General features: G+C 63.6%; 47 protein-coding genes (2 of these 47 only partly in view). 19 read left to right on the top strand and 28 right to left on the bottom strand.

All coding sequences use genetic code 11. From position 1 onward, the window contains the following. Window positions 1–206: the 5' portion of a PLP-dependent cysteine synthase family protein gene (locus tag P8L30_14025; GenBank protein MDG2241317.1), read on the bottom strand. 718 nt of this gene lie to the left of the window's left edge; only the first 206 of its 924 coding nucleotides appear in the window; its start codon is at window positions 204–206; its stop codon lies beyond the left edge, outside the window. A 252-nt stretch (window positions 207–458) separates the two neighbouring features. Between P8L30_14025 and P8L30_14020 the strand changes: the two genes are divergently transcribed. The 7 genes from P8L30_14020 to P8L30_13990 are packed head-to-tail and all read left to right on the top strand — an operon-like array spanning window position 459 to window position 5853. After that, window positions 459–731, top strand: a complete 273-nt coding sequence (locus tag P8L30_14020; GenBank protein MDG2241316.1) for a hypothetical protein — start codon at window positions 459–461, stop codon at window positions 729–731. Between the two features lie 27 nt (window positions 732–758). Then, window positions 759–1817: a hypothetical protein gene (locus tag P8L30_14015; protein MDG2241315.1), complete on the top strand. Its 1059-nt coding sequence runs from the start codon at window positions 759–761 to the stop codon at window positions 1815–1817. After that, window positions 1817–2062, top strand: coding sequence for a hypothetical protein (locus P8L30_14010; GenBank protein ID MDG2241314.1), 246 nt, complete (start codon window positions 1817–1819; stop codon window positions 2060–2062). The genes P8L30_14015 and P8L30_14010 overlap by 1 nt, the downstream gene beginning before the upstream one ends. 37 nt (window positions 2063–2099) lie before the next feature. Further along, on the top strand, window positions 2100–3299 hold the full coding sequence (locus tag P8L30_14005; GenBank protein MDG2241313.1) for an aminotransferase class I/II-fold pyridoxal phosphate-dependent enzyme: 1200 nt from the start codon (window positions 2100–2102) through the stop codon (window positions 3297–3299). After that, window positions 3299–4291 carry an NAD(P)-dependent oxidoreductase gene (locus tag P8L30_14000; GenBank protein MDG2241312.1) on the top strand — a complete coding sequence of 331 codons (993 nt, stop codon included), beginning with the start codon at window positions 3299–3301 and terminating at the stop codon, window positions 4289–4291. The genes P8L30_14005 and P8L30_14000 overlap by 1 nt, the downstream gene beginning before the upstream one ends. 54 nt (window positions 4292–4345) lie before the next feature. Further along, the gene (locus tag P8L30_13995) at window positions 4346–4615 is read left to right on the top strand and encodes an acyl carrier protein (protein ID MDG2241311.1); all 270 of its coding nucleotides are present in this window, start codon (window positions 4346–4348) and stop codon (window positions 4613–4615) included. Between the two features lie 8 nt (window positions 4616–4623). Then, complete coding sequence (locus tag P8L30_13990) at window positions 4624–5853, top strand: beta-ketoacyl-[acyl-carrier-protein] synthase family protein (protein ID MDG2241310.1); 1230 nt, start codon at window positions 4624–4626, stop codon at window positions 5851–5853. Between the two features lie 128 nt (window positions 5854–5981). Here P8L30_13990 and P8L30_13985 read toward each other — a convergent pair whose 3' ends face one another. From P8L30_13985 to P8L30_13945, 9 genes are all read right to left on the bottom strand, one after another. After that, the gene (locus tag P8L30_13985) at window positions 5982–7217 is read right to left on the bottom strand and encodes a beta-ketoacyl-[acyl-carrier-protein] synthase family protein (GenBank protein MDG2241309.1); all 1236 of its coding nucleotides are present in this window, start codon (window positions 7215–7217) and stop codon (window positions 5982–5984) included. A 3-nt stretch (window positions 7218–7220) separates the two neighbouring features. Continuing rightward, the gene (locus tag P8L30_13980) at window positions 7221–7460 is read right to left on the bottom strand and encodes a phosphopantetheine-binding protein (GenBank protein ID MDG2241308.1); all 240 of its coding nucleotides are present in this window, start codon (window positions 7458–7460) and stop codon (window positions 7221–7223) included. 352 nt (window positions 7461–7812) lie between these two features. Beyond that, a complete protein-coding gene (locus tag P8L30_13975; protein ID MDG2241307.1) occupies window positions 7813–10998 on the bottom strand; it encodes an efflux RND transporter permease subunit in 3186 nt (1061 codons plus the stop codon). Further along, complete coding sequence (locus tag P8L30_13970; protein MDG2241306.1) at window positions 10995–12146, bottom strand: efflux RND transporter periplasmic adaptor subunit; 1152 nt, start codon at window positions 12144–12146, stop codon at window positions 10995–10997. The genes P8L30_13975 and P8L30_13970 overlap by 4 nt, the downstream gene beginning before the upstream one ends. Then, window positions 12143–13546 (bottom strand): TolC family protein, encoded by a 1404-nt coding sequence (locus P8L30_13965; protein MDG2241305.1) that lies wholly within the window; start codon window positions 13544–13546, stop codon window positions 12143–12145. The genes P8L30_13970 and P8L30_13965 overlap by 4 nt, the downstream gene beginning before the upstream one ends. Window positions 13547–13797: 251 nt before the next feature. After that, window positions 13798–14598, bottom strand: a complete 801-nt coding sequence (locus P8L30_13960) for an NTP transferase domain-containing protein (GenBank protein MDG2241304.1) — start codon at window positions 14596–14598, stop codon at window positions 13798–13800. Then, entirely contained in the window at window positions 14595–15656 is a 1062-nt protein-coding gene (locus P8L30_13955) for a hypothetical protein (GenBank protein MDG2241303.1), read from the bottom strand. Before P8L30_13955 ends, P8L30_13960 begins: the two co-directional genes overlap by 4 nt. Before the next feature lie 270 nt (window positions 15657–15926). Continuing rightward, window positions 15927–17264: an amidohydrolase family protein gene (locus P8L30_13950; GenBank protein ID MDG2241302.1), complete on the bottom strand. Its 1338-nt coding sequence runs from the start codon at window positions 17262–17264 to the stop codon at window positions 15927–15929. A 2-nt stretch (window positions 17265–17266) separates the two neighbouring features. After that, window positions 17267–20260, bottom strand: coding sequence for an amidohydrolase family protein (locus tag P8L30_13945; protein MDG2241301.1), 2994 nt, complete (start codon window positions 20258–20260; stop codon window positions 17267–17269). A 593-nt stretch (window positions 20261–20853) separates the two neighbouring features. Between P8L30_13945 and P8L30_13940 the strand changes: the two genes are divergently transcribed. Next, a complete protein-coding gene (locus tag P8L30_13940) occupies window positions 20854–22464 on the top strand; it encodes a capsule assembly Wzi family protein (protein MDG2241300.1) in 1611 nt (536 codons plus the stop codon). A 292-nt stretch (window positions 22465–22756) separates the two neighbouring features. Here P8L30_13940 and P8L30_13935 read toward each other — a convergent pair whose 3' ends face one another. Beyond that, complete coding sequence (locus P8L30_13935; GenBank protein ID MDG2241299.1) at window positions 22757–24616, bottom strand: ABC transporter ATP-binding protein; 1860 nt, start codon at window positions 24614–24616, stop codon at window positions 22757–22759. 141 nt (window positions 24617–24757) lie between these two features. Then, window positions 24758–25699: a hypothetical protein gene (locus P8L30_13930; protein ID MDG2241298.1), complete on the bottom strand. Its 942-nt coding sequence runs from the start codon at window positions 25697–25699 to the stop codon at window positions 24758–24760. 383 nt (window positions 25700–26082) lie between these two features. Between P8L30_13930 and P8L30_13925 the strand changes: the two genes are divergently transcribed. Beyond that, window positions 26083–26469, top strand: coding sequence for a hypothetical protein (locus P8L30_13925; GenBank protein ID MDG2241297.1), 387 nt, complete (start codon window positions 26083–26085; stop codon window positions 26467–26469). Here the strand turns inward: P8L30_13925 and P8L30_13920 are convergent. Beyond that, window positions 26445–27263 carry a phosphatase PAP2 family protein gene (locus P8L30_13920; protein MDG2241296.1) on the bottom strand — a complete coding sequence of 273 codons (819 nt, stop codon included), beginning with the start codon at window positions 27261–27263 and terminating at the stop codon, window positions 26445–26447. The genes P8L30_13925 and P8L30_13920 overlap by 25 nt on opposite strands. Before the next feature lie 347 nt (window positions 27264–27610). On the opposite strand from P8L30_13920, the gene P8L30_13915 reads away from it, so the two are divergent. Beyond that, on the top strand, window positions 27611–29038 hold the full coding sequence (locus P8L30_13915) for a hypothetical protein (GenBank protein MDG2241295.1): 1428 nt from the start codon (window positions 27611–27613) through the stop codon (window positions 29036–29038). 92 nt (window positions 29039–29130) lie between these two features. On the opposite strand, the gene P8L30_13910 is transcribed toward P8L30_13915, so the two are convergent. From P8L30_13910 to P8L30_13880, 7 genes are all read right to left on the bottom strand, one after another. Continuing rightward, on the bottom strand, window positions 29131–29778 hold the full coding sequence (locus tag P8L30_13910; GenBank protein MDG2241294.1) for a thioredoxin domain-containing protein: 648 nt from the start codon (window positions 29776–29778) through the stop codon (window positions 29131–29133). Continuing rightward, a complete protein-coding gene (locus tag P8L30_13905; protein ID MDG2241293.1) occupies window positions 29775–30224 on the bottom strand; it encodes a disulfide bond formation protein B in 450 nt (149 codons plus the stop codon). The genes P8L30_13910 and P8L30_13905 overlap by 4 nt, the downstream gene beginning before the upstream one ends. 14 nt (window positions 30225–30238) lie before the next feature. Beyond that, the gene (locus P8L30_13900; GenBank protein ID MDG2241292.1) at window positions 30239–30391 is read right to left on the bottom strand and encodes a hypothetical protein; all 153 of its coding nucleotides are present in this window, start codon (window positions 30389–30391) and stop codon (window positions 30239–30241) included. After that, entirely contained in the window at window positions 30384–30785 is a 402-nt protein-coding gene (locus P8L30_13895; GenBank protein ID MDG2241291.1) for an outer membrane beta-barrel protein, read from the bottom strand. Before P8L30_13895 ends, P8L30_13900 begins: the two co-directional genes overlap by 8 nt. Window positions 30786–31001: 216 nt before the next feature. Continuing rightward, on the bottom strand, window positions 31002–31385 hold the full coding sequence (locus tag P8L30_13890) for an outer membrane beta-barrel protein (protein ID MDG2241290.1): 384 nt from the start codon (window positions 31383–31385) through the stop codon (window positions 31002–31004). Next, entirely contained in the window at window positions 31307–32212 is a 906-nt protein-coding gene (locus P8L30_13885) for a CsgG/HfaB family protein (protein MDG2241289.1), read from the bottom strand. The genes P8L30_13890 and P8L30_13885 overlap by 79 nt, the downstream gene beginning before the upstream one ends. 139 nt (window positions 32213–32351) lie before the next feature. Beyond that, window positions 32352–32996, bottom strand: a complete 645-nt coding sequence (locus P8L30_13880; protein MDG2241288.1) for a CIA30 family protein — start codon at window positions 32994–32996, stop codon at window positions 32352–32354. 252 nt (window positions 32997–33248) lie between these two features. On the opposite strand from P8L30_13880, the gene P8L30_13875 reads away from it, so the two are divergent. The 4 genes from P8L30_13875 to P8L30_13860 all read left to right on the top strand — a co-directional run bounded on the left by P8L30_13875 (window position 33249) and on the right by P8L30_13860 (window position 35586). Then, window positions 33249–33458: a hypothetical protein gene (locus P8L30_13875; GenBank protein ID MDG2241287.1), complete on the top strand. Its 210-nt coding sequence runs from the start codon at window positions 33249–33251 to the stop codon at window positions 33456–33458. 99 nt (window positions 33459–33557) lie between these two features. Then, complete coding sequence (locus tag P8L30_13870; protein MDG2241286.1) at window positions 33558–34301, top strand: SDR family oxidoreductase; 744 nt, start codon at window positions 33558–33560, stop codon at window positions 34299–34301. Beyond that, on the top strand, window positions 34298–34729 hold the full coding sequence (locus P8L30_13865) for a hypothetical protein (protein MDG2241285.1): 432 nt from the start codon (window positions 34298–34300) through the stop codon (window positions 34727–34729). The genes P8L30_13870 and P8L30_13865 overlap by 4 nt, the downstream gene beginning before the upstream one ends. Further along, a complete protein-coding gene (locus tag P8L30_13860) occupies window positions 34729–35586 on the top strand; it encodes a hypothetical protein (GenBank protein ID MDG2241284.1) in 858 nt (285 codons plus the stop codon). The genes P8L30_13865 and P8L30_13860 overlap by 1 nt, the downstream gene beginning before the upstream one ends. Here the strand turns inward: P8L30_13860 and P8L30_13855 are convergent. After that, window positions 35575–38808 (bottom strand): hypothetical protein, encoded by a 3234-nt coding sequence (locus P8L30_13855; GenBank protein MDG2241283.1) that lies wholly within the window; start codon window positions 38806–38808, stop codon window positions 35575–35577. The genes P8L30_13860 and P8L30_13855 overlap by 12 nt on opposite strands. Before the next feature lie 478 nt (window positions 38809–39286). On the opposite strand from P8L30_13855, the gene P8L30_13850 reads away from it, so the two are divergent. The 4 genes from P8L30_13850 to P8L30_13835 all read left to right on the top strand — a co-directional run bounded on the left by P8L30_13850 (window position 39287) and on the right by P8L30_13835 (window position 46557). Beyond that, window positions 39287–40816, top strand: a complete 1530-nt coding sequence (locus tag P8L30_13850) for an alpha/beta fold hydrolase (GenBank protein MDG2241282.1) — start codon at window positions 39287–39289, stop codon at window positions 40814–40816. Window positions 40817–40832: 16 nt separating this feature from the next. Further along, window positions 40833–43931: a hypothetical protein gene (locus tag P8L30_13845; protein MDG2241281.1), complete on the top strand. Its 3099-nt coding sequence runs from the start codon at window positions 40833–40835 to the stop codon at window positions 43929–43931. A gap of 239 nt (window positions 43932–44170) precedes the next feature. Next, window positions 44171–45994 (top strand): M66 family metalloprotease, encoded by a 1824-nt coding sequence (locus P8L30_13840; GenBank protein MDG2241280.1) that lies wholly within the window; start codon window positions 44171–44173, stop codon window positions 45992–45994. A 2-nt stretch (window positions 45995–45996) separates the two neighbouring features. Then, window positions 45997–46557: a hypothetical protein gene (locus P8L30_13835; GenBank protein ID MDG2241279.1), complete on the top strand. Its 561-nt coding sequence runs from the start codon at window positions 45997–45999 to the stop codon at window positions 46555–46557. Window positions 46558–46715: 158 nt separating this feature from the next. Here P8L30_13835 and P8L30_13830 read toward each other — a convergent pair whose 3' ends face one another. From P8L30_13830 to P8L30_13800, 7 genes are all read right to left on the bottom strand, one after another. Then, a complete protein-coding gene (locus P8L30_13830) occupies window positions 46716–48377 on the bottom strand; it encodes a cytochrome c3 family protein (GenBank protein MDG2241278.1) in 1662 nt (553 codons plus the stop codon). A gap of 306 nt (window positions 48378–48683) precedes the next feature. Further along, the gene (locus tag P8L30_13825) at window positions 48684–49508 is read right to left on the bottom strand and encodes a hypothetical protein (protein ID MDG2241277.1); all 825 of its coding nucleotides are present in this window, start codon (window positions 49506–49508) and stop codon (window positions 48684–48686) included. Then, complete coding sequence (locus P8L30_13820) at window positions 49493–51223, bottom strand: cyclic nucleotide-binding domain-containing protein (GenBank protein MDG2241276.1); 1731 nt, start codon at window positions 51221–51223, stop codon at window positions 49493–49495. The genes P8L30_13825 and P8L30_13820 overlap by 16 nt, the downstream gene beginning before the upstream one ends. Then, entirely contained in the window at window positions 51220–52278 is a 1059-nt protein-coding gene (locus P8L30_13815; GenBank protein ID MDG2241275.1) for a multiheme c-type cytochrome, read from the bottom strand. Before P8L30_13815 ends, P8L30_13820 begins: the two co-directional genes overlap by 4 nt. 36 nt (window positions 52279–52314) lie before the next feature. Further along, the gene (locus P8L30_13810; GenBank protein ID MDG2241274.1) at window positions 52315–53604 is read right to left on the bottom strand and encodes a 2Fe-2S iron-sulfur cluster-binding protein; all 1290 of its coding nucleotides are present in this window, start codon (window positions 53602–53604) and stop codon (window positions 52315–52317) included. An 18-nt stretch (window positions 53605–53622) separates the two neighbouring features. Then, the gene (locus P8L30_13805) at window positions 53623–55017 is read right to left on the bottom strand and encodes a hypothetical protein (GenBank protein MDG2241273.1); all 1395 of its coding nucleotides are present in this window, start codon (window positions 55015–55017) and stop codon (window positions 53623–53625) included. 5 nt (window positions 55018–55022) lie between these two features. After that, window positions 55023–56876 (bottom strand): multiheme c-type cytochrome, encoded by a 1854-nt coding sequence (locus tag P8L30_13800; GenBank protein ID MDG2241272.1) that lies wholly within the window; start codon window positions 56874–56876, stop codon window positions 55023–55025. 349 nt (window positions 56877–57225) lie between these two features. Between P8L30_13800 and P8L30_13795 the strand changes: the two genes are divergently transcribed. Further along, window positions 57226–57671 carry the beginning of a PDZ domain-containing protein gene (locus tag P8L30_13795; protein MDG2241271.1) on the top strand. 2818 nt of this gene lie beyond the right edge of the window, so the window shows 446 of its 3264 coding nt (coding positions 1–446); the start codon lies at window positions 57226–57228; the stop codon falls past the right edge of the window.

The following is a 57671-nucleotide window of genomic DNA, read 5'->3' as shown; positions in this document are numbered from 1 at the left end:
GCCTCGATGAGCGTGGCACCCGGCTCGATCTCGCCACGACCCTCCGCCTCCCGGATCATGTGGAAGACCGGGCGGTCCTTGATTGCGATCGGGTTCATGAACTCGCACTTGCCGAAGACACGCGCCCCGCCGCCTGGTCTCATGCGATCCAGCGCGAGGAGCGGCGTGTTGCCGATCAGGTCTGTGATGGATGAGGCGTAGTTCATGGTGTGCTGTGGTCGGATGGCGTGTGTCGCGGCTGAACCGGGGCACGGAGGCGCGGAAGAAAATCCGGTATTTGTGAGGCGGCGGCAAGGCTGCCAACGCCCCATCCAGACATGGGCCTCGTCTCCGAGGATGACGAAATTGGCTCGTCGCAAGGAAGCAGCCTGGAGTCGCATGAGGTGATGTAGAGATCCACAAGGGAGCCGGAACAGCTGTTGAGCTTGTGAATCCTTAATCATCTCACGGAGGTGCCCATGTGGAAAAAATTTCTTGGCGTGTATGTGGTCCTGGCCCTAGTTGCATTGGCCATGGCTCCGACTGACGCCGTGTCTCAGATGTGTGAGTCTACCGACGGGAGCCCACGAGAGTGCACGATCTCAGAGGAGCTCGACTTCTGTCTCTTTGCAGCTGTCGACGCGGCGGATCAGCGAGCGACCTCAGGAACAGATTCTCGTACTATGCGTTGGATTCAGTTCAGCGCGGACGTCGCTGCCTGCGGCTTCGCGTATGTCACTCCCCTTGTCTGACGGGGTCAGCGCTCAATGAAGTCGAAGATGTCTGAGCGCTGGGTGGGGGTGGCGGCCGGGATGGCCGCCATCGTCACCCTCGTCTGGAGCGGGATTGTCGTCGTGACGTCCAGGCCCTCGGCTCCGGGAAGTGGCGACGACACGCAAACCCAGACGGCTCCCGTAGGAAGTGCGGAGGGGCGCGTATATGAAACGATACTAGGAGCGACCGACGCGGATGCGTTCGGGGACGACTGGTACGTTCTCGACGCTCGCTCGAACCTTGTGCATCACCTCGCTGCCGACGGCACCCTCGTCGACAGCTTCGGTGGAGAGGGGCGGGGGCCCGGAGAGATGCAAGGTCCGGAAGCCATCGTGATTCATCACGATACCGTTGTGGTTGCCGAGTCGATGGGCGGAGTGGTTCACCTCTACGGCCTCGACGGGTCGTTCATCGCCGACCGGCGGATCGGTGCCGAAGACTGTGCGATCTCTCTAGTGATCGACCTGGTTACGACGCCAGCTGGCCTGGCTGTACTCCTCGGCTGCTTCGATCACCCCATGGCCCCGTCCGCGAAGGTTGTCTTGGAACGTGAGGGTAGCACATCTGTCCTCGCGGATCTGAGCGCACAGCACAGCGATCGAGGCGTCGACCCGTTTTTCTCGCCCGTCGTCGCCGCTCATCTCGACGGAGTTCTGGCAGGTGTGGCAGGCTCCGACTGTCTCGCCGTGTACGACTTTTTCGGAAGAGTCTCAGAGGAGATCTGCCACGAGTGGATCTCGAGAGTCGTCCCGTCGGAGGCCGACCAGCAAGCACTCGACGTGCTGAGTGAACAAGCCAGCGCGATCGGCTTCGATCTGGACGTATACGACCGCCTGCCTGGCTTCGATCGGGTCTTCGTCGACCCGGCCGGCCGGGTGGTGTACCGCGGAGTTGCCGGTGGGATTCCTGAACAGTTCCGCGCGGTAACTGAGCGTCCGCTCGGGCAGGAGGAGGCGCTGCCTATTCCGCTCGCCGAATACCTCTTTGTTCGCGGGGACCGAGTTCTCTTGGGGTGGGATGAACTGGACGGTACGCGCCTCTCCGTTCGTTCGTGGCGGCCGTAGTGGATCAGGACCGAGGGGTGGTCATTCAGAAGGGATCGCTCGCTCCGGCTCCCTTTCCCATGGGTTCCTGGCCTGAGCGGGAATGGGGCACGCGGGTCGAAGTGGTGCTAAGCGGGGGCGCCCATGTTGACCGGGCCCGGGCGATGGCGGCGCAATTGGCCGCCGAGGATGGCGTGGACGCTGCTGTCGCGGCCGTCGAGGGGATTGCCAGGGGCCGCTTGCCGGGCTCGGGGCGCTCCGGCTAGCCTTGGCACTGATCTGGCACCGAACTTTGGAGGCCGCGTGAGCAGGGACGTGTGGGACAAGATCCGCGACTTCCGCCTGGCCGACGAAGCGCGTGCACAGGGGCTCTATCCCTATTTCAGGCCATTCTCTGTGAACGAGGGCCCCGAGGCCGTCGTAAATGGCCGCCGCGTTATCATGTTCGGGTCAAACAATTATCTCGGACTGACCACCCACCCGAAGGTCCGAGAAGCCGCCACGGACGCGATCCGGCGCTTGGGAACGAGCATGACGGGTTCGCGCTTCGTGAACGGTTCCATGCAGCTCCATCACGAACTCGAGGAGCGGCTCGCCGAATTCCTCGGTCGTGAGGCCGTGCTGGTCTTCACTACGGGCTACCAGGTGAATCTGGCCGTGTGTTCAGCGCTACTTGGCCAAGGTGATGTTGCGCTTGTCGACCGGGGCGTACACGCCTCGATCTACGACGGGGCGCGCTTGGCCATGGCGAACGGTGCGCGCATGGTGCGCTTCGGCCACAACTCCGCCCAGTCGTTGGAGCGGCATCTCTCAAAGAGCGAGGACGAAGCCGGCGTACTGGCTCTCATTGACGGGGTCTTCAGTGCAGAGGGGGAGATCGCCAAGCTCGACGAGATGGTGCCGGTCCTGAAAGCGCAGGGGGCCCGGGTGATGATCGACGACGCTCACGGTCTTGGTGTGGTCGGTGCGGGCGGTAGGGGCTCGGCCCACCACTTTGGTCTGGAACAGGAGGTGGACCTTATCGGTGGCACCTTCAGTAAGTCCCTGGCCAGCGTGGGCGGTTACCTGGCCGGGGATCGAGACGTTCTGGATTTCATCCAACATCACGCTCCGTCCTTCATGTTCGCGGCCAGTGGCGCACCTTCGTGCGTGGCTGCTGCCATGGCGGCGCTTGAGGTCATGCAGGAGGAGGAGTGGAGGATCACCAAGCTCCGCGAGAACTACGAATACATGACCCGTGAACTGACGGCGCTGGGTTTCGATGTCGGACCGACGGACACAGCCATCGTGCCTATTTATATTCGCGACGATGCCCGGACCCTGGCCGTCTGGAGAGACCTCTTCGAGGTGCATGGTATCTACACCAACCCTTTCGTCTCGATCAGCGTCCGTCCCGGGCAACAGTTGATCCGAACGAGCTATATGGCGACCCACGAGCGTGCGCACCTTGACCGAGGCCTCGAGGCCCTGGCGGCGGTGGGTAAGAAGCACGGCATCGTCTGATGTCGGGTCCGGTCCTACTTACTGGGGGGTCAGGCTTTCTCGGGTCGCATATCGCGGACCGCCTTGCCGCGTCGGGGACCGAGATCAGGGCGTTGGTGCGCCCAACTAGCGACGTCCGACACCTGTCGAGCTTGCCCGGTGTGGAGCTCGTCCTGGGGGCGGTTGACGACGTGGAGTCCCTCGCCGCTGCGGTTCGGGGAGTGCGGGGGATCATCCACGCGGCGGGACTCATCAAGGCGAGACGTCCGGATGATTTCCGACGGGTCAACGCGCAGGGCACGGAGAATCTTCTAGAGGCAGTCCGAATCGCCCGCCCGAACCTGACCCGATTGGTATACATCTCCTCTCTGACGGCCGTGGGTCCCAGCGTAGACGGGCGCCCGCGGCCCATTGGAGCCTCCCCAGCGCCGGTCACGGCGTATGGGCGAAGCAAGCTGTCCGCAGAGGAGTCCGTGCGGGGTGCGTCGGGGGACATGCCGACGGCGGTGGTGCGCCCTGCCGTGGTGCACGGACCGCGGGACAGAGAGACGCTTGCGTTCTTCCAAGCTGTGAAGATGGGGGTCCTGCCACTCACGGGATCACCCCAGTCGGTGCTCAGCATGGTGTACTGCACGGACTGCGCTGATGCCTGCGTGAGGGCCTTGGATGCCGAGATTGAGAGCGGCCGGTCTTTTGACCTGGAGGACGGACGGTCCGAGACGCTCGAGACCATTGTGGGACACATTGAGACCGCGCTCGACAGGCGGGTCCGGATCCGGCTCCCCATTCCTGGCTCCGTCCTGAATCTCGCTGCTCTAGCCACGGAGGCCTTCGGCTTCGTAGCGCGAAAGCCGGTGATGCTTACCCGAGATAAGGTCCGGGAGCTACGAGCGCCGCACTGGGTTTGTGATGCGACCGCGGCCCGTTCTGCCCTGGGTTGGATGCCACAGGTGCTTTTCTCTGAGGGAGCTCGCCGATCCGCTTCCTGGTATCGAGAGGCCGGCTGGCTCTGAAGGAAAGGGTGACTTGGACCTCGATGGGGGCGATCTTTCCTGGGGAGGCGCCCCTTGGTCCCATTTTGTCATGGTCTTTCTGTTTTGAACACGTACGACTTCCTCCATCAACTCCTGGTCACTGAATTCGGTGCTAAGTCTAGTGATATCACCCCCGAATCTACGCTGGCTTCGATAGGCCTAGACTCACTCTCCGCAGTCGAGTTGATCCGCGAATTGGAGGAGGAGTACCACATCGTGATCTCTAGCGAGCAGGCGACTTTCGACACGCTGGCTGAAGCGGTGAACATCGTGGACTCCCTCATCCAGGCTCGGCAGGGCTGAGGTCCGCTATGGACCGGCGTAGGGTCTTCGTCTCGGGCCTGGGATTGATTTCGCCTCTGGGTAACGACGTTTCCGTCGCATTCGACCGCCTCTATGCGGGCGATGTCGCGGTGGGGAGAGTGACCTCTGATTCGGGTATGCCAGGGAGTGATGCGATCGTCGCGCCTGCTGTCTACCACGTGGACGGATCCGTACCCCGCGTGAAGGCGCGTCTTATGGCGCGGGCGACCCAGATGGCGGTTCTTTCTGCGGGTACGGCGCTGGAAGCTGCAGGACTCGGCTCGCGGGAAGAGTGGGCCAGAGAGGCGGGGGTCTATATCGGTTCCGGGCTTGGAGGATCCGAGGTTTTGGAGGAGCACTACCGGCGTTACTTCGCGTCCCGGCGCTCTCGGGCCGCCACGATCGCCATGATCATGGCCAACGGCCCGGCCTGTCATGTCTCGATGGAGTGCGGGATTACTGGCCCATCCCTGTCCTACTCGTTGGCGTGCGTCTCCTCCGCGGTGGCGCTGGGAGAGGGTTTTCGCGCCATCCGTGACGGATATCTGCATACCGTCGTAGCGGGGGGGGCCGAGGCGCAGCTCAACGAGGGGACGGTTGGTGCCTGGATGGGACTGGGTGCGCTAGCGTCGGAGCATGCTGACGGCCCCGAGGCCACCTGCCGCCCTTTCGACGCGGGGCGGACCGGCATGGTCCTGGGTGAAGGTGCCGCCGTGCTGATTCTGGAAAGCGAAGAGTCTCTCTCGGCACGTGGAGGGGATGCATTGGTGGAGATCGTGGGTTTCGGGATGTCCAGCGACGCCCACAACCTCACGGAGCCGCTGGAGGAGGGGCAGGTGATGGCCATGCGGCGCGCGCTGGCCGATGCCACGTTGGATGCTCGAGATATCGGATATGTCAACGCTCACGCTACCGGCACACCTGCTGGAGACCGTGTCGAGTGGAATGCGATAAAGACGACGTTCGGTGCGCATGCCGAGACTCTTCCGGTCAGTTCATCCAAGGGAGCGCACGGGCACCTCGTCGGCGCGACCGGCGCGATGGAGGCGGTTTGGACGGCCTTGGCGCTTCAGCGCGGACGGATTCCGCCGACTGCAAACCTCACGCATCCCGATCCCGACTGTCCGCTCGACTGCGTACCCCTCGTCGGTAGGGAAGTGGAAGGGCTACGTTTTGCGCTCTCCAATTCTTTCGCGTTCGGCGGAACGAATGCGGCGTTGGTGTTCTCCAGGGTATAGCGGCGACCACTGTAGGAAGGCCGCGGTATTGATGATTTCCCACGGGGCGGCCACGAAGCGGGGTACTCCCGACGAGCCGGATCGTTGGTGGACCTTCACTCCCATGCCCTCGGTGGAGCGCTGCGCGCTCACGCTCGCCGAACCACCAGGCTGACGTTCGACCCGCCAAAAGCAAAGGAATTCGAGAGTGCGTACTCGAGTCCCGGCACCGAACGACCCTCCAACGGCACGCAGTCCAGATCGCAGGCCGCATCTGGATTGGTCAGGTTCGCGGTAGGAGGGACCCGCCCACGGGCTAGCCCGATGAGTGTTAGCCCTAACTCTACCGCGCCCGCTGCGCCTACAAGGTGGCCATGCATGGACTTGGTGGCGCTGATTGGGATGCGATATGCGTGGCTCCCGAAGACCTTTTTGATTGCGTCGATCTCCACCTTGTCCCCGACCTGTGTACCTGTGGCATGCGCGTTGATGTGCCCGATGGCCTCCGGCGGGAGACCGGCATCCGACAGGGCGGCGCTGATGCACTGTGCCTGACCGTCCGGATGGGGTTGGGTCAGGTTGTGTGCATCGCTACTGGCACCATAGCCCACGATCTCCCCCAAAGAAGTCGCACCCCGAGCACGTGCATGTTCGCGCGTCTCCAAGATGAGAACCCCCGCGCCCTCCGCCAAGGCGAAGCCGGTCCTCGCCTCATCGAAAGGGCGGACGGAGGCTTGGGGCCCGTCGGGGTGCTCTTTCGCGAGGACCCCCAGTGCCTCCCAGGCTATGACAACCCCCCCGGCGAGCATAGCCTCTGCTCCGCCGGCCAGAGCACAGTCTAGGTACCCATCGCGCACCGCACGGAAGGCTTCACCCAACGCCGCGGCCGAAGAGGCGCACGCTGCGGAGTAGGTGTGGGACGGCCCACGGATCCCGAAGCCCATGGAAATGTGAGCAGTCGCTGCGCTGGGCATGATGCGTGGCACGATGGTGGGTTTGGCTCGGCGAACGTCCGAAGTGTGGTAGGCCAGGTATGCCTGCTCATTCGTCTCCGCCCCTCCGACCCCACATCCCATGTAGATGCCGGCATTGCCCAGGATCCGTTCCTCGTCTAAGAGGCCGGCCTGGGTCAGCGCCCGCCGGGCAGCTACTGTGGCCATCTGTGCCACCGGGTCCATCACCACTTTCTGGATGGGCATGACGTCTTCATGGGGGTGCCAGTCGGCTATGCCCAGCAGGACGTCGCCGGCCAGTTGTTCCCGGCCGGATCGGACTCGGCGTATGACCGATTCCCCGGCGAAGACACGCTCGAAGACAGTGTCGGCGTTGTCGCCGTGGGGGGTGACGAAACCCATGCCTGTGATGACGACGTCGCGCGGCGACACTCTTTACGGGTCCTTGGACTCAAGGTGCCGGTCCACAAGTGCCACCGCGTCACCGAAGGTCGAGAAGTCTACGTCTTCCTCCATCAGGACGATGTCGAAGAGGTCCTCAATGTCGAAGACCAACTCTGCCACTGAGAGAGAATCGAGACCCATATCTAACATGACGGCGTCGGGTGAGACTTGGTCCCTCTCCACTCCGTACTTCTCCACGAGGAGTTCGATGATTTGGGCTTCCGAGCGCACGGGTTCTCCCTGTGATAACGGGTTAGGTCTGGAGTCGTGAAGTTAACCAAATCCATGGTCTTGGAACCACATTGCCTCGAGCCAAACGGGGTAGCGGCCGAGCTGTCCACCGTCCCACAGCGCTTCCAGTGCCGTTCGGTAGTCCTCCGGCGTCCCAAAGCACTGGATCTGTTCTAATGACGACGTTCCGCACGTGTCCCCCTTTCTCCATGGGGTCATTTCATGTTGGTCGTCACATGGGTTGCTTGTCTGGTGCCGGCGGGGCGGGCCACACGGATTGACCCGGTCGAGGTGTTGAAGGAGGACTGAGGGCAGCTTCGATCTACCAGCGGTCGAACGGCCAGTCAGCCTGTCAGTCCGCCCCGGCTGCTACCTGACTGTGCTCCCTGACCACGGCGGGAGACGAGGCCCAAGCGCGCAGATCCTCCACGATAACGTAGAGGGCGGGCACGACTAGGAGCGCGATTACCGTCACGAACAAGGCCCCGAATCCGAGGCTAATCGCCATGGGAACCAGGAAGCGTGCAGCTGAGGACTGCTCGACGATCATGGGAGCCAAGCCGATGAACGTCGTGAGAGAAGTAAGTAGAATCGGCCGGACGCGCCGTGCGCTCCCCGCCATGACAGCCTCCACTAGACCCATCCCGTCGGCCCTGCATCGATTTACCGAGTCTACGAGTACGAGGGAGTCGTTCACCACGATCCCTGACAGGGCGATGATGCCGAAGGCGCTCACCATGCTGAGTTCGAAGCCCATGATGAGGTGACCCAGGATCGCCCCGACGACGCCGAACGGCACCGCTGACATCACGACCAGCGGCTGCATGTAGCTCCGGAACGGAATGGCGATCATTGAGAACATGATGAGCATGGCCACCAGGTACATCGGGCCCAGAGAACTCAGGCTCTCGTTGAGTTCCTGCTGTTGTCCTGAGAAACGGGTCTCCAGTCCCGGGAATTGCTCTCGAAGCTTGGGGAAGACACTGCGGGTAAGGGCTGTGATCGCGGGGCGCGAAGACGCGACACCCGGAGCCAGCTCAGCTGACACGGTCACAGTTCGGCGACCTTCCTCCCGAGATATCTCAGTAGGTGACCGCCCGCGCGCGACGTCGGCCACATAGGCGAGTGGCACGGTCCCTCCCTGAGGGAGTCCGACCAGAAGCTGTTCGATGTCGTTCTCCGAAGTGCGCTGCTCTTCCGGAAGGCGCACCATGACCCGGACCTCGTTGCGACCGCGCTGTTCGCGCAACGCTTCAGCCCCGAAGAACGCCGAGCGGATGGCACGAGCGACGTCCGAGCTGGTCAAACCCCAGGCCCGCGCTTCATCCCTCAGCCTGAAGTCGAGCTGTGGCTTCCCGTCCGTGTAGCTGTTGTCGACGTTCACCAGGGAGGGGAAGTCACGCAGACTGGTCGCGAGAAGCTGAGAAGCCGCCGCGAGTTTCTCGTTGTCGACGTGACTGAGTTCGACACCAACCGCGGACCCAGCGCTGGGTCCCTGCGTGGAGGTGCCGCTGATCTTTACGACCTCGACGCCGGGGAGGGGCGGCAGCGCGTCACGCCACCAGGACTCGAAGTCTACGGCGTCGAAATCGCGTTCGCCCGAAGGGACGAGTGCGACCTCCACCGAAACCAGATGACTCCCGCCACCCGCGGCGCTCTGACCACCAGATCCGGAACCGAGACGCGATATGACTCCGCGGACCACGTCCTCTCCTCCCGCCGCCTCCACCGCAGCCTGGAGGCCTCGCTCCAATTCGGCCTGAACCCGACGCGTATTCTCAATGTTCGTGCCATAGGGGAGGCGAGCGCTCGCACTGACCACGTCCCCCGGGATCGGCGGGAAGAAGTTGAAGGGTACGAAACCAGCGCCCACAGCTCCGATCGTCATCATGAGCAGCGCCGTGGCGATGGCGACGGTCACGTAGCGCGCTTCGACGGCCTGACGCAGCGTCGGCAAGTAGCGTCGTTCGGTGAAGTCGGCGAGCCAGCCACTGACTCGATTCTGTGCGCGGTCGATCGGCGCGAACCACTTGTCAAAGCGTCCTGGCTGCCCCTCACGGCCGTGTGCCAGGTGAGCCGGCAAGATGAAGAACGACTCGATAAGCGAGAAGAAGAGCACAGCGATTACAACCAGCGGAATCAGGCGGAAGATCTTTCCGGTGACGCCAGGGACGAAGAGCAACGGGGCGAAGGCCACCATTGTCGTCAGCACCGAGAACGTCACGGGCACCGCCATCTCCCGAGCCCCGAGGATGGCCGCCTGTACTCGGTCCATTCCCCGAGATCGATACGAGTAGATGTTCTCTCCCACGACGATCGCGTCGTCCACGACGAGCCCGAGCGTCACGATGAGCGCGAACAGCGTGATGACGTTGATGGAGAGATCGACCGGCAGCATTGCTAGGAATGCGCCGAAGAATGAGATCGGGATGCCGAGAGCGACCCATCCGGCCAGCCCGTGGTTGAGGAAGAGCCCAAGCAGGATCAGGACGAGCACCAGTCCGAGTGCGGCGTTCCGAATAAGGAGATCGATGCGGGCCCTGAGCACCTCAGAGTCGTCGTTCCAGGTCGAGACGTTGATCGGTTCCGGGAGTCTCAGCGCCAGCTCTTCAGCGTATGCCTTTACCGTCGTGGCGATCTCCGTCGGTGTCTGATTGCCCACGCGGGAGACCACGAGTTGTACGGCCGGCTGGCCATTGAAGAAGAGCGCTTGGTCGGTGTCACGAAATCCGTCCTTTACCGTGGCGAGGTCACCGACCCTGAGCTCTCCGCCATTGGCCTCGGCCCGGATGACGATGTTTTCAAAGCCTTCGGCCTGACGACGACGATCGACGACGCGGACCAGGACCTCGCCACCCGCGGTCTCGATTTCACCGCCGGGCAGATCGACCGAGGCCTGACGGATCTGTTGGGCGATTTCATCGAGCGTGAACCCGTAGGCTTCGAGCTCCTCTCGAGGCACCTCGATACTGAACTCCAGCGGGCGCGTGCCCGACAGGTCGATCTGGGTAATGCCGTTCAGGCCCAGTAGTTCGCCTCTAACCGTCTCGGCTAACGACTGCAGGGTGGCCAGGTCCTGATCACCGGAGAGGATCAGGGAGATTACGGGCTGCCGCCGGCCCGCTGCGGCGATCGTGGGCCGCTCAACGTCGCCGGGGAATGATGTGATCCGGTTCACCAGGTTGGTGACATCGGCTAGGACCCGGTCTTGGTCCGCCCCAAGCAGGAGCTCGATCGAGACGGATCCGGAGCCTTCCCGGGCCACCGAGGTGACCCGCTTCACCCCTTCTATGGCAGAAACCGCATCTTCTACGGCCAGGATGATTCCCTGCTCGACGTCAACAGGGCTGGCGCCGGGGTACGGTACCGAAACTGTGATCAGGTCCAGATCGAAGGCGGGGAACACTTCCTGCTTCAGACCCAAGGTGGCGAGCAGGCCACCCAACAGGATCATGAACATCAAGAGGTTGGCGGCGACCGGGTTCTTCGCCATCCATGCGATCGGGCCGCGCTCGGTCTGCAAATCCAGGTCCGTCATACGCCGCCCTCGATCACGAGCACCGGTGTTCCTTCGACCGGAGAGCTCAACGGACTGGTCACCAGAACCTCACCTGCGGAGAGGCCTTCGCGGACGAACAGAGCATCGTCGTCTCCCCAGACCGGCTCGAACACACGCTTCTCCAGCACGCCTTCCGGCGAGACCACCCACACGGTATTGCCGTCGTATACTGCGGCGCGGGGCACCCGCACGACGGAGTCGAGAACACGTCCTTCGATCACCCCCTCGACGCTTGATCCGGGCAGTAAGGGCAGGCCCCCGTTCGGGTTGAGCGGGTCATCGACGAGGACCACGAGCTCCGCCCTACGGGTTTGCGGGTTCAGTCGATCGACAAGGCCGACGACGGTCCCCTGGCGCTCGACGTGCTCACCCGTCCGGAGCCGCTGGCGGATGGTTACCGGGCTCCCTTCCTGCCCATTCTCAGGGAGGTCGATGAGCGCGAGGTCTTCGATCCGCACGGAGAGAGTGATTCTGAGTTGGTCGGTCCCTACGAGGCGCGCAATCGTGCTCTGCGGACCGACGACTTGGCCTACGTCGACGGACTCCTCGACCACAGACGCGTTGAAAGGCGCCCTAATCACCGTGCGCTCGAGCTCGAGTTCCGCGCGAGCCAGCCCACTTCTGCTTGACGCCAGGTTCATTTCGGCCGCCGCACGCTGGCTCTCGCGAAGCACGAGCGGAGAAGGTTCTCCCCCGTTGCCGAGGATCTTCCATTCCTCGCGAGCAGTTTCCTGGCGGGCCGCTTCGATCTCCAGCTCCAGCTCAGCGCTGCGCACCTGCCCCCGCTGCTGTTCGACTGCGAGCTCGTAGGCACGCGCTTCGATTCGGGTGAGTACGTCACCCGCCCTTACCACACCGCCCGGGACGAGCGAGGGCGACATCAACACGACGCGGCCGGAGACTTCCGGAATGATCGTGATCTCACGCGCGGGAGATGCGACTCCGCTCGCGACAACAGTCGATCGGACGGCGTCGCTCTCGACGATCGTGGTGGCGACGGCCGGGAGAGCCCGGGTCGGCACAACGGCTTCCGAATCGGGCGCCATCATCACGAGCCCGAAGGCCGCCAGGAAGGCCGAGAGGACAATGATTAGCGGTAGGGCCGCCTTATTGCGTTTCCAGTTCATGACGACTCCAGGAGGCGTCGGCGCAGACCCTGGGTCCAGGGGCCGCCGACTGCTTGTCGAAGTTGGATCCAGGATGCCAGCGCGATGCGTTGTGTCCGGATCACACCTAGCTCAGCCTGCTGCATCCCATTCATCGCGTTCAGGACATCGAGTACCGTGGCCAGTCCGGCGAGGTAGCGGCGCCGCGACTCCTCGAAGGCACGCTCGGAGGCGTCGAGCTGGTCGCGCAGAGCGGACAGCTGGCGCTGCTGGCCCTCTTGTTGAATTCGGGCCGATACGACCTCGCCCTGGGCGTCCAGACGACGCTGCTCGAGAGAGGATCGGGCCGCACGGGCGTTGGCCGAGGCTTCACGGACACGCCCCGAGCGATCCAGCCCGTCCCAGATAGGAAGTGACACGGTGAGTGAGGCCCCCCACGTCGATTGTGTGGTCGTCGCAAGGCTTCTGAAAAACTGTGAGCCCGTGTTGGCGGAGAGATCCACCGTAGGAAGCACGCTCCACTTCGCCGCCGAGACCCTTTCGTCGGCTGCTTCCGACCGGTTCACGGCGCCGCGGAAATCGGGGCGTCCGAGCGGGTCGAAGCTCGAAATCGAGGCGCTAGCCATGGGGACCGGCGGTAGTTCGGCTGAGAAGTCTACAGATGTGCGCGCCGGATCTCTGCCGAGTAGTGTTTCGAGCCGCGCCTGCGCCAACCGGAGTTCTACTTGAGCCGGCGGGAGGGTCGCGCCCAGTGTTGCGAGCTGCTGTCTCTGTTGTAGGACTTCCAGTGCCGTTGCTTCTCCGCGCTCGTATCGGAATTGGGAGACTTCCGTGAGTTGCTCCCCAACCTCTAACTGTCGGGCGATCACCTCGACCTGACCGGCCGCGGACAGGACGTCGAGGTAGGTCTGTGCCACCTGGCCTACGAGATCGAGTGCCACACCATCTTCATCGCCGCGGCTCGCGCTCGCCTCAAGTCGGCTGGCCTTAAGCGTTCGGTATTCCGAACCCCAAGAGCTGAGCCGATAGCGTGCGCGAGCGTTCGCGGAACCCGTGTAGTAGAGGGACGGCAGAGTCGGACTCCCGCCCTCTCCACGTGGAATACCGCCAAACTGGAAACCCAGACCATCGAGCGGCCCGGTGGTCGCCTGGCCGTCGAGCGACACGGAAGGCAGCAAGATTGCCCTCGCGCGGTCCGCGGCGGCATCGGCCTGAAGCATCCGGGCGACTGCTGCGTCGAGGTCTCCGTTTTCCGCCATGGCCGTTTGCAGCAGCTCGGTCAGCGTTTCATCGCGCAGTTCTTCCCACCAGGGGGTCGAGGGCAGAGACCCTAGTGTCTGTGCGCTTGCGTCCGCCGCTAAGACGGCTGCGGATAACGCGAAGACCGTCATGGCCGCGCGCTGTGAGTGTCGGAAGTGCATGCTGATCGCGGCTCGAATCGAATGTACAAGGGTTGTATAAAGATTATTAGACAAAGATTATACAAATAAGCTTTTGCAGGCAAGGGCCCCGGAGACGTTCGGAGTGGGGCTTTAACCCGCGACCTAACACCCGACCGCGGTGGGTCCGCTAGCCTAGTGACGTGAGAATAACCGGGATTTCTTCATCCACCAGGCGAGCGGATATGTGGATTGGCTCATCCCCGCCGCGCACCACGAGCCGGAGGCCCTCTTCATGCCAAGCCCTCACGCCGTGCCAGGATTTCTTCCGACAGCTCCACGTCCAAAAGCTTGTCCACGTCGATCACGGCTTCGGGTTGAGAAAGAACCACCGCGCGGGCGTGGACGCCCACGCGCCGACCCGCCGACCGAACGGCGTCGTGGGCGCTGATCGTGCGGGTGATCGCCCGCAGCAGGAGGCCCGGCCCGAAACCGGCCAACAGCCTCCATGCGCTCTTGCGACGGTCCTCGATATCCGACCACAACGCGAGCGCCGGCCCGACGTCCTGGCCACCAAGAAGGAACAGATTCGTTCCGGAATAGTGCCCGTCAGAGAACTTGTACCAGGTCCGCCGCGTTGTGGGGTAGACGGCTTCGATGGTGGCGCGTTCTCCCAGTCCGACGGCGAGGCCGCAGTCGCCGGCACCGCCGCGGAAGCTCTCGACCATTTCGGTTGTCAGGAGTGCATGGTCAGCCGTGGTCACCAGGACGGGCCACGGGGCCGTCGCCGTGCCACCGATCGCACTGACGCTGGTTCCGATTCTGGTCCCGCTCGCCACCATACGGACCCGCGCCCGATCGGCGAGATCGGCCGTGTCCCCGACGAGAAGCCGGTCCGGCTCTTGGCAGAGCACGACGACGCTTCCCACGCTCGGAGAACTCAATAACGTCTCAACGACCCGGGAGAGCATCGAACGTCCGCCGACTTCAACGAGCGCCTTGTATGGTTTTCCGAAATGCCTCGCGAGCGGGTCCCCAGTAGGGCGCTGACCCGCCAGTACGACTGCGGTTACCTGTGGCAGCGATCGATTCACTTGGGTCGCCCTCCGTGGGTGGCGTCACCCGTCTCCACGGGCCACTCCCGAGCGAGGAATCGCGCGATGGCCTCGGCGCCCCGCTCCCCAGCCGACTGCCCGGGAATCACCGAGAACGTCTCGCGCATCGCCTGCTCCTGCGCTTTCCGGAACGGATCGTCGCGCGTGGCTGCGCCGGGGAGCACATGGCCCAGACGCCGTGGATCGTCCAGCACCTCGCCGAGGCGCCAATGCCAATAATTCGGGTCGGCCCGCCAATCGGCGTCGTGGGCGTTCAGAAAGAACGCGGGCCGTGGCCGCCGCATGAATTCGTAGATCTGGCTGCTGACGTCGCCCAGGTAGACATCGGCCGCGCGCGTGTAGGTCATGTCGATGGAGCGCTCGCTGCCCAGGTCCACCAGCAAGTGAGGGATCGAGAGGAACCGTGTTGGGACCGGAGGCCGAAATCTCACGTGCCGATGCTCGAGCGAAGCGTGCACCCGTCTCCGGAAGAGCATCACGTGCGGTGCGAAGACGAGGTTGTACCGATCCTGGTTCGCGAAGTAATCGAGCACCTGTTCACCAAAGCGATACCAAGAGGACAGCAGTGGGTCAGCGTGCGGGTTGTAGAGGACGACGGGGCGGTCGTTCTCGAAGAGCTTCGGAGTTGGGGCTCCTGTCGATGCATCGAACTTCGGATACCCGATGACCGCGTGGTCGCCGGGTCTCACTAGTCCGTCCCGAACCATCCGATCGCGCACCTTTTCACCCGACAAGAGCGCGAGATCGACGTCTCGCACCTCCGGCCGAAAGCCGACTGATCGGTCCCCAGCGCCATGCGGGACATAGATGATCTTGAGATCGCGCACGCCGAAGCGGGTCTTGAGGAACGTGCTCGTGGTTTCTGGCACGACGAGGGCGTCGAAGCTGGACAGCAGACCCCGGTTGCGCCGAAGCACTGACAGCCGCCGAAGCGGCGCCACGCCACCGATCACGCGCTCGAGGACCCGACTCGACAGCCCGGCCGCGAGGTTCAAGAAGTCGGGCGCCGCCTGCTCCGGATCCAAGTGGGATCGCACGGCTCGGGCCTGTTCGGGGCTGGAGGTCAACACGCTGATCTCCAGGGTGGGAAGGCACCGTTGCAAGGGCGAGATCAGCGGGGCGGTGTGGGCGACCTGGTGGATATCGTCGTGGTTGTAGAGGAAGCCAAGACGTAGCGGGTGCGGGGAGATGGGGGCGGGCGTGGGCATGGCTGGAAAGTAGCCAAACAAGAAGCCCCACCCGGTTCGTGCGAGTGGGGCTTCCTTGTTGCGACCTGACAGACCTAAGGTGTGACCACTGCGCTTCCGCTAAGAAATGATCCGCATCCTCTGGCGCACCTTCTCCATGTACTTCGTGAAGAAGTGCTTCTGAATGTCGTTCATGTCGAGCTCACGCCCTTGGATATAGGCCTGCTCGATGTTGCTGGTCATATCAATGGGCGTGCCCGTCGTGATCAGCAGCGTGGCCTGCTTACCCGTTTCTAGCGATCCAATCCGATCGTCGAGTCCCATGAGCTCCGCCGCATAGATCGTCACCGCCTTCACTGCCTCCTCCTCCGGGAGCCCAAATGCCACCGCCACGCCAGCTTCGTACGGCAGGCGCTCCGTGTAGAGCGATCCCGAGCCACCGGAGATCGCGAACTTCACACCAGCATTGTAGAGAGCGGCGGCCCGGCCGTAGGCCACGTCGTAGCCCTCATGATCCCGGTTCGGGGCACTCATGGTCGACGTCAGAATGACCGGGATCTCTTCGGCCACCAGGCGAGCGGCTACGTGGATCGCATCATCCCCACCGCGAATCACGAGCCTGACGTCTTCTTCCTTCGCCCAGGTGATGGCGTCGTTGATCTGTGCGGCGCTGTTTGCCGACACGACGACCGGGATGTCACGGTTCAACGCCGGAGTCATCGCTATATAACGGGCGTCGGTACGGACCTCCTCGCCAGCGGCCACGGCATCACGATAGGCGCGCGCCTCCGCGAAGTAGTTCTTCAACTGCAGCACCCGCTCTTCGTATGTCGGGGGCGGGGTCCCGTCTGGATTCCCGAAGCCGCCGCGGCCACCGAATCCGCGTCCGCGCGGGTTCGGGTTCGGCCAGTTGATGTTGAGCGCCGCCGAGGATTCCATGGACATCTCTTCCCAGCTCCAGCCCTCGAGCGCCATCGCCGAAGACATTCCTGAGATGAGTCCGCCGCCCGGCGTGGTGAGTGTCGTGAGGACACCCGCTGAGCGCGAGGTGCCGATATGCCGGCTCTCCGCGTTCACGCCAACGTCCGCGTTGATGTTCGGGTTGAAGTCCCCGACTTCGTTCACGTCGTTCGACATATCCACTGCGCCCACCTCGGAAAGACCGACGCTGGAAAATGCGTCGATGAGTCCGGGGTAAATGTGCTTCCCGGTCGCGTCGACTACCCGCGTACCGGCTGGGATGTCGATGTCAGCGCCGACGGCGGTGATGATGCCGTTTTGGAAGATGATCGTGCCGTTCTCGATCACTCCGTTGGTGACCGTGTGGATCGTGGCTCCCTGCAGCGCAATGGACTCCGACTGCGGCGGGACCGTCATTCGGACCTGCGCCTCCGCGGCGACGGGCAGGGTCACCAGCGCGAACGCGGCGAATATTCCGAGAATCTTGTTCCTATTCATGATCAGTTCCCCCCACCGTTGGTACCGCGATTGCCGCCACCACCGGCGGCCAGAATTGCTTGGATCAACTGCTGACGTTCACTCTGGACCTGCACCCGAAGTGCCGCGTCCTCCTCCAAGGAGAAGTAGCGACGACCGTCGATCCAGGTCTGTTCCGCTTTCGTGAACTGCGAGAGTGGATTGCCACTCCAGACCACGAAGTCGGCGTCCTTGCCGGCCTCGAGTGATCCGGTCCGTTCATCGATCGCCAGGACCTTCGCAGCGTTGATGGTGACCGTCGTCATCGCTTGTTCTTCCGTCAGCCCGGTCCGCAGGAGCTTGCCCGCTTCCCAGTTCATGCGACTGGCGATCTGGCCGTTGTCCGAATGGAGCGACACGGTCACGCCGGCCTCCATCAGGATTCGCGCGTTGTACTTCGAAGCGTCGTACGCCTCCATCTTGAAGCCGCCCCAGTCGCTCCAGACCGCCGCTGCGACACCGGCTTCTGCCAGCTCGGGTGCGAGCTTATAAGCCTCAATAGCGTGCTGCAGCGTCTGAACGCGGAATCCGAATTCCTCGGCCAAACGAATCAGCGCGAGGTACCCGTCGGCACGGTACCCGTGCGACGAGATCAAAAGCTCCTGACCCAAGATGTCCAGAATCGCTTCCATCCTGAGGTCACGTCTGGGTGGCAGGCCTTCGCCGTTCGTCTCCCACGCCTGCCACTCACGCTCGTAATCGCGCGCGGCTAGGAAGTGGTCACGGATGATCTCCTGCGTGCCCATGCGCGTGTCGGGGTAACGACCCTCGAAGCAGCAACGCTTGGGGTTCTCACCGAGCGCGAACTTCACCGTCCGGGTCGCACCTTCCAGCTTGAGTTCCTCTGGAAGACCGCCCCATCGCATTTTCACGATGACGTTCTCGCCACCGATCGGGTTGGCCGAACCGTGCTTGATCATTGCCGTCGTAAGGCCACCGGCGAGCTGCCGGTACATCGAGATGTTGTTGTGCGTGATCACATCACCCATGTAGACCTCGGGCACGATCGTGGCACCTGTCTCGTTGACCGCGCTGACACCCGAGTGGATGTGTGGGTCGATCATTCCAGGTGTTACGTGCTTACCGGTTCCGTCGATCTGGACCGCGCCGCCAGGAGCGTTGAGATCCATCCCGACTTCTGCGATCAGTCCGTCGCGGATCAGGACATCTGCGTTCTCCATCTTACCCTGTGGACCCTGAGTCCAGACTGTCGCGTTCCGCACGATGACTGCGCTGGGTAGGTCCGGAAGCGAACTGACGCCGTACTCCATCATCGGACGAATGAACGGCAGGTCGATGTCTGGAACGTCTGATGCGACGGTGCCGACGTCCGCGCCATCGAAGGCGGCCGTTCGCTCACCCTGGAACGAGGGGTTGGCGCCGTTAGGAAGTGATGTCCACCCGTAGAAGTCTTCGCCACTCACCGAGCCCGCCAGTAGAGCGGTGCCCTCGTATCCAAGCTCCTCACCGTCGAAGGTTACTTCCAGCCTGCCCGTCTCAGAGACGACACTAGCGGAAGCGATTTGCACGCGGACGCCTTCGTCCACGTTGGCCCCGGGGGCCACATCGATGTAGCCGCTCAGGCGGTTCATCGTCCCTTCGAGCGTGAGTTGAGCTGAGAAGCCCCACTGATCTTCCGACTGGATGACCCAGGTGCCGCGCGGATCGATTTGTGCCGCACGGGTCACGCCGTAGACGGTCCCATGCACCCACACGTCTCGAACATCGACTTCCTGTGTGAAGAGGTCACCCTCCGCGACCACGAGGTTGGCGACGTTGCCTGCCGCGATCGTTCCGTGTGTGCCTTCGATGCCCAGATAACGGGCCGGCGTCGTCGTGATGGCCGCCAGAGCGTCGTCAGGGGAGAGTCCACGTGCTACTGCGGTCCTCAGGTTCGGCAGGAAGTCTCCCACCGAGGTCAGGCCGTCTGATGTGATCGCGAAGTCGATTCCGGCATCGGCGAGCTGCCCTGCGTTCGTCGGGGCCAAGTACCAGTGACGCAACTCGGCGAGCGACGCGTTCATCGCCGCCTCCGGATTGTCCACATCAGGGGCGTCCGGGAAGTCGAGCGGCACAAACAGAGGCTCCGTGTTCTCGCCTAGCACGTCGATGATCCGGTACTCCTGACCGTTCCCCCGGTACCAGGCGTCCAGTCCGAAGTCCTCAGCGAGGATTTGGCCCCGGAGGTATTCCTCCTCACTGCGTGTCTCGAAGATCACGGGCTGCTGACCCTGGACTGCGCTCTCGAGTGCTTCCAGCGCAGCGCTCGTCTCGGGCGGCAGGAAAGCGCGGCCACTGGCCTCGTAGGCTCCCCAAGCACGCATGTACCAATCGGCATCCATGAAGGTCTGCTTCATGAGCGCGATCGTGCCCATCGCCGAGTTCGGGTACCGGCCGCCGAGTTCAAAGGACCGCTGGAACCCGATCGACTGAGCGACGTCAGGTCGTAAAATGCGGTCGCGGACTCCGGTGTCGCCCAGGTTCACGACAGAGGCCGTGCCCCGGAAGATGCCTTGCTTCGGCACGACCAATGCCGTCCCGAAACCCTGGGAGCGCAAAGCCTGCCTGCGATCTTCGTCGTCCTGGAGGTTGGCGGTGGTGCTGAACCACGCGCGTACCTGAGGATTCCAGTGCGTGGGCCCGACGTCCCCGCCTTCCGGGACCTGATCCATGCCAAGATCGGCGTGGGAATCGATGAAGCCTGCGTAGACCGTGTGGCCTTCCAAGTCCCAGACACGCGCCCCCGCCGGAGCGGCGCCGCCGCGTTCGACGGACTGGATCATGCCATTCCGGATGACGATGGTCGCGTTGTCGATCGATTGGCCGGGTGAGGTCACCGCGCGCGCGCCTACCAGCACGTGGTACCCCGTTCCGTTGTCGCGTATGCCCTCGATGGGCGCGGTGCGGCTGGCCTGCTGTGCGCTCGCTCCAACTGCTAGGACGAGGCTCAAGCTCAGCGCCGAGAGTGTGGTTTTCACAAAGTCCCCCAAGGAGTGCTCAAACTGCGAAATAGACGTCTGTTCATGGTCCCAACGGCCTGTGGTGATTGGACCGGATAGACACGCTATCACCGTTCGGGCGGATAGGACATTGGATAGAGTGGCGGGCTCAGGCTGAGTGCCGAGTCATGCGTGCTTTTTAGGCCGTCGTCTGCGGTCAGGGACAGCGAAGGGTTGTCGCTTTGATCTACGGCTGTTGAGTTGATATAGGCGGCCTGCTGGGCATGTGCCCATAATCACCTCGCATTCCCAATTTGCTGGAGCGCCCTTGAGGATCTCACATCGTTACCGCTTCATCTTCTCTTATGACTTCTGAGCGCGCTCCGCACCACGTGTCTGTGCCTCCCATCGCCCTGTCACCGAATCCGGAAGCGATCCGAACTGCTCTGGTAGGACTGGAGCGGTGGTGGGGTGGACGGACCTCTCTCAGAGGTCGACATGACATTGGCAACGGACACCTAGCTGGCGACAGTCCACTATTACGAAACTGGAGGCGTAGCGGGTTGCCACGTCGAAAGCCGCCGCAAACCTGCCTCACTGCCCGACCCAGACGGCGACGCGGGCCCCCGGTCATGACCCGACTCAGTACCCTGATCACGTTCGCGGTATTCGTTGGCGTGCTTTGGCATGCCCCGGCTGCTTCTCAATCCTCGCCGTACGTTTCGACGATGGATGCGGCGTACGAGGACGTGGATGCGTTGATCGCCATGGGGCTATTGCCGGATGCTATCGTGGCTCAGCGGCCGTACTCCCGCGCCGTCTTTGCAAGCTTCGCTCGGGAGGCTGGGGCCAACATGGCTGGGGCGCCGGGGAGAGTGAATACGCCTCGGATCCGTGAGGCCCTCGCCCGACTGACGACACGATTTCTCGAATCAGGTACCCAGGAAACGTTCATCGCAGTCCGAGAGGCAGCGTTGGACGCCACGTTGGCTCGCAGCCCAGACCGTACCATACCCACGAACTATGCCGACTTTGGCCACCCGATCGTTGACCGCATCGACGCGGTGCTGAACCCGCTGCTCCAGCGGAACCAGGGGCGTGTCTTAGCTGACGGAGGTACCGGGGGCGCTGAGGCAGAAGCGGATCTGCGGCTTGGCTCATCTTTTTCAGGGCAGGTTCGGGCGCGAGTTTCGTCGGCCTGGTCGGAGGAGGAGGGGGCGTCCGCGAACCTGATGCTGCAGAGTGGATACCTACGAGCCCAGGCAGGGAACACCGTACTCGACGTGGGCCGCGAATACGCCTTTAGTGGACAAGGGCGTCTGGGGGGCAGCGTCTTTTCAGGCAATGCTCGAGCCCTGGATATGGTGCGTCTCTCGTCAGACGCTCCGTTCCACCTTCCGGGCCTTCTCCGCCGGGTTGGAGTGTTCGAGCTTTCGGCGACAGTTGGGGACATGGGTGCCGACCGCGATGTCCCGCATAGCAAGGTCATTGTCTTCGAAGGAAGTTGGCGACCATCTACGCACTTCGAAGTCGGAGGCGTGCTCCTCAACATTCAGGGGGGAGATGGGGCGCCGGAGGCCACGCTGAACGACCGACTGGCTGACATCTTCCTTTGGCTCATACCGAAGTACCGCCTTGAGATCTCAGACAAGATATTCGGGGTTAACACTCGCTTCACCGCTCCTGATCTGGGCCTCGAGGTGTATTTCGACGGGTCAACCACCGATATCAATTGGGCCCGGTGGGAGTCGCTGTGGGACGAGGCCGCGTGGATAGCCGGAGGCAGGATTACCGGTTTGGGTGAGGAGGGTCGCCTTGACGTGTTCCTGGAAGGACGCCGCACAGGCGTACGCCCCTACACCCACCACCACTTTACGAGCGGAGTGACCCTCGATCAGCGAGTCATGGGTGCGTTTCTTGGCCCGATGGCGACTGGATGGGAGGTCGGGGTGGATTGGAACGCGACGGATGACCAATTGTCCTTTTCCGGTGCGTGGGAGCGGTACCGGGGTGACGAGTACCGCAACAACGGTCTCCCCGGTAAGCGGTTCCGCTGGGACTTGTGGTCCGACAACCCGGACGAGATTCGCGTCCGGTTCGCGGGGCAGTGGTTACGCCGCCCCAATGCAGCCGGTTTTTACACTCAGCTCCGTGTGGGATACGAGCGTGTGACTCGGTTCGCCTTCACCGACGATGGCCGATCCAATGCCATGGTACAAGCCAAGGTCGGCTGGATCTGGTAGGGGGCCCGGATCGGGACGTCTTGGGTTCGAGTACTCTCCCCGAGAGACACAGGACGTCGTGGCCACGACGTTTCGAGGCGATATCGAGCGTTTCTCATATGACTTCTGAGCGCGGTCGAGACTCATCTCGTTCGATGCTACCGTCAGGGGATCTTCCGAGGGCGCATGTCTCAACGTTACCGACGTTTGGGGGCCTCGCGTGGGAGTCCCAGTGTTACCCTGAGCAGCCCCGAGCCGGTGCCCGTCTATAGCAGTGGAGTAGATGTACGGTCGAATCCAACGAAGAGCATGGTCAGAGTGGCAGCGCAGTCTCCTCGCCGCTTTGGGCTTCGAGGAGGTCTGCGAACAGCCCGGGTACTGAAGCGAGGTCGTCCCATGTTCCGCGTTGCACGATCCGGCCCCCATCGAGAACGAGCACTTGGTCCGCGTCCCGAATGGTCGAGAGACGGTGGGCGATCACGACGAGCGTGTGCCCACTCACCCGCCGCGCGATCGCAGACGCGACGCGCATCTCGACGCGGCTGTCGAGCGCCGATGTCGCCTCGTCGAGGATCAGAATATCTGGTTCGCGTAGTAAGGCCCGTGCCAAGGCCACCCTCTGCCGTTGCCCTCCGGATAATCTCAGCCCGCGATCCCCGATTTCGGTGTCCAATCGGTCTTCAAGGCTCTCCAGGAGTGGGCCGAGTTCGACGTCCTGCATTGCGCTTTCGAGTGCTTCGTCGGGAGGAGTCGCCTCTAACCCGAAGACGAGGTTGTCCCGCAAGGTCCGATTCAGCAGCCAGACTTCCTGACTCACGATTCCCATGCGGGCGTGCAGTGAGGGGAGTGAGAACCCATGAATGTCAGCGCCATCGATGCGGATTTGACCGGGAGCGCAGTCGTAGAATCGGGCGATCAGGTCTACGAGGGTTGTCTTACCCGCGCCGCTTGGACCGACGATTGCGGTGGTGCGCCCCGCGGGTATCGTCGCGTTGATGTCGTGGAGGACGGGTTTGTTTTCGGTGTACTCGAAGGTCAGTCCGTGAAGCGTTATCGCGTCATCGAACTTTGTAAGTGCCGCAGATCCAGAAGACACCGTGTGTTTTCCGTCGTCGGAAAACAGCGTGGCGACCACTTCGAGTTTCGGTAGCTCTTCAAGGACAGTCATTGAGAATTGGCTGATCTTCTTGTAGTCCATTAGCGACTGCTGCAGCACGATGAGGAACGCCGTGAATGTCGCAATGTCCGTGGGCTCGAAGTCGCCGCGTAAGGCGATCAGTGCCCCCTGTGTAAGTATGAACAGACCCAGAATGGTGAGCTCTTCGATCGGATATCGCAGCGCCGTCGCGCGTCCCTTTCGCACCGCCGCTGCCTCTGCTTCACGAAGCACCTCCTCGTACTCATCCGTCGCGGCCTCCTCCTGCGAGTAGCCCTTGATCAGGGGTATGGAGGCTAGGATGTCCAGCAGTTGAGCACGACTGCGTCGCTGAATGCTGGCAGCCTCCTTGGCGGTTTCGCGGATCGTTCGATGGACGGAACGGAGGACCCACTGCACGAGCGGTATCGCCACGAGAAACGCGAAAAAAAGAGGCGCTGAGATCGCGAACATCACTGCGCCCTTCGCGATCAAGCCGACCACGAAGCGGAACAAACCTTCCGCGGCCGTTAGCAGGTGAAGTGCCGAATTAGACCATTGGATGTCTGTGTTCACTCCGCCGAGCGCCTGTCGGTCGAAGTATCGGCGGCCGAACGTGAGGACTCGGCTAAACGTCTCCCGGTGGATCGCCACCCGGTACGACTCGGTGCGAGCGACCACGTAGGCGGTGTTGAGGTATAGCAGGGTGAACTTGCAGAGCCGTGCCAAGACGATCAGGCTGACAATGACCCCGAACAGAAGCGCGTCGCTGGGTAGGGAGTCCGGGGCCCATCCTGGGATCAGCGCGACAATCGAACCGAACACACGGGAGTCTCGTAGGAAGTCGAATGAGTTGGTTGCGACGGCCTTCGTGATTGGGATCAGGAGCGCGAGGGAGGCCGCGTCGAAGACGTTGGCGACCAAGTTGACCACGGCTGGGATTGCTACATGCGCGGGCTTTCCCTGGGCCACCCGCCAGAAGTGACGTGCCATTGCCCACACTGACCCCTGGGGGAGTTGTTTATGGGCACGGCTCATGTCGGATACGGTAGTGGCCGAAATTCGATGTTAGGGAAGGGCGCCGGTGTCCAGGAGAGCACCGGGCGAGGACATCTACGACCGTGGCGCCCGAGATCAGACGGTCCTCGCATTCTTGAGACCTCGTATCTATCCATTTCCCTAGATCTCGTAACCGGAAGGTTCGGGAAGGAGGAAGTTCAGAAACCGGCTCGCGACCGACTCCGCTCGCTCATTGATGAGAGGGCCAAAATCGTCGTTCAAACATAGGAAGTGCGGATGACGCATCCATGCCCAAAAGAGGCGCAGCCGGTTCCGCGGGGCCGAATTGAACAGTCTCACCATACGCATGAGCCGTTTTGTACGGCGAAAGCCGACGAATTCGGCTCGTCCTTCTTGAACCAGGTGCGCCGCGAGGAGCTTGTGCGGCAGGATCGTGTCGTGTGCGCGAAAGCGTGCCGCCCGCGTTCGCGTGAACTCCTCTGGGTATGTAGAGACGAGTCGCACCATGTCACTCTTGTCGATGATCCGAGGCTGATGGGCATGCTGCGGATAGCCTCCACCGCGACCGAAGGTCCTCTCCAAGGTATGCCAAACATTGCGTTGCCCCGATCCGTGGGGCGCCATGTCGGGCTTGGGCTCGGCGGGCAGCAAGCGATCGAAGTAGTACTTGAGGCGACCCTCAGCAGTGGTGAAATGCTCGGTGCCGACCTTACGCATGAGCAACATATCGTCGTTGAAATGCACGTAACGGTCCGAGAGTCCCGGTATCCGATGGACGTAGGACTCAATGGCAAAAGCATTGAAGCACGGGAGTTCTTCAGCCGGCATGAATTCGTCGAGATAGGCGATCCGGACATCGGGGTGTTCGGTGTTCAACCAGGCTGGAACCTGTGGCCGGCAAGTCACGATCCATACCTTGCCTCGCCACGGCGCATGGCGCTCAATCGATCGTAGGCTGTACTTGAGCAGATCTAGATTGTCGCGAGTCCGTTCCGGGTTGAGGTCGTCGGGATTCGTCGCGTATTGTGCGCGTTCCTCGCGAAACCCGGGGAAGCTGTCGTCGACCCAGGTGTAGAGAATGTCGTATTTCGTGCCGGTCATTGTTCTCCCTGCAGGTCTGTTCGTTGTCTGAAAAAAGAGAGCATCGTCGACCTAGGCCAGGGGCCTGCTCGCGTCGTGTTCGTCGCTTCAGATTTCGCTACTGCACCGTCCCTCCGCCAAGCGACTCTCTCGAAGGCAGTTGTCGTCTAGGTAAGGAGCGTCGAGCGATAGAAGTGAGAAACAAGTGATGGGTCAGCCGCTTTCGCAATACGTCCCCTCTAGTGGTGGCGGCCGCGAGAAGCGACCGGGGTGAAGCCTGGTCCTGACTACAGCTCGAAGAGCGTCTTTGCGAAGTGGCTCATCGATTGCATGATCGTCCTGTCTCGAAGTGGGGAGGACATGTCTCGCTTCACGTCCGTACGACGCATTGCCAGCGCATCCAAATGATCCCGAAGACAATCCACCAGACGTGGAAAGACCGGGACGTACCCGAGCGGTTCCGTGCAGCCCAACACGGCATTGATGCCCTCCCGCGGGCCTTCCGCACTTGGGGCAAGATTTGGCCGCGTCACGTCAGGGTTCTCACGACCACAGGCCCCCTCTTTTTGACGGGCCGCCTCCGAGAGTTCGGGGTGCGTGATGACATGCGGATACTGTCGTTAGACGAGCACGGACATGGGGATCCGGCGCTTTCCTACGTGGGACACCTACGGGGCGACACTTGGGCGGCTTGGGATACCCATGTGATCCACTACCTGTACGACAACTGGCGTTGGATGACTGCCGTGGGCGTCGGGGCGAGTGCCTATGTCCTGTCGCGGGTCGTGTAGGCCGCCGCTAGTCCAATGGCGCCGCCGAGCACCATGTCGATCGCGTAGTGAAAGCCACCGTACACTGCGCCAATTCCAATTCCCAAAGCAGCGATCGTTACGACGATGCCCACACTGCGGGTAGCCCGAAGTTGTACGAAGGCTTGAGCGGTGACGATCGACATGTGTGACGATGGGAAGGCGGCGCCTCGTGATGAGCCTGTCTCGAGTACCGAAAGGGTGAGCCTTCTCAGGGGGCCGTCCGGAACGCCTTCGGGGGGGCCGAAGTACCGGGGGCCCTGGACTGGGAAGTACACGAACACGACGAAGCACAAGACGGCAGCCAGTAACACGGCAGAGACAGATTCCCGGAACGCATCCGTGCGGCCCGCGAAGAAGAGCAGTGCTGGAGGAACGAAGATGGCGGGGAAGTACGACAGGTAGGCGAAATGGAGCGTCTCACTCAGCCAGAGACTGGGGAGGGCCGCAGCCAACTCTGTGGCGGGCGACCCGAAGACGAACGACTCCAGTGACATGACGAAAGGGTCGTGATATCCCGCAGCCAGGTATTGGTTGATCTGGCCGATTTCTGTGTAGAGAAGTGGAATCGCGATAAGGCCTGCCCAGGCGGCTCGGCCATCTGCTTGGCGGTATTCCCTGAGCCTCCAGGTGACTCCGATGAGCGATACGTGCACCACCGCCAATGTCACGTGCGGAACCGAGAGGGGGCCGAGAAGCAGCGGCGGCGCAGTGGCGATCAAATAGATGGCGAGAATGCGAAACGGGTTCGCGAGCCCTATCTGTTCATTCTCCACTCCTGTCTCCAATACTCTGACAGCTTCCAGGGGGGTTGGGGATGCGAAGGTGAGACCAGGCTCGGGGGCGGGCAAGAGCCTCCATCCGTACCGAAGCGTCGGGGCTGAACCCAGCCTGAGGACGTCTTGCAGCCGCCATCGGCCCGAAGCTATTTTCGGCGCCGTTTTGGGCCCACGCAACGTGGGGGTCGCCCTCCCTTCGCCATGCGCCTCGTCGGCAGCTTACCTTACGATTCGATTCTTCCGATCATCGGTCGGCCTGGGAAAACGATGGGGGTGTGGGTGGTTCAGATTCATGGTTTATTCCCCTCATTTGGACCAGTATGTCAGCCCGGCGACTACCAGCCATGAACCCCGTCACCCGTCTGATCGCGTCGCTCCCGATACTGTGCTCGGTCAACGCCTGCGCTCCTCCGCAGCCCACTCTAACGGAGGATGAAATCCCGACGTTGCGCACGGTGGACGGCGAGTACGATGAGAGTCGACTCAACGTGTCCAGCGTTCGCACGCTGTCATATGAACAGGAACGGATCGTTCTGGGCCTGGCCCGGGCTACTACGGCTCGGTACATCGAGGCCCGATCGGCTGAGGGAGTGCGTCCAGATTCTGGACCCTTTCGTGGGCCGCTGAAGCTGCACGACGGGTGGCGAGGGGAGTTCTTTCCTTTCGAGAAAGAAGTGTACGAGGTGACCCACCCGCTTCCGGCTGGGGTCTTGTCCTTCGAACCGAGCCCGACTGCCGCATACCGCAATCTGCGGCACGGAGGCGTCGTCCCCGGGGTGACGAACTGGTTCACGGGCTTCCTGACAAAAGTGATCGAGGTGCCGAGTGACGAGACCTACACCTTCGGCGTAGACAGTGATGACGGCACGATTGGCACGCTGCAGCACGTCACGGACGGCATGCACGATGTGCGCTTATTGTGGTATGGGTGGAACAAACAGTCGATGGCCGGACGCCTCTCTGAGATCGACGTGCCTCTGGAGGCGGGAACCTACCTGTTGACGACTCACTACTTTGAGCGCCAAGGACGAGCCGGATATCAGGTAGCCGTTGTTCCGCGCCCGGTCGGTTCCCCGACTCCCGCCATTGTTTCGGAGGGGGACATCCCGAGGCTGCGCACCATGCAGGTCGAGTACGACGAGCGTCGGCTGCAGGTGCCTGACCGTCGCGAGCTCACGTCAGACCAGGAGGGGACCATTCTGGCCGTGACCCGGGCAACGACAGCTCGGTATATCGAAGCCCGATCGACCGATGGGGACTTTACGCCTGGGGATGTCTTTCGCGGCCGCCTGAGCCTGCACGATGGATGGAGAGAGGAGTTTTTCTCTCTCGAGAAAGAATTGTACGAAGTGACGTATCCGCTCCCTCCTGGCAGCCTGTATTCCCAATCCAGTCCAACTGGCGTGTCCCGCGACCTGAGCGGTCGTGGCTTGGTTCCCGGGGTTGCGGAGCGGTTCTCGGGTTTTCTGACCAAGGTCATCGAGGTGCCGAGCGACGGGGCTTATTCGTTCGGGTTCGACAGCGACGACGGCACGATCGGCACGTTGCAATACCTCACGGAAGACATGCACGAGCTGACGGTGCTGTGGTACGATTGGTCCGGTGGGTTGATGGCTGGCCGGCTCTCTGAGGTCGAGAACGTGCCCCTTACGGCAGGGGTTTACTTGCTCACCGTCCACTACTTCGAAGATGTCGGCCAGGCCGGGTATCAAGTGGAGTTTCGCCGATCTTCCGATCCGGGCGATCAGGCACCTCTTGAGTGGCCCGGCTGAGTACGTCGCAATGAAGGTAGGACGTCACACGGGTGCGCCTCTCAAAGTCCTTCCGTTCGTCCGTCGACATCCGTTCATCGGTGTCCGGTAGCTCACCGACCGGCTTCTGCCAACGCCTCTTCCACCAAGCCCTGGAGCTGTTCCCACCCGAAGCTCGGCATCGGCTTGCCGTTGACGAAGTACTCAGGGGTCATCGTCACGTTCAGGGTGGCGGCGTCCGCGAGGTCCTGCTCCACGATCTGTGCGACCTCGGCGCTAGCCATATCCACCAAGATCTGCTCACCGTCCAGGTCAAGCCCCGCGAGCTGCGCCCAGGCCAGGTCCACGTCTGCGGAGTGATTGATTGCCCAGGCGCTCTGTGACGACAGCAGCCGTTCCAGTGCGGGCCAGAGCTTGCCCTGTTTACGGGTGGCCTCCAGCAGGGCCACGATGTTGCGCGATCCGTTGTGGAACGGAGCCCATCGGATCACGAGCCTGATCTGGTCGGGGTTCGCGGTCATCAGGTCTTTCACCGCCGGATAGAAGAGCGCGCAGGTCTCACAGGCGGGATCGATGAACTCGGCGATCACCACCGGGGCATCCGCCGGGCCCGTCGTTGCCGCGTGGACACGATCGAGCGTGGCCATGTTCGCTGCGGAGGCTGTCCCTCCGGACTTCGAGGCGTTGAACATCAGAGCTGCCCCGGCGAAGACCACCACCAACGCGACTGCCGCGCCGCCGAACAGGGATTCCTTCTTCACTTTGCACTCCGTTGTAGAGCAAGAATCAGCAGGACTGAGATAGCCACGAAGGCCACGAACGACAGCATGGGAATCGTCACGAACCCGAACCACTCGATCACCGTCTCCGAGCAAGGCACGCCCTGCCTGCACGGTGCCACGCGCTCCGGAACGATCCCCGCGACGATCAGAACGTGGAGGGCCGCCAAGAACCCGCCGAAGCCGACGAGCGGCATGACGGACCGAATCACGTTCCTGTCGAAGGGGAAGAGCGCAAAAGGCAGGATCAGCATCAGCGGAAACATGAAGATGCGCTGATACCAACACAGGGAGCAGGGAGGCAGCTTCATGACTTCGCCGAAGAAGAGAGAGCCCAGTGCGGAGGTGCTGGCAATGAGCCACGCGCTGAACGCGAAAATCCAGGCGGGATCGGCGCTTGCTTGTCGGTTTTCGTCGTAGGTCTGCATGGGAGAAAACTACCCTAAAAGCGCACCCGAAACCGGACCCTGGCTACCTGCGTTTCGAGGAAGTTCTCGTAGAGCGCCGAGAAGCCCTGCCCATCTATGTCTGTGCGCACGGCGAAGTCGTTGAAGACATCGGTGAGCGTGAACGAGACCTCGGCTCGCTCATCCATATGGGGGCCAGGTCGCAGCGATGTCGAACGAGGATCGGGCGCGTTCCCGGCCCTGGGGTACCTCCCGGGCTGCGTAGTAGATGAAGCCCAGGCGCAGGTCGCCGCCCTGGGGAAGCGCGATCTGATTGTTGGCGGTGACGTCCCAGGTGTCGTCTCGCGACGCGGCGATGGAGAACGGGCGGGGCGTCGGGAAGAGCAGCGTGGTTTTGAGGCCTTCGATGTCGACCACCAACCAGTTGATGCTCCCAGGCATCCGCCATGAGGGTGCCAGCCGGTGCTCGAGGACCAACTGGACGCCGGTTTGGGTGGAATTCCCAGCGTTCTGGTAGATCTTGTTGACAATGTCGTAGTCTGTGTTCGAACCGTCGATCGCGAGAGACTCTCTGGAAGGCATCAGAGATGTCGCGCCGGTACGCTGACGCCTCAAGTATGGGTTGCCGACCTTCAGTAGCTCCGGATCGTCCTATTTAGGGAAGATGCGAAGTTCGGGTTCGCCCGGGCGGTCGATGCGCCGATTGAACGCAGCGGCCATGCGGTAGGATCCGCCAATGGCACAGGTCAGCTTCAGGTTCGGGAACAACTCAAAATACGTTTACGCGTCGCTCGAGCTTTAGTAGCTGTTCTCGTCCGGGATCGTATAGGTCACGTTGGTTTGCTCCGCACGTAGCCCAGCTTCAACCGAGTACGAGGGCTTGGCCCGGACGAAGTTCACATAGGCCGCGAACAGGTCCTCGTCCCAGTCGGACTCGTCGCCCAGGCCATCGTAAATGACGCTGCCTACACCTCGGTCTACGGCGTAGGTGATGGGCAGCCAGCGGGTCCGCAGTCTCCCTCCCAATTGGAGCCGCCCACTCGCTAGGGGCCGCGTGTAATCGATGCTCAGCGGCAGTGTGTTCTCGACGGCTTCCAGATGGGTCATATCCGTCCCGACCCGGACGTTCGATTCTTCTTTGAGGTGGTAGGCTTCGTCTTCCCAGCCCCTGGTGTACTGCAGGTTGACGTCGAGCTCGTGTCCGGGCGCGCCGACGCCGGGCGACTCGGCGGCTGTGCCTGGCGTCTCCGCCCGAGAAGCCCACCAATCGCGCGGTTGGCCCGGTCGGTTACGGAGCTCTTGGCGGCGTCGGCCACCTTGTCCTTCAGGAGGTCCAACGTGCCCCGCACGAGCGCGGAGGCCGGGGCGGCGCTCTGCACGTCCTGGATCTGGTCGAAGGCCTCGACATAGGCACCCTCGTCCAGGAGACAGAGCGCATGGGAAAAGGCGAGCGCCGCCTCCACGTTGTCGATTCGGTTGGCTTCCTGCTGCGCGCGTAACCTCTCGCGGTCTTCCTCGGTGAGGGCCAGCGCGAGTCCTTCGATGAGTTGCTCGGCCAGAATCTGCTGCAGGGCGAAGAGCTCGTCTTTGAGTCCCGTCGCATCCGCCGTCTGGATGATCTCGGTGGTCTCGACGCTCGCCACGCGGGTGTCCAGTCGCATCTCGGGATCGACGGATGCGAACGCCCCCGTGATGACGTACTGGGCACCGCTGATCATTCCGACGTTCACTGCGGTGGCCGGATCCGCGTACCCCGACTGCTGCAGGTCGAGCTCCTCGAGCAGGACCTCGACGCGCTCGCGCTCGACGAAGCGGATTCCCTCGATCACCGACAGATCCGAGATCATCATGGCCGACATTGCGCGGCCCAGGTGGGCGTAGCGTTCGTCGCCCGTGTTGTTGTCGAAACGGAGCACCGCGACGGTCTTGGGGGCTTCCTGAGGGGTTGGTGCGGCCGCACCAGCGGCGAGCAGGAGGAGGACGGCTGGGAGGATTTGATCCAGGCGCATGGTAGGCTCGTTACGGACTCAAGTGGGGTGTTGCGTCAGAGAGCACGGTAGGTGGGGAGAGGAGGTGTGGCAACGCTGCAGAGCGTATGGAAGGGGGTCGGTGTATACGCACCGAAGTCATGCGTTCGGCCGTGCACGATTACGCGGGTTCGTCCGTTTCGGCACGCCGGTACGCCTTCACCCATTCCAGTTCCAAGCTGAACGGCCCCTCGATCTTGTCGCCGATGAGAATCCCCATCTGTCTGATACGGGGTGGGTCCAGACCTGGGACCCGCCGTGGAACGAATCCACGGAATGACGGTTGGAACGCTTCGAAGGGAAGATCGACCTCGGTCCATTCACCCGACTCGGTCGTGAACTCGGCTTGGTAGGCCACCCCGTCAAACCTCCCGTCCATCCTGAAACGAAGCTGATAGGTGCGACCGTCTCCCCTAACGCGGAGCACGACACCGTCGAAGCCCTCCAGGACCTTGGACCCGAGCGCAGCACGGGTAGACGCGAATCCACCGTTGTTCTCCAGCGAGAGGAACCCACTGAAGACTGCCGTACGCTGGTCCGTCACCTCGATGTTGCTATTGGACCGCCCGCCCATGACCCCATCATTCACGATGGCCCAGCGTTGAGGATGCTCGCCGGTGAAGTCGACAATCACGCGCTCGACTTGCTCTGGGGCGGGCGAGGACCCTGACATCGCCTTGGGCAGGTCGGACCGTGAAGTGTTTGGGCCTGAGGTGACTAGTGCTTGTGCGATGGTCATCAGGGCGAGTAGGGGCGTCGAAGTCATCAGCTGTGTTCCCGGTCACATGGACCCTGGTCGAACCTCGTAGACGCCTTCGAGTTGGCGGGCCAGCGAGGAATGAGTGTTTTCGCGGAGAGGAAGCAAAGAGCCTGACTCCCTCTCCCCTGATCACTGAACGTATATAGTTAGACACTCCTTGTACATAGATGCGATACTGTGAGTATCTAGTCGCAATATTTACCAAATATCCATCCTTGTTAGACAGATAGTTGGACAAAAGGTTGGCGGTCATGGAAAATGGGTTTATACTATCCGCACATCGTTACGGCTCACATCAACACGTATCCGGCGATCAACGCTGGCGCGAAGTTGGGCATTCAGCCGTCGCCTTCGGTCGACTTCCTGATCAGCCGGCAGGGTGACATCGCCTTCTCGGCCGAAGCCGAGGTTGGCACGTCCAACTCGTGGGTGTGGCCGTTCGGAGTTGGGTTGCGCATCAAGTACTAGCGCAGCGCCGACGATCATCGGTCAGCGGGGGCGGGTTCTTCCGGACTCGTCCCCGATTTTGGTTTTGCACGTTCTCCGCGGCCCAGGAAATGGTCTAAAATGACGAATCAAGAACCGGTTTATCTCATCTTCGGAGCCTACGGTGGCGTTGGCGGTGCGCTCGCCAGGCGGCTGGAGCTCGGGGGGGCGCAGCTCGCCCTTTCCGGGCGGGATCCCGCACGGCTGGCCCCTTTGGCCACGGAACTCGGTGCGCTTGCGCTCCCGGCCGACGCATCGGACTTCGAAGCCGTAGAACAGGCAGTCGAGCAGGTCATGGATGCTCATGGACGCATTGATGGAGTTGCGAGTTGCGTGGGCAGCCTCCTCCTCAAGCCGGCTCACCTGACGAAGCCGCAGGAATGGGCCGACACCGTGTCCGCCAATCTGACCAGCTCGTTCGCCGTGCTGCGCGCGGCGGTGCGGCCCATGATGAGACAGAAGCAGGGGAGCGTGGTCCTGGTCTCGTCCGCCGCCGCGGCCATCGGGCTCGCGAACCATGAGGCGATTGCGGCTGCCAAGGGAGGCATCGATGCGCTGGTGCGCTCCGCCGCGGCGACGTACGGCCGATCCGGCGTAAGGGTGAACGCCGTCGCGCCCGGACTCGTTGAGACGCCGCTGACGGAGCGCATCACCAAGAGCGGGCCCGGGCGTGCGTCCTCGGAAGCGATGCACGCGCTTGGTAGGATTGGAGAGCCGGAGGACATCGCCGCTGCCATGGCGTGGCTTCTCGGGTCCGAGGCAGACTGGGTGACCGGGCAGACGCTCGGTGTGGACGGAGGCCTCGGGCGTGTGCGCTCCGCGTGAATGACCCCGCGCTGATCCACCTGCTTTCGACCGTCTTCATGGCGGGCGTGATCGTCTTCGTGCAAGTCGTTCACTATCCACTCATGGCCGAGGTCGGTCGCGGGGGCTTCGTCACCTATGAAGCGCTGCACACTCGGCGCACCGGCTGGGTCGTCGCTCCACCCATGGTCCTCGAGGTCGGATCGGCGCTTTGGCTCGTCCTGCTCGCGCCGACTCCAGAGTACCGGGTATGGGCGTACGGCGGTCTGGCGTTGCTTGCGATCATCTGGGGCTCGACGGCGTTGTGGCAGATACCGGCGCACCGCCGCCTCTCAACCGGCTTCGATGCCGCAGTGCATCGTCGCCTGGTCGGAACGAATTGGGTGCGGACCGTCGCTTGGATCCTGCGCGTGCCGCTGGCCGTAGCCCTCTACGTGTGGGCAGGCTGATGACTGTGCATCCCGTGTACCGCTTCTCCGGCATCGGCCGACCTGTCGACCCGGCCTATCCGACGAATCGTGCCATCCTCCTCTTGCTCGCACTCGCGCTCGTCGTCGGGGCTGCGTTGGCGGTGAGGGCGGGGTCGGGGGGATTGGGCGCTGGCCTCGCGGGTGCCAACGCCGGGCTCTCTACGTTCCTGGCTTGGGCGCTCACCCGGGAGTTGTCCCCGGACGATAACGCGGCTGCATTCCTCGCGGCCGCTCTCGCGTGGTTCGCGTGGCTTCTGGCGGGGGAGCAATCGCTCCTGAGTCCCGTCGTCGTGCTCATGTCGCTGCGTCTCGTGAACCGCAGCACAGGTAAGGCGGCTCTGGCGAGTGACACGCTGCTGCTCCTTCCGCTCTTCGTTTTTGCAGCCTGGACGGAAAGTTGGACCCTCGCCGTCGTAGGCGCTGCCGCCTTAGCGCTGGACGGAGTGCTGCCCACCGCTCCAGGACAGGCCATGAGGAGGAGCCACAGTCTGCTCGCCCTGTTCCTCGCCGGGTTCGCTGCTCTTCTCGGCGCTTCAGCCAACGACGGCGGCGGCATGCCCGACGCGCCGGTGGGCATTGCCCTCATCATTGTGGCCGTGCTCGCTCTAGCTGCGGCGCTCTTCTATCCTGCGCCTCGTAGCCGCGGGGATGTGGATGGACTCCCTCTCGTACACATCCGTGTCCGGGCTGGGCTGCTGCTCGGGGTCTACGCAGCCGTCCTCGTAACGGCTGATGCCGGTCTAGAGACCACGCGGCTCAGCGTGCTCTGGAGTAGTCTGGCCGCGACGGTCGCAGGCCTGCCGTTTGTGGTCGTTCGGCGTCCTCTAGGCGATTAGCCTCCCAACGGGCGGCATGCCCTTCTCTCTGAGCAGGTCATTGAATCGATCCAACTCGTCTCCGAGGATGACCTCGAGCCTGAGGAGATGTGCATCCAGCTCGACTGAGATCTCTTCGAGTACCTGGAACGATTGCTGCGTGGGGCGCGCGTCTGCGCCCATCACCACGCCCTTCAAATACGAGAGATGGTTGGCGAGGCGGGTCCCGAAGTGTTTGAGGTCACTCTGCGCCTCGGCCTCACCCTCGTAGAGGTCCCCCTCGACGTCTCCCAGCTTCGCGGCGAGCGCGGTGCCGGCCTGCGTGACTTGTACGTCTGACGCGGCCCGGATCCGGTCGTCCACCTCGATGCGCAACGCACGAATGCGCGTTACGGCCGTCGTCGCATCGTTGAATCTGGCGTGCACGGCCATCGCCAAGTCGAACTGGGCCACGAAGTCCGCCTGCGTGACTTCGGTCAGGCGCGGGTCCTTGAGCAGGTCGAAGCGCTCCGTCCTCGTTATGCCGTCCACGGTGAGCCGGACCTGGTAGCTGCCCGGCGCCGCCTGGGGCCCGTTTGCGTTCGCACCGCGTAGGCGCATACCAGGGAAGTCGACCGCGGGCGGGTAACGAGTGTCCCAGCTGAACCGATGAAAGCCAGCCTCGAAACCGGGGATGGGCGCCGGCGTTGCGCCGCCCCATGACGGTCCGGTGATTACGTGTCCGACCGAGTTTCGCACGGGGCTTGGCCGCTCGACATCGCGGGCGCCCACAAAGCTGCGCACGAGGTCTCCCGCCTCCGTAATGATATCGATCGTTACGCGCCGCGCTCCACTCCGCATCTGATAGTAGATGTCGACGCGGTTCGTACCTGGAATGCGCCCACGGCCGTAGACTGCGCGGTCAACACCGGACGCCGGACCGGCACGCGTCCGAATGGCTGCGCCCGGCTCATACAGGTGCACATCGGAAGCGAGCACATCCGCAGTCATCTGCCGCCAACTGTCGATGCCCTCCAGTGCGTAGAAGCCGCGGCCGTACGTCGAGACCACGAGGTCATTCCCAGCGACTTCGATGTCCGAGATCTGCAGGTCGGGCAGGTTGAGCGCGATGGGCTGCCAAACAGCACCGTCGTTGAAGGACACGTAGGGCGCGTGCTCCGTGCCGGCGTACAGCAGTCCTGCTCGCTCGGGATCTTCTTTGACTGCACGCACGAAGTGATCCGCGCCGATGCCGTTCACAATGAGCTCCCACGTCTCGCCGTAGTCCTCGGTCTTGAAGATGTAGGGGCGCACGTCCTGCAGTTTGTACTTCTCGGCGGCCAGATACGCCTTGCCCGGAGTATGAGGCGACACCTCGATCAGGCTCGCCTTGGCTCGGAATGGGAGGTCCTCGGGCGTCACATCCTGCCAGTTCGCGCCTCCGTCCCTAGAGACATGGATGAGCCCGTCATCTGAACCGGTCCACAGCGTCTGAGCGTCGTGCGGCGACACCGCCAGCGTGAAGATCGTGGCGTAATAGTCTTGGCTGTTGTGGTCTTTAATGGGTTGTTCGGAACCGGTGAGCGTCTCGGGGTCAGCGAGGGTGAGGTCTGGACTGATGCGCTGCCAGTTCTCTCCCGCGTCCTCCGTTTTCCACACGTGCTGGCTGGCCGCGTAGATCACTCGAGGATCGTGAAGGGACATCACGATCGGGAAGGTCCACTGGAAGCGTTCACGTATACCTCCGGCCGGGAAGCCGTCGGATTGGCGCGGCCAGATTTGCACGTTCTGCCGCTGGCCAGTGGTGCGATCGAAGCGCGTGATTCCACCTCGTTGAGAGCCGCCGTAGCCAAGCGTCGTGCGCGTCGGGTCGATGGCTACGTAGCCCTGCTCACCTCCAGGACCCTGGTACCAGAACGAGCCATCACCGTCCGATGGCACGCACTTGGAGGTGTTGTCTTGCTGGGCGCCGCAGACTTGGTAGGGAAAGTCGTTGGTGACGAACGCGTGGTACATCTGGGCCGTCGGGAAGTCGATATCCGTCCACGTCTCCCCGGCGTTCCAGCTGACTGTGCCCCCACCGTCGTTCGCTTGCACCATTCGGGCGTTGTCGTCCGGGGCGATCCACAAGTCGTGGTTGTCCCCATGCGGCACGCGCACGAGCTGGAAGGTCTCCCCGCCATCGTCCGATCGGAAAAAGTTCTTGTTGAGGACGTAGAGCCGATCCGGGTCCTGCGTATCCGCGGTGATCCGCGTGTAGTACTCGGCCCGATGGAAGAGCGCGTTGTTGCCGTTCGTCCTACGCCAGGTCGCGCCCGCGTCATCCGAGCGGAACACGCCGCCGTGGTCGGGCGCGGCCTCGATGACCGCGTAAAGGCGGTTCGAATCGGCTCCGGATACGGAGATCCCCACCTTGCCGATGATCGTATCCGGCATCCCGGGGTTGCGAGTGAGATCCGTCCAGCTGTCTCCGCCGTTCGTCGACTTGAAGATGCCGCTGGTGCCGCTGGTTCGCCCGCCCCAAGGTGGCCGATGTACATCCCAGATCGTCGCGTACATCGTGTTCGGGTCGGCGGGATCCGTGGCAAGATCCGAGGCACCCGCCAGCTCGCTCACGAACAGGACGCGCTCCCAGGTCGAACCTCCGTCAGTGGAGCGGAAGACACCGCGCTCCTCGTTCGGCCCGTAGGGGTCGCCGAGCACCGCAGCGTAGACCACGTCGCAGTTTGCTGGGTCGACGCGCATGCGCGGAATCATTGTTTGGCCCGTGCTCGATGCTAGGCCGATGAACGACCAAGTCTTGCCGCCGTCCCGGGTTGCGTAGGCCCCGTCTCCGGACGACATCGTGCCCCTGAATTGACCCTCACCCATGCCGACGTACACGACGTCCGGGTCGGCCTCGCAAACGCCGATCGAGCCGACCGACGAACTCATGAACCAGCCGTCGCTGACGGGCATCCAGCTGTTGCCCGCGTCAGTCGTCTTCCATAACCCACCGCCCACAGCGCCGAAGTAGTACTCGAGTTCCCGGGCCGAACTACCCGCGACCGCAATTGATCGACCCCCGAGGTTGGGACCCAATGCTCGCCACTGCCAAGTGTCTAGGATCGTGGGGTCGACGTCGGCCCGGGCTTGGCCTTTCAGCTGTGGGGTGCCGAGGGTCAGCGATCCGGCGAGCGCGACGAGGGCGCAGAGGTGAGCTCGCCGCTGGTGCGGGAGTCGAGTTTGTGCCGGTGAGAGCTGCGGCGAGTCCGAGTCAGCCATAGGTCAGCGATCCGCAGGGAACCGTGCGGCCTTTCATAAAGGGGAATGCGCCCGGTGTTGGCTTGTGGTTTAGGTATTACGGGCTGTGAGGGGTTTTTGAAAGTGGGTGGCTAATGCCGCGTCACGCATGAGGTCAGTCCCTGGTCCCGATTCTCTCCCGCTCCTAAGTCCTAGCGGTCCGCTTGGGCAGGTGAGGACCCGATGCCGGCCCGAGCGAACGACGAGGCTCAGTACACGTATACGGTCGGCTTCTCCCACGTGCACAGTCCGAATCCGCACTTCGCGTTAAGCGGCCCTGCGGAAGGGGATTGAGTACGTCGGAGAAGTCGACGTTAGGCGGAAGCGCCAACAGCCTCGGGTCGCTATGGCGCCCCTCGACCCAGCCGGCCATGACCCGCGTCGACTGGGTCCCCGGTCCACCACCGCCCTTGCATGACGCGCGGACGCCCCTGACGTTCGCAACCCCAAGGAGCGAGAAATGCGAATCGAAAAAATCATAGCTGCGGCATGTCTCGTTGTCAGCAGCGCATGTGCCGAGCCCACCAGTGATGCATCATTCCACACGGCGGTTGCTCCCCCGCCCGCCGCCGGGACGATGTTCCTTTACCCGGAACGAATCCCCCTCCTCGACGGGGGCTTCGTGAACGCGGAGCGGGGCCTCTACTTCGCACCGGTGAACCGCTCGAATCCAGATAGCGGAGTCCTCGGCGTCGAGGTCTATCGCTTCCGTGCATCGTCCGAAGCGCGACCGGGGACACCTCCGGTCTTCTTCCTCCACGGGGGTCCCAGCTTCGATGGACTCGAACGGGCCCTGGAGGAGGTCGGCACGTTCGAAGACCGTTGGCTGCCGCTCACGCAGGTATCGGACGTCATCGTTGTCGGCCAGCGTGGGATCGGCTCATCGAAGCCCACTACCACAATCGAGACGACGACGGAGATCACTCCTGGCGACGTGGCCGCTGACCCTGAACGAGCCGCCGCCGAGTTGCAGGCCATGCTCGCCCCCGAACGGGCATTCTGGGAGCAGAGTGGACTCGACCTTGCGGGCTTCACGGTGCTCGAAGCCGCCGAGGACGTGAACGAGGTCCGCCTCGCTCTTGGGTACGACAAGATCATCATGTGGGGCGGAAGCTTTGGGTCACACTGGGGCATGAGCCTCATGCGCCTACATCCCGAGATCGTGGAGCGAGCGATTTTTCGGGGGATGGAAGGCCCGGATCATACCTACGATGACCCCGGCCACCTTTGGAACGTCTATCGCCGAGTGGCCGAGGAAGCCGAAGCATCGGCCGAATTGAGCGGGCGGATTCCGGAAGGCGGCCTCGTCGCGGCATTCGAGGATCTCGTCAGAAGCGCAGCTCAGAGCCCGTTCACGGTGTCGGTCACCGACCCGGATGACGGCAGCCGTCACGATGTGCTCTTCGACGGTACCGCGGTCGGAACCCTGGCCCGCGGGTTCTCGGCGGGTCTGCGGGGATGGCCTGCGGATGTCATCGAGATGACCGAGGGGAACTTCACGCGCGCCGCGGAGGAGCTCTACCTCGGTTCCCGGCCGTCGGGCCCCCAGTATCGCACTGCGAGCTATTTTCAGCTGGACTGCGGCTCGGGAATCACATCGGAACGCCTTGCCAGACAATCGGCGGACCCCGCGAACGAGGTGCTTTTCGGAATGAACTGGGGGTACATTGCCCGCTGCCCAGCGTGGGAAAGTGACCTGGGAAACGATTTCCGGCAGAACTTCGACACAGAGATCCCGACGGTTATCGCGCACGGCACCTGGGACACCTCGACTCCTTTCGAGAACTCGTTGGAACTCGTGCCCCACTTCAAGAACAGCAAGTTCATTCCCATCGTGCGTGGCCCCCACGGGGCGATCCGGGCTGCGATGCGTGCGTCGGGTGAATTTCGCTCCGGCATTCTGCACTTTGCAGCGACAGGGGATTGGACATCGCTGCCCGACACCGTGTGGCTGCCACCCACCCCATTCCGCGTTCCGACATCTCGCTAGACCAAGGGGAGAGACGATGAGTCGTCAAAGTCTGATCATCTCGGTTCTTTTCCGTGTCCTCGCGGCGCTAATAGCGGCGCCGGTGGCGCTGCTGGCACTTCTCGCGGCGCCAGCAGCGGCGCAGTCCGCCCCCGGGCAGGCCGCACTGATGCCCCCGCTCGAGTGGCGATCGATTGGACCGGACCGTGGCGGGCGCTCGATCGCCGTAGCCGGACACTCCGATCGACCGTTCGAGTACTACTTCGGCGCGACGGGTGGTGGGCTCTTCAAGACCACCGACGGTGGCACCTCGTGGTCCCCGGTGACGGACGGTCAGATAAGGAGTGGCTCTGTCGGGGCGGTGACAGTTGCAGAATCGAACCCGGACGTCGTCTACATCGGGATGGGCGAGGTGCAGCTGAGAGCGAATGTGCTTCAAGGCGACGGTGTGTATCGCTCCGACGATGGCGGGAGGAACTGGCGTCACGTCGGTCTGGAGAACACCCAAGCGATCGGCCGGATCAGGGTGCACCCGACCGACCCGGAGCGGGCTTTCGTGGCTGCTCTCGGACATCCGTTCGGCCCGAGTGCCGACCGCGGCGTCTTCCGGACCACCGACGGCGGCCGGACCTGGGACAAGGTTCTGTTCCGGAACGACCGCACTGGCGCGGTCGATCTCGTCATGGATCCGCACGACCCTGACGTCCTTTATGCGACGCTCTGGGAGGTGCACCGGAAGCCCTGGCAACTGTGGAGCGGCGGGGAAGGTTCTGGAATCTTCAAGACGACGGATGGCGGCGATACCTGGTCCGAACTGACCGACAATCCGGGTTTCCCGGCGCGTAGTGTGGGATCTCCGGCCGGTGTTCTGGGCAAAATAGCGATCACCGTGTCCGGCGCAGATTCCCAGAGGATCTGGGCGAACGTGGAGGCTGAGGCCGGAGGCCTCTACATGTCGGACGACGGAGGCTCTTCGTGGACCCTCGTGAACGCACACCGAGACATCTGGCAGCGGGCGTTCTACTTCCAGCGGATCCAGGCCGACCCGGTCGACCGGAACACGATCTACATCCTCAATTTCCGGCTCATGAAGTCGACCGATGCCGGCCGTACGCTGGAGAGTGTTCGCGAGACGCACGCCGATCACCACGACATCTGGATCGATCCAGGGAACCCCCTCCGCATGATCAATGGCAATGACGGTGGTGGTGTTGTGTCCGTCAACGGCGGGCGCACCTGGACGGGAATGAAGTATCCCACGGCACAGATCTACCGCCTCGCGACCACGACGGACTTCCCCTACCACGCGTGTGGTGCCCAGCAGGACAACTCCACCGTCTGCGTTTCGTCCGAGGAGGGGCATCTTCAAAACCCACGCGGCGTGAGCACGGAGTGGATGTATTCGGTGGGAGGAGGCGAGAGTGGATACGTTGCGCCAAGACCAACCGATCCAAGCGTATTCTATGCCGGCGCGACAAATGCGCTCACCCGCTACGACCGCAACACGGGTCTTGTTCGGGACATTCAGCCGCACCCTCGCATCGTCATGGGCGAGCCGGCGCGAGACATGCCCGAACGCTGGAACTGGACGTATCCGATCGCAGTGTCGCTAGCCGAGCCCGCAGCGCTGTATGTCGGCTCCCAGCACCTGTGGAAGTCGACGGACGAAGGAGAGTCCTGGCTGAGGATCAGCCCCGACCTCACGCGTGCTGAGCCGGAGACCATGGGCGACTCCGGCGGGCCTGTCGTGAAGGACCAGGACGGACCCGAGATCTATGCGACGCTATACGCGCTCGCGCCGTCTCCCCATGACCAGGCTACGATCTGGACCGGATCGGACGACGGCCTGGTGCACATTACGCGGGATTCGGGTGAGAGTTGGAGCGACGTCACGCCCCCGGACATGCCTGCACACACGCGGGTGATGAGCATCGACGTTTCACCACACGACGGCTCGACGGCCTACGTGGCCGGCATTCGTTACGAGATGGACGATCGGTCGCCTTATGCGTGGAGGACGAACGACTACGGCACCAGCTGGACGAAGATTGTCGACGGGATCGCGCCGGGTGACTTCGTGCGAGTCCTCCGCGAGGACCCGAACCGAAAGGGCTTGCTGTACGCCGGTACCGAACACGGTGTGTACGTATCGTTCGACGACGGTGCCCATTGGGCCGATCTCTCCTATGACATGCCCGACACTCCCATCACAGGGCTCACGGTTCAGCAACGCGACCTGGTGATTTCCACGCACGGTCGGTCGTTCTGGGTCCTGGACGACATCGAGACACTCCGTCAGATCGACACCGGTCTCGAGACAGCCGACACCCATCTCTTCAACCCGGCTGACGCGATCCGGCGGTCGGTTCCGGCGGTCATCGACTATTACGTGACCGGTTCGGACCAACAGGTTCGCCTCGACGTGTTCGATGCGGAGGGAGAACTCGTGCGCACGCTCTTCGAGGGCAGGCGCGGCGAGGGGACTCATCGAGAGACATGGAATCTCCGCCATCGGGGCGCGGTGACCTTCGACGGCATCGTGCTCGAGGGCGGCAATCCGGCCCGAGGCCCGTGGTCCCCGCCGGGTCGGTATCAGGCCCGTCTCACAGTGGGCGACGACGTACATGTCGCCTCCTTCGGTGTGCACCGCGATCCCCGGCTGACCGGGGTAACCGACGCCGACCTCGTCGGACAGTTCCGGCTCGCATCGAGGATTCGGGACGCGGAGAGCCAGGCGAACGGGAGCGTTCTGTTGATTCGCGACCTGAGGGGACAGATCCAGGCCAGTGTCGCCGGAAGCGAGGACCAGCAGCTGAAGGCGTCAGCAGAGCGATTCGTGGACGCCATCGGCCGGGTCGAGGCCCAGCTCTACCAAGTCCGGAATCAGAGCCCCAAGGACAAGATCGCCTTCCCGATCCGACTGAACGATCGCCTTACTGGCCTGCGCAGTCGGCTCGAATGGGGAGACGCAGCGCCAACGGCTGCGTACCGTGACGTCTTCGAGGAGCTGGCGGCCGAACTCGACGGGCACATGCGGGTGCTACATGACCTGATCTCCGAAGACTTGACCCGTCTGAACGACGAGTTCACGAGGGCGGGTTTGCCTCAGATGGTGGTAAGGGACTTCGGGAGATGACGCGAGGCGATCCCGCCTTGTCGCCCGCGCCCGGTACCTCGAAGGACGATTGATTGAGCAGGGGTGGTCAATGGTCAAGGGAGTGGCGCCTCAGCTCATCAAGGACGGGGAGCTGGTTCCCCAGGAGGACCGCTACTCATCACCAGATAGTCCCTCTCCAAGAAGTCCGCCATATCCGGGTTGAAGAAAGAGTTACCCCCCCCTTGCACCAGGGATAAGACGCGGCCAACCTGCCTGCCATGATCCCCTCGATCCTCTTCCTCCGCCGATCCTGGCTCCTTGCCGCCGCCCTCGTGGGCGGGGCTTGCTCCGATTTCGCGACGGTATCCGACCGGGTCCCCGAGTCGCTCATTATCGAGCCAGCCGACACCCTGATCACGCAGGGGGACCGGGCACCCCTCCGAGTGACGGTCCTGGACCAGGACGGCGAGCCGTTTTCTTCAAATCCGTCGTGGGCGACACCCCAGTGGTCGTTCTCCGAACCGGACGCGGTGGGGGTCGCCCCCGACGGGAGCCTGGAGGGCTTGGGCGGCGGCGAGGTGTGGGTCCAGGCGAGGCTAGCGGGCCTCGTGGCCTCGTCCAGAGTCCGCGTAAACCCCAACATAGTGGCTCTGGCGGCGCCCACCGTCTATCTGGTCCAGAGTGTCCAGAATGCCCAGGGCGACGTGCCCCTCATCTCTGGGGTTCAGGCGCTCCTCCGCGTTTTTGTTACCAGCGACCCAGCCAGCTTCTACCAGCCCAGGGGGCGGGCCACTTTTTACCTGGACGGCGCTGAGGTCCACAGTGTCACCTTGCTTCCGGGTTCGTATCTGATCCCGCATGAGGTGGTCGAGAGCCGCCTGGACCGGTCTTTCAACGCGTTTGTCCCTGGCTCCGTCCTTCAGCCCGGCGTAGAGTTGGTGGTCGAGTTGGACGTGGACGCCACCACGCCGCTGGCCCCTGGAAGCCAGGTACGCATTCCGGCAGAGGGTCGGAAGGCCCTGGATGTCAAAACGTTGCCGCGCTTTGACCTGACCATCGTACCGGTTCTTCACGCCTCAAGCTCCAACCAAGGGCTTTTCGGCTGGATCGCGAGCCTGGGCCCCACCGGCTCGACGCTGCGGTTCCTCCGGTCGATGCTACCCATCGGCGAGCTGGACCTGGAGGTGCACGAGACCTATACCACTGCCGCAGACCTGACCACCGACGGCGGTTGGAGGGCGTTCCTCCGGGAGATTACCGCCCTCCGCGTCGCAGAGGGATCCCACCGCCATTATTACGGTGCCCTGGTGCTTCCCTCCGGATCCAAATGGGGTGGCCTGGCCTCCATAGGCAACCCGGTCAGCGTCGGGCGGCCCTCTGCCACTACCTTCGCTCACGAGATCGGTCACAATGTCAGCCTCCGCCACGCCCCCTGTGGTGGTGCGGGCGGCCCGGATCCAAGCTACCCCCACGACGGCGGCTCCATCGGAGCGTGGGGCTACGAATCGAGCCTCGGCTCGGGTCTTGGGGTGCTCAGAGACCCCGACGATTACAAGGACCTCATGGGGTATTGCTATCCCAAGTGGGTCAGCGACTACCACTTCAAGAAGGCCATCGATTTCCGGCTCGAGGTAGACGCGTCGCCGGCCCCGGCGGCGCAGCAGCAGGTGCTGCTCCTTTGGGGGAGTGCCGGAGACGGGGAGATGTTTTTGGAGCCTACGTTTGTCCTGGACGCGCCTCCCCGCCTCCCCTCCGAAGACGGGCCCTTTCGCTTGGAAGGGCTCGACCATGAGGGAGGCGTGCTCTTCTCCTTGAGTTTCGCGCCCCAGGAAGTGGAATGGGGCGGAGGGCATTTCGCCTTCGCCGTTCCCTTGGGGGCGGAGGGTGTTGAGGCCCTCGACGCCATCTCCCTTATCGGTCCCGAGGGTGCCCTTACCGTGGATGGCTCGACGCGCCTTCCCCGCATGGCCCTGGCCACCGACAGGACCACCGGTAGCATTCGCGCCATTCTCCGGGATGGCGTGGTGCCAGCGGCGATCAGTGCGACCGCGACCGTCCGGTTCAGCCAGGGGCTGCCGGACAGCGGCCCGGTGCGGAGGTGAGAATGAGGAGCTTGCCTGCCGGGCTCATCGCCATGGCCCTGGGAGCCGTGTTGGTCCACAGTCCAGCCGCTGGGCAGACCCACGCCGAGATCCGGGGCGGGCTTATGGTGGGTAGCCACACCGGCACGGCCGCCGGCCTCGACTTAGCTCCGGCGCTGTCCTACGAGGCACTGGTCATGCGGCAGATTACGCCTCGGCTCAGCGTCTACGGTGGGTATGTCCGAAGCGCGTTCGGGTGCGAGGAGGGCTTCTGCATTGAGCAGGATCTGATCGTGACCGGGAACCATGGTGTGCTGGGGGCGGGGGCGCGCAAAGGATGGGCCTGGCTGCGCCTCGGGGTGCTTTTGGGAGTAACCGAAGTGGGGACGGAGGGCGAGTCCCCCGCCCTGGGCCCGGGCATTCACGCTGGTGCCGGTTTCACCTTCGGGTCGGGCCGCATGAGATTTACCCCGGGTCTATCCTACCGTTGGTTGTCCGCCAAGACGCTGTCCAGCTCGGAGCACGCGGTTGCGGTGGCTCTGGACTTGGGGGTGGGGATCCGGTTGGGGCCGTCCATGCATTGACGGCGTTGAGGATCGAGTAGCTGATACGCACCACCGGTGCCCGTGATGGCCTACTCTTGAATCACTTCCGACTCGATGCCGAAGACCACCTGCCCAGGAAGCAGAACCCCGTCAGGATCGCCCGCACCCCGACGCGGCCTGAGGATGATTCTGCCGACCTACCCGCCCGACTCCGGAGCGGTCGCCGAATCCGTCCCGATCGCCTTGGTGGACATGGCATCGTGGTACACGTGGCACGCCGAGCACGTCATGGTCGCCGGCTCCTCGAGGTCCACGGGCTCGGTAGCGTGGCACGCCGAGCATAGGGACAGTGGCACCGTGTCGAAGGATGGCGTCGCCCCGGTCTCCGCATGGCACTCCGCGCAGGTGGTCACGGAGAGGTGGGGGCCGTGGTCGAACCACCCCGCCACCGACGTGCTGGATTCCGGGCCTTCAGACGGGGCTCCACCCGTCTCGAGCCAGTCGGCAGATGCGGCGAGCCCGTTTCCATGGCACTTCAAACAGGATCCGGCCGCCGCGTCATGCCGGAGCTCGGTCATAAGGCCGGCCATGGAGGCGCGTCCCGCGGCCGCCTCGAAGAGTGCCCGGGCGAGGGCGTCAGCATGACGCTCCACCGAGTAGTGCACTGAGAAGGTCCGTGTGTCCACGGTCCAGGCGCCCACTTCCTTGGCGGTGAAATCGTAGTCGCTCACGACGCGGACCTCGACGCTCTCGCCGGCGTCGTGGCGGGCCACCTCTGCCTCGAGATCGGGAAACCAGTCGCCGGACGCCCGATTCAGCGCCTCGGCCCACTGCTGTAGCGTGATGTTCAGATCACGCGTCAGCTCGACGCCGGGCCACCGGCCCAACCTGCTCCGCAGCGCGGCTCCTTCCCGCTCTCGCACGTCGGCCAGTGCCTCTTTCAGGGACCACACGAGCGTCTCCACGTCTGCGAGCTCCACGTCGGCATCGAGGAGATCGAAGAGGAGTGCGCCTTGTGCCTCCAGGCGGTCGGCGGCGCGCACGCCCTCGGCATCCAGCAGGAGGCGCGTGGCAGGCGTCAGCTCGGCCTCGAGATCGATGCCTGCATCCTCCGGCCAGCTCCCCATGCTCAGGCCCTCCTCTTCGAGGGTCTCGTAGTCCAGTCCCGGTAGCTGAAAGACCGGGAGCCGGACCGAGTTCACCTCGGACACGTGATTATGGCAGCTCGTGCAGGAGGCCTCGAAGGTGTTCACCGCCATGGTCAGCACCTGCCCGGCATTGTGGCAGACGACGCAATCGAAGGCCACTTCCTCACGGGGGTAATACTCAACCGAGTGCGACGTGTGATCGAAGGCCCAACGCAGCTCATCCTCGAGAATCGCGAAGGGCTCGAGGGAGGGGTGGGCAGCCTTGAACGACTCTGGCTCTCCCAGGTGGCACGACGCACACAGCTCTGCCGGATCGGGACGCAGCTCCGCACCGGCGCCGCCGTGCTCGACGTGGCAGGAGGCACAACTCCTGGGGTCCGCCCCTCCGGGTGCCAGATGAGCGCTGAGGGAGCCCGAGCCACTCGACGCCACGGCCAGGGTGTGAGGGAGGAACGTCAACGCCTCGGGCACCTCGTGGCAGGATCCGCACTCCGTGGGCCCGCCTTTGTTCCCACTCGAGCGAAACGCATCCCACGCGAGATCACCCACGTACGAGGAGTCGGACAGTGCCGTATGACAGGACGCACAGTCCGACTCGATGTCCGCATGGGCCCGGGCCAATGGGCCCGGGCTGAACAGCCGTGCGGCGAGGGGCTGCGCTGGCAACGAATACCACACCAGCACCGTGAAGGCGAACGCGAGGCCACCCACGGCCAGGGACGTTCGGCGCCGGCGGATACGAAGGCTCGGAACGGGAATGCACGGCGGCAGTGGAGAGCCGCAGCTCCCCCCGGTCCCGGGACCCATCTCGCAGGCCCCACCATCCTCTTGCGCCCGGGCACACAGGTGCACGTCGGCCTCGGTGGAGGGCACGCATCGAGCGGTTCCGCCGCAGCCCCTTTTCCTGTTCGGGCCCGCGGCGCACGGCGTCTCGCGCCCGCACGCCCAATCCTGGGTGGGCCTTTCGTACGCCTGCCGCGCGGACGCCCAGAGCTCAGAAGGGGTCGGCATGGGCGATCAGAAGAGGAGCGCCCACGCGATGTGCGCCGGCGCGATGAGGAGGAGCGCGTACGTGAGGGGGATATGCACAAAGAGCCAGTATTTCAGCAGCGCCTGGTGAGCCTCGCTATAGTCGAGGTCGTCCTTCGTCGTGAGTAGCGCGGCCAGCTCCGTCTTGATGTGCCGCTCCCGCGCGCTCACGTAGCGCTCCATCTCATCGAGTTCGCCCAGGCGGTCCTGCAGATGGCGGCGAGCACGGAAGAGGTGCGCAAACCGATTCTGGGGACGCTCCATGAACGGGAGCAGCGTTTCCACGGCGAACGCGGCGATGGTGGGCATCTCGTCCTGTGCGAGATCCTGGTCCACGATCTCGAGGACCCGCTGGCAAAGGCGCGCCCGGTGGGCTGGAATGCGCTCGTAGATCACTTCCTCCCCGCGTTCCCGAAGACGCCTGGGCACCCAGCGGGACAGCCACAACCCGCCCAGGCCACTCGCCCACACCGAAGCGAAGAGCAGGAGGTACCCCCAGTTCAGCGCAGCCCTCGGCCACGAGTATCCGACGTGGATCAGGAGGAACAGGCCGGCGAGCAACCCCAGGAACACATGCACGTCGACCCAGAGAGTGGCCGGGAGCAGCGGTATGCGCGTGAAGCGTTTCCGCACGTTCAAGAAGGTCAGGGCGCCAACCAACGCCAGGAGCAGCCAGCCGGTCACCTCTCCGGCGGGTATCGCCCATCTCCCTGCCCACGCGTCCTGGTAGCGGAGCACGCCGTAGAACGTCACCCCTACGGCCGCCACCGTGAGCGCGCGTCTGCTCCAGCGGCCGGTCAGCGATCCAGCCACTGGGCAAGCCTCTCTGGGCCCTGACTGAGGTCGAGGCGCACCAGCGCATCGTGAGGGCACGCCCGCTGGCACGCGGGGCCGCCCCACTCATCGATACACAGGTCACACTTGGTGGCCTTTCGGATGGGTTCGTGCATTTCGAGGTCACGAATCACCTCACCCGCGGTATCACGGATCTCCACCATGCGGATGTTGTCCCAGGGGCAACTGCTGGCGCAGGTGCCACAGCCGACACAGGTGTTGTCGTCGATGAGGATGTTTCCCGTCGCCTTGTCCCGCGAGATGGCGGCCGTGGGACATCCGATCATGCACACGGGATCGACGCAGTGCATGCACGCGCTGGCAACCATGAGCGGGCCGATCCTGGGGCCACTGCGCAGGAAACGAGGATTGCCGTCATGCGCGTCGGAGCACGCTTGTACGCAGTCGTCGCACCGGGTGCAGCGATCCATGTCGATGACCATGGCAGCCCCGCCGATGTGGACCCGTTCATCCACCAAGCCCTCCAGAACTACGTTGGGCAGCACCGGAAGGCGGGACCTGCCGCGCCCCCGACCCTTCTCAGCGCTTGACGCCGAGGGGATTAGCGACGGCTTCGCCCGTGGGCGGCTCCTGTCTGGCCCCAGCACATACTTCTCAACCAGATCGCTGGGCACGAAGAGCGTCTCCAGGTATCCCAACGCACGCAGGGTCGTGCCGTGGGGCTCCGGCTCGCCGGTACGCCAATGGTGGGTGAACTCCTCCAGGCCGAAGACCCGCCCTCTGCCCAGATACTCCAGGGTGTGCTCCGAATTGCCGAACGAGCGTGAGACACGACCGAAGCCGTTGGCGATGACGGTCACGCCGTTCACGTAATCACCCTGAAGTAGGACGATGGGCTCGTCACTCAGGCGCTCGTCCCAGTCCAGCGCCCCCCGCTTTTTGAGATCCACATCCCAGTCGAAGCGCCCATGAGAGTGCCACTCCGCCGCTTTGGCCACGACGGCCAGCTCTTCGTCGGCGAGATGAGAGAAGATGGGGGTGGCTTTCAATCGCGTGACCAGCGACCGGTCCCGGTACAAACTGTCGACCTGTGCGCCGAAGCGCGCGTCGTACTTCCGGAGGTCTCTGAGCCCGGGATGCCTGATCTCAAGCAGCTCGAGCTCGGTCTCCGCAACGACCGTGGCGGACCGATCGGTGCGTCCCAGGGCCGCCATCTCCCCGAAGAGATCCCCCGCCTCCGCCAAGGGAACCGTCTCGGATCGCTCGATGAGACCCGTCACATCAGGCACGTAGACTCTCGTCTCGGTCCCGACGCCCCGCGTCATGAGCCCCGTGCGTTCCGACGCCGGACGGAAGTCCCGGGCTTCAGGCGTCGGGCGCCCCAGGAACGGGCTCACCAGGGACTTGAGGAAGCTCACGCGCCGACGCTCGGTCCGGCCCGGCGCAAACCGGGTCTGGCTCTTGAGGATCACGCGCACTCCACCACCCAAGATGACGAAGGCGGACGTGCCGTAATCCCCCTCCCTGATCACGATCTCACCTGGTTGGTATCGAACCTTTCGGGCGTCGTTCCGGAGGATCCCCCGGAGAGGGATGTTCCTCGGGAAGCGATCCGCCTCCATGTCGGCGAACAGCGGGAGCGCCAGGAGACGGTCGACGTCGCCCTCGGTCATCCCGGTATCGAATGGATGATCCCAGCGGGCCAGCCTTCGGGGAGCAGGTGGTCCGGTCATGGGACTCCAGGCATCAGCGCATCCAATCCACCCAGGCCGGCTCCGTCCTCGCTCTCGGAGAACGAGCGTGCAGCCGATCCCACCGTCTCGGCCGCGGCGAGCAGCGCCGGCCGGTTGTTCGGCCCGAGATCGGCGCCCGCCACCGCGGCGAGAACCGTGTCGAGGGTCGCAGCCATGGCTGGTTCCGCGGCACGGATGGCTTCGAGAGCCTCGACTCCGGCCCCGATACGGGCCACGAGGCCTTCGGCGAATGGCCCGTCGGTGGTCGCCGACGCCAACCCTCGGAGCCCGTACTCCACGTCGATCATCTCGCCGAGAACCAGCAGGACACGGGACCGCGCTACCGCGTCCATGTCCCGAGGTGCGGCCCGGTTTTCGGCGCCATCCGAGTACAGGTAGTTGTGGCGGACTTCCCTGGCCAGCCATTCGAGGATGTTGAAGTCGGAGCCCGCCTGGTGCCCGCCCGTGTTCACCAGAAGCTCGTTGGGGACCGTGTGGCACTGAAAGCAGTTCTGGATGAGCGCGTATGGGTTGTCCGTGCGGATCATGCCTCCGGCCTCGGCAGTCGTCAGGCGCGCTTCACGGTGATCGTCGGGCTCGGTTTCCCGCGTCCACTTGGCGCCCGATGTATCCTCGCCGTAAACGCCGTGCTCTTCGATCCAATCCGCGGCCGCGCCGTGGCACGACTCGCAGGAAACCCCGTAGTTGGCCCGGGGCCGACCGCCGGCCTCTTCGGCCTGCATCGTGTAGTGGCAGCTCGCGCACACACCCCGCTTCGCGCTTCGCTCACCCAGGTTGTCCAGGATCTCAGCGGCGGCGTCCCTCCGATGCATAGCCTCAACGTCGTCGGCACCGTTGAAGGTCTTGTAGTGGCTCGTGGTTTCCCACTGGTCGACGGCGGGCTCGTGGCACTCCGAGCACCGCTCGGTTCCGACGATCTTGGCGGGGTCGTACCGCAGTCCGTCGGTTTCCTGGGCCGTGTACATCACCGCCCCCGTGAGGAGCAGACACAATCCCATCACGGCGGTGGTCGCACGGGTACGGGAGGTCAGCATCGGATTCACCGTCTTTGGTTGGAGTGATTGACGAAGTCAAGCGTCGAGGACGAGCGCTGATGACGGGACCGCGACGCAGGTCAGGCACGTCCCCGACTCGGTTTTGGCCGCGGCCCGAGCGACATACTCCACTGTACCTTCGTCGACCGCTGTGGCGCAGGTACCACAGTTGCCACTCCTGCACCCCCCGTCAATGGGAACTCCCTGTGCCTCGGCGAAGCTCAGAAGATTGTCATAAGTGCTGTCCCAAGGCACGGATACGCCAGACCGCGCGAATCGGACAGAGTATGGATTGGCAATCCGGTCGTCCACGTCCTTGGGGGCCCTGCGTACCGAGGCGGGCCCAAACGCCTCGAAGTGGATCCGGTCCGAGGCGATGCCCAGCGCCTCGAGACCACCGACCATGGAGTTCATCATGGTGCCCGGCCCACAGACGTAGAAGTCGGCCTCCCGCTGGCCCAAACGTTCCCGGACCGCCTCAGCCGTGACATGGCCGCGCACGTCGAAATCGACGCCAAGGCGCTCGTCAGCGGACGGCTGGCTGTGAAAGATCACGAGATTGAATCCGGAACGGTCCTTCGCCCAGGCCAGAATCTGCTCCCTCATCGGGAAGGAGTGGGCTGACCGCATCCCCACGAAGAACCAGATCTCCCGGGTACTTCCCGATTCGATGAGGGAGTCGGCCATGCTGAAAAGAGGCGTGATGCCGATCCCGGCGCTGATGAGTACTACCGGCCCCCCGTCCTTTTGAGGATCCAGATAGAAGCCTCCCGCTGGAGCCTTCACGTTCAGGACGGCGCCCACCTGAATCCGGTCGTGGAGGTGGGTGGACACCACTCCGGGCGTTTCACTCTTGTCCGGCGCGCCGTTGATGCGGCGGACGGAGATCCTGTACGGTTTCCGAGCCCCTCCCCAGGACAGCGAGTAGCAACGCACGACGTGCCTCTCCTGCCCGGCCGAGTCCAGAAAGCCCATTCGAAACGTCAGGAACTGCCCGGGAAGGAAGTCGGGCAGGGTCTTGCCGTCCACCGGCTCGAGGTAGAAGGAACAGACGTCCTGGGACGCGGTTTCCCACTCCTTCCCGCTCACTGTGAGCCGCCGGAATCCCTCCCATCCGAGCCCGGTCTCGGAGGCCGAGGGCTCGTAACCGGCCATCGCCGTCGCAACCCTCTTCCGGTGCTCGTCACCCGTCCGTTGAAGGACGCTACGACGCCGGGCGGCGCTCAACACCAAGCGAGCGACCCCACGAGCCATCGCGAGGAGACTTGCGGCTGCCAGGAGAAGCGCCAGTCGCTGCGGCGCAGTCAGGGCTGTCCAGATGTTCATGAAGTGGCGGCGGCCAGGCTACATCTTGACGAGGATTCCAAACCGCCCTCCAATGTGGGCGCCGTCCGTGTTCCGGTGGGATACGAACAGGTCGCTCTGGAGCACGTATCGATTGCTGAAGGCCTGCTGGACTCTGACCCCGGCCCCCAGAGAGCTGCTGCTGTTGCCGTTGAACAGCCCCCGTCGCGCTGCGGCCTCGAAGACGAATTGACGCCGTTCGGCCGGCTGTATGACCTGGTACCCTAACGCGGCTCCGACCTCGTTGGAGGCTACTGGAGCACCCAGAGCCGGCACATATGCACCCAGGGGGGATCCCCCGAAGAGCAGCCCGATGCGACCGAGAGGCCCCGGCGGCTGAGTGGAGGCGGGCGAGAACGTATCGTAAGCGAAGAAATGGTTGAAGTAGATCAGGTTGTCCGAAGCGCCGTCCTTTCGAGACAGCTCGTTGAACAGGATCACACCGTCGGAGGTCCCCGGGCTACCGGCGGCTCCTTCGTCGAGAGCTGTGGATGCCGCGATGCGGAAGGCGGTATTCCAGAACCCCATCTGCTGGACCGTGCTGAAGCCGGCCACGAGACCCGAGCCCGTCGCATCTCCGCCGTCCACGTAGGCGATGTCCAGATCCACGAGGGCTCCGTTCCAGTCGGCTTCCATGAAGAGGCCGGCGAGGTCGGCATCCTTGGTGCCACCATGGTTCACGTCGCCGAAGCCCCACACCGCGGAGATCCGGAGGTTGGACATTCCTCCCAGGGACAAGCCGTTGAAGGCGAGCCCCACGACATCCATGATGTCGTTGACCAGCAACCCTTCCTGGAAGTAGAGGTTCTGCCGGCCCACGCTGAACCCGATGTCGTACGGCCGCATGTCCTCGTAGTCGAGGAACTGGAAGAGCTCGGCGATATCGCCCTCCACGAAGTAGATCACCGGCTTCATGCTCAAGCCGTCGTTCACGAAGCGGTCCCCTTGGACTGTCTCACCATTGCGGACGAGATCGAAGCCGGTCATTCCGCCGGAGTCCAGGGGCCGGAACCCCACGAAGACCCGCTCGGTGCCAGAGAGCCGCAGGTTCATGAACAGATCGAGCCGGTCCCGCACCTGTGCCGTACCGATCTGGGTGGAGCCGCCCAGCGTCTGTCCCTGGCCGGCCGCCAGGAGGTTGCCGTACACCCACAGCGCCGGCTGCCAGTACGTGCCTTTCCAGGGGCTCACTCCGTACGGGAGCTCACCGACATCGTAGAATTTGTCGCCGAGTTCCAAGAGCATGGGAGGACGCTCGGGAAAGCCTGCGAGCTGTGGGGGCACCACGTCGTCCGGGAACCGGTATGGGTCCTGGGAGAGGCCCGGAGTCGGTGCACCGAAGAGCAGGGCAACGCTGAGGAGGAGCACACCCGTGTTGCTAACGAGCCTGGTCACGGCACTCACCTCAGGTCCTCGAACCGGAACGGCACGGCTTCCACGACACGCCACTCGATGGCATCAGGTCCGGCCGCCAGGTCCAGAGACCCTTCGTATTCCCAGATGACCGTGTGCCCTGACACCACACGATCGGCGAGCTGCCGAGCGGTCATGCCGAACTCGAATCCCATCTCCTTGATGGTCCCGATGAGGGACACGGGAATCATCGGCGCCACGAGCTTGACGTTGACCTCGTACGGCCCGTCATCGGTGAGCAGGTCGGAGTCCACGGAGTAGTCCGCGGAGCGGTGAGCACCCGGCCGGATGGAGTGGCGTTGGATCCGGACGCCCAGTGGACGCCCCATGAGCATGTATGACCGCGGCTGGGGTCGAAGGAAGGGTAGCGGGCTCGGAGAGAGGTTCACCGGCACTACCTCTTCACGCTCTCCTCCGAACATGTTCCGAACGATGAACTTCGGCTGGAGGTTGAAGAGGTCGCCGTCCAGTGGAAGCACGCCGTTGCGCACGTACACCGAGTTCCGGTCCCGGAAGTCGCCGTTGGGGTCGAGGTCGCCAGACTTGTAGACCGTATCGCCCTGGGCGTTGGCCACCGTCACACGCAGATAGACCGGCCTGATGCTGAAGCCCGTGGGAACGCTGTGGCCGTCGGTGACGTTGTCGACCTGGACCTCGAGCTTGATGCCCCGGCGCCTCGAGGCCCGCTCCATCCGGATCTCACCGATGGAGTATCCGTTACGCAGGAGGGTCAGGCGTTGACCCATGTATTCGTTGATGAGAGAGAGATTGTCGTCGATGACCTCGCGCGCATCGAGCCGGTCATCGTAGTTGTCCCAGGCCTCGGGGAACTCGAAGTCTTCGCCCGGGCCGTCCTCGAATTCGTCGGTGCCCCAGCCCGCCTTCCAGTCGAACTGCGCCCACTCGTCCACCTCGGCCATCTCTAGGGCTCGAGGGTTGAGCGGGAAAATCCCCGGATGTATCAGGGAGTGGTCGGGCCCGACCATCATATGGTTGGAAAGACGCCTGGACCCGGTCGGTCTTCCGTTGACGAGGGCGGCCGGCCCCCAGCCGTAGTTGGTCGTGTCCGAACCCGTGTAGGCGCCGGGTTCCGTTCCCATGTGGCAGTCCTGGCACGTGACTCCGGCCTTCGCCGAAGGAGAGTGGCGATACTCGGCCAGGGTCTCCTGGTTACGCAGCCCCGGGTGATTCAGGAACTCGTGGCAGGTTCCGCAGAACGCGGGCGTGTTCATCTCGAAGAACTGCTCGGAGGTCTGGTGCACCGCCATGCCCCGCTCCCCCCTGCCACCCGAAAGTTGGAACTCTGCCAACTCCTTGACCCGGGCCAATTCGCTCCCGTCGGACGGCCCGTAGACGGTCTCGTACACGTCGCCCGGCAGAACCGCCTGGCGACCACTGATCCTGCCGTAGTTGCGGTTGACCCGGTGACAGCCGATGCAGGTGATTCCCTCTCGGGAGACCTGCTGCCGCTGAGCATTGCCCATGAAGATGGACTCGCCGATGGCCATGCCTGCCGGCGAGTGGCAGCGCAGGCAGAAGTCTCCGTTCGTCCCTTGCGTGTGCCGTCCCACGAAACCCGCCATGGCCTGGAAGATCGGGCTGACCATGGTGTAGGCATGGGGCGACACCGACCACTGACGGGCCTGATCCGGATGGCAGCTGGCGCATTGCATCGCGGACGGGTAGAGCATGGCGCGCTCGTGCATCGCGACGACGGTGTCCGCCTCCTGGGCGGGCGGGGCCTCCTGCGGAACCCGGACGTCGGCCCTCGACGCCAGAGGCACTCCGATGACGAAGACCACTCCGAGCAGGGTGAGGAGGGACGATGGGATGAGCTTCATGGGCTCCTCTGCACGACGCAGGCCGCCATGCGTAAAATACGTCTGACGGCGAGAGGCACTGTCGAGGACATTTGAATGTCTTTCTTCGTTAGGGGCAACCCCGAACGGCGCATCCCCTATCTGTTATCTGTACCAGGGTGGTTTGCCGTGTCCGCTTTTAGCCCGAGTGGTGATTTGCAGGGAGAGCGGCATCAGGCGGTCAGGCGCTCCGGTATGCAGTCACTGCATGGATAATGTGATGGTCTCCATCTGTCTCCCGTCACGGTGGTCACACGGCTCCTGATCCCATACTCTGAGACCGTCCGCCGGGGCTCTCGCCCCACCATCGAACGTTATCCTCGGAGTCCCGATGTCCGCCCGTCATGCCGTCGGCCTTCTCGCTTTAGTCGCCACCTTTTCGGCAACCCCCGCCGCCGCCCAATCCCGCTTCCTCCGCCAACCCGACGTGGGCAATGGACAGATCGCCTTCGTCCACGCCAACGACGTATGGACGGTCGGCCGCTCGGGAGGCCGAGCAGTCCGCCTCACAACCGCCCAAGGCGCCGAGACCCACCCGCACTTCTCGGCAGACGGTCAGTGGATTGCTTTCTCTGGCGAATACGGCGGGAATACGGATGTGTTTGTTGTCCCAGCAACAGGCGGTCAACCCAAACGCCTCACCTGGCACCCGGGAAATGACGTAGTCCAAGGCTGGACGCCATCAGGCGAAGTCCTCTTCCAATCCGGCAGACAGGCCCACCCCACCCAGCTCTGGCACATGTACTCCGTGCCGACATCAGGCGGCCTCCCAGCCAA

It is taken from the genome of Longimicrobiales bacterium (genome assembly GCA_029245345.1).
Classification (GTDB): domain Bacteria; phylum Gemmatimonadota; class Gemmatimonadetes; order Longimicrobiales; family Gaopeijiaceae; genus CALFPJ01.
Note: the sequence above shows the minus strand (reverse complement) of the source record. Positions and strands in the feature narration are given on the sequence as shown.

Coding starts and splice junctions, on each gene's coding strand:
- P8L30_14020 (MDG2241316.1), top strand. CDS start 459: ATGTGGAAAAAATTTCTTGGCGTGTATGTGGTCCTGGCCCTAGTTGCA.
- P8L30_14015 (MDG2241315.1), top strand. CDS start 759: ATGTCTGAGCGCTGGGTGGGGGTGGCGGCCGGGATGGCCGCCATCGTC.
- P8L30_14000 (MDG2241312.1), top strand. CDS start 3,299: ATGTCGGGTCCGGTCCTACTTACTGGGGGGTCAGGCTTTCTCGGGTCG.
- P8L30_13990 (MDG2241310.1), top strand. CDS start 4,624: ATGGACCGGCGTAGGGTCTTCGTCTCGGGCCTGGGATTGATTTCGCCT.
- P8L30_13975 (MDG2241307.1), bottom strand. CDS start 10,998: ATGACGGACCTGGATTTGCAGACCGAGCGCGGCCCGATCGCATGGATG.
- P8L30_13970 (MDG2241306.1), bottom strand. CDS start 12,146: ATGAACTGGAAACGCAATAAGGCGGCCCTACCGCTAATCATTGTCCTC.
- P8L30_13965 (MDG2241305.1), bottom strand. CDS start 13,546: ATGCACTTCCGACACTCACAGCGCGCGGCCATGACGGTCTTCGCGTTA.
- P8L30_13950 (MDG2241302.1), bottom strand. CDS start 17,264: ATGAATAGGAACAAGATTCTCGGAATATTCGCCGCGTTCGCGCTGGTG.
- P8L30_13940 (MDG2241300.1), top strand. CDS start 20,854: ATGACCCGACTCAGTACCCTGATCACGTTCGCGGTATTCGTTGGCGTG.
- P8L30_13935 (MDG2241299.1), bottom strand. CDS start 24,616: ATGAGCCGTGCCCATAAACAACTCCCCCAGGGGTCAGTGTGGGCAATG.
- P8L30_13930 (MDG2241298.1), bottom strand. CDS start 25,699: ATGACCGGCACGAAATACGACATTCTCTACACCTGGGTCGACGACAGC.
- P8L30_13925 (MDG2241297.1), top strand. CDS start 26,083: ATGATCCCGAAGACAATCCACCAGACGTGGAAAGACCGGGACGTACCC.
- P8L30_13915 (MDG2241295.1), top strand. CDS start 27,611: ATGAACCCCGTCACCCGTCTGATCGCGTCGCTCCCGATACTGTGCTCG.
- P8L30_13905 (MDG2241293.1), bottom strand. CDS start 30,224: ATGCAGACCTACGACGAAAACCGACAAGCAAGCGCCGATCCCGCCTGG.
- P8L30_13900 (MDG2241292.1), bottom strand. CDS start 30,391: ATGGATGAGCGAGCCGAGGTCTCGTTCACGCTCACCGATGTCTTCAAC.
- P8L30_13895 (MDG2241291.1), bottom strand. CDS start 30,785: ATGCCTTCCAGAGAGTCTCTCGCGATCGACGGTTCGAACACAGACTAC.
- P8L30_13885 (MDG2241289.1), bottom strand. CDS start 32,212: ATGCGCCTGGATCAAATCCTCCCAGCCGTCCTCCTCCTGCTCGCCGCT.
- P8L30_13880 (MDG2241288.1), bottom strand. CDS start 32,996: ATGACTTCGACGCCCCTACTCGCCCTGATGACCATCGCACAAGCACTA.
- P8L30_13875 (MDG2241287.1), top strand. CDS start 33,249: ATGGGTTTATACTATCCGCACATCGTTACGGCTCACATCAACACGTAT.
- P8L30_13870 (MDG2241286.1), top strand. CDS start 33,558: ATGACGAATCAAGAACCGGTTTATCTCATCTTCGGAGCCTACGGTGGC.
- P8L30_13860 (MDG2241284.1), top strand. CDS start 34,729: ATGACTGTGCATCCCGTGTACCGCTTCTCCGGCATCGGCCGACCTGTC.
- P8L30_13855 (MDG2241283.1), bottom strand. CDS start 38,808: ATGGCTGACTCGGACTCGCCGCAGCTCTCACCGGCACAAACTCGACTC.
- P8L30_13850 (MDG2241282.1), top strand. CDS start 39,287: ATGCGAATCGAAAAAATCATAGCTGCGGCATGTCTCGTTGTCAGCAGC.
- P8L30_13845 (MDG2241281.1), top strand. CDS start 40,833: ATGAGTCGTCAAAGTCTGATCATCTCGGTTCTTTTCCGTGTCCTCGCG.
- P8L30_13840 (MDG2241280.1), top strand. CDS start 44,171: ATGATCCCCTCGATCCTCTTCCTCCGCCGATCCTGGCTCCTTGCCGCC.
- P8L30_13835 (MDG2241279.1), top strand. CDS start 45,997: ATGAGGAGCTTGCCTGCCGGGCTCATCGCCATGGCCCTGGGAGCCGTG.
- P8L30_13820 (MDG2241276.1), bottom strand. CDS start 51,223: ATGACCGGACCACCTGCTCCCCGAAGGCTGGCCCGCTGGGATCATCCA.
- P8L30_13815 (MDG2241275.1), bottom strand. CDS start 52,278: ATGCTGACCTCCCGTACCCGTGCGACCACCGCCGTGATGGGATTGTGT.
- P8L30_13810 (MDG2241274.1), bottom strand. CDS start 53,604: ATGAACATCTGGACAGCCCTGACTGCGCCGCAGCGACTGGCGCTTCTC.
- P8L30_13800 (MDG2241272.1), bottom strand. CDS start 56,876: ATGAAGCTCATCCCATCGTCCCTCCTCACCCTGCTCGGAGTGGTCTTC.